The organism is Caballeronia sp. S22 (assembly GCF_964261745.1).
In the GTDB taxonomy this organism is placed as follows: Bacteria; Pseudomonadota; Gammaproteobacteria; order Burkholderiales; family Burkholderiaceae; genus Caballeronia; species Caballeronia jiangsuensis.
In genome coordinates this window covers 284,124-339,169 of the sequence record NZ_OZ180035.1, presented here as the reverse complement: position 1 = coordinate 339,169, position 55,046 = coordinate 284,124, and the positions used below count along the sequence as shown (strand labels likewise).

Here is a 55,046-nt window from a genome sequence, read left to right as displayed (position 1 = left end):
TGCCGTCTGCCCGCGCCGATCCGGGCACAACGCCGCCTTCGCCACACCGCGGAAATGGAATCAGCCTCCGGCGCGACGGGCCGCGACCTGACCGAGCACGGCGAAGTCCTTCTCGCCGTCGCCGTGCGCGAGTGCATCGACGAGGTTGTCGCGTACGACGCTCGCCACGGGCAGCGGCACGTTCACAGCATCGCCGGCGGCGATCGCGAGACGCACGTCCTTCAGCCCGAGCCGCGCCTTGAAGAGCGCGGGCTCGTAGCGGCGCTCCGCGATCATCTTCCCGTAGCCCTGATACACCGGACCCGGAAACAGCGAATTCGTGATGACATCGAGCAGCGTCTGCGCTTCGATGCCGTGGCCGGTCACGAGCGCCGCGGCCTCGCCGAAGCTTTCGATCGCCGATGCGAGCATGAAATTCGCCGCGAGCTTGAGCACGTTCGCGTGCTGCGGTTCGCTGCCGACGCGCCAGGTTTTCTGGCCGATCGCATCGAGCACGGGCTGCACGCGGTCGATCGCATCGCTCGCGCCCGCCGCGAGAATGTTGAGCTTGCCCGCCGCCGCGACGTCCGGCCGCCCGAGCACCGGCGCGGCGACATACGCAACGCCGTGCTGCGCGTGAAGTTCGGTCAGCTCGACGGCCAGCGCCGCCGAAATCGTCGCCATGTTGACGTGCACGAGGCCCTTCGGTGCGTGCTTGAGCAAGCCGCCATCGACGAGCACCGAGCGCAGCGCGTGGTCGTCGGCGAGCATGGAGAACGCGGCGTCGCCGGCGAACGCCTGCTCGGGCGTATCGACGACCGTCGCGCCCTGGTCCGCGAGCGCGCGTGTCTTGTCGCGCGAGCGGTTCCAGACGCGCACCGTGTGCCCCGCCTTGAGCGCGTTGCTCGCCATCGCGCCGCCCATTTCGCCAAGTCCAATGAATCCGATATCCATGCTCGCGTCCTCCTTTGCCTTGTTCGCCCGCCGCGCACGGGAAGGCGCGCGGCCCGAGCGCCAGTAGAGCATATCGACGCGAAGCGCGCAGAGGCGCGCAATGCGATACTGGCTGCATGGTCAAGGCGCGCTTTCACTTCCATGGCGAACTGAACGATTTCCTTGCTCGACCCTTGCGCGGGCACGCGTTCGCTTGCGCGTGCGCGAAGTCTTCGTCGACCAAGCACATGATCGAAGCGCTCGGCGTGCCGCACACGGAAGTCGATCTGATCGTAAGTAACGGCCGCCCGGTCGGGTTCGACGCGCAGATCGAGGCGGACGACGTCATCGAGGTCTATCCCGCGCATCACGCACCCGCGGACATGGCGAACGGCGCGCCGCTGCTCCGGCCACCGCTGCGTGCGGCAGACCTGCGCTTCATCGCCGATGCACACCTGGGCGGGCTCGCGCAACTGCTGCGGCTGGCGGGCTTCGACACCCGCTACGACAACAACTTCCCCGACGATGAAATCGAGCAGCTCGCGCACGACGAATCGCGCATCGTGCTCACGCGCGATCGTGAATTGCTCAAGCGCCGAACCGTGTTGCGCGGCTGCTATGTGCGCGCGCTGCAGGCCGACGAACAGTTCCGCGAAGTCTCGGAGCGCCTCGATCTCGTGCAGCACGTGCGGGCGTTCCGGCTCTGCCTGATGTGCAATGCGCCATTGCGTCCGGCCATGCCCGGCGAAATCGATGGCCGCGTGCCCGACGGCGTGCGCGAGCGGCATACACGCTTCGCCACCTGCGACGTATGTCGTCGCGTGTTCTGGGAAGGCTCGCACTGGCGGCGCATGCGCGCGCGAATCGACGCGCTGGCGGAAACGGGCCGCTAGCGCGGTCGTCGCGTTCCGTACAATACGGCCCCTGACCTCAATCCTCGCCCCTGGAGCATCGCGTAAACAAATTTCAACTGGAACAGACCAAGGCATTCAAACTGGCCAACGATCTGAAGCAAGGCGGCCGCGCACGCGCGGGCGGCGCGGACGCGCAAAAAACCGATCGCCGCGAACAGCGCAAGCTCGATCAGGCGAAGGGTCTCGTGCCGTTCGCATGCAAGCTCGATGAAAAGCTCGCGAAGCAACTGAAAGAGCGCGCCGAGGCGCATGAAGGCGGGATGACGGAAGTGCTGGCGGAGTTGCTGGTGAAGGCGGGTCTGGAACGCTAAGGCCTCACACGCTCCCTTCCTTCTCGATCACCAGAATGCGCGCTTCGCCGACGGGTTCGGCGAAATGCTCATCGCCGGCTTGCGCGTGAAAGATATCGCCCGCGCGCAGCGTCAGAACGCGCTCGCCTTCGCCGCCGCGCACGTGCATCCGCACTTCGCCCTGCGTCACGGCGAACACTTCCTCACCGTCGTTCACGTGCCATTTGTACGGCTTGTCCGTCCAGTGCAGACGGCATGACGTGCCGTTCATCACGCAGATATCGAGCGCGCCCCAAGCGCGGTCGGCCGTGAATTTGCCACTTTCGATGACTTTCATTTGATGTCGCCTAGCGGGTGAAATCGCGCGCTTCATCGACGTCCGCGTGGCGCGTCGCCGGAATGCACGCCACCGCGATCAACGAGAGCACGATCCCGCCCATCACGTAAAAGGTGGGCGCGAGTTGCGATCCCGTGACGCGAATGAGCCACGTCACGATGAACTGTCCGAAGCCGCCGAAGATCATGACCGCGATGTTGTACGCGAGTGAGAGCCCCGTCGAGCGCACGTGCGCTGGAAACAGCTCGGCGATGAGCGCGCCGAACGGCCCATAGTAGCCCGAGAGCGCGATCGACAGCACGGCCTGCACGATGACGAGCCGCATCACGCTCGGCTCCGCCGCGAGCCACGCGAAGAGCGGATAGATCACGACGAGCGTGATCGCGAGCGACCACAGCGAAAGCCCTTTGCGTCCGATGCGATCCGACCACGCGCCCGCAACCGGCGAAAGCACCGTCAAGAGCAGATTGCCGACGATCAACGCCGTGAACGACTGCCCGAACGGCAGCTTCAGTTGCTTGACGGCGAAGGTCGGCAGATAGGCGATCAGCACATACACGGTCACCGTCAGCGCGATCACCGAGCCGAGCCCGCACAGCACTTCGCGGCCATGCGTGCTGAACACTTCGCCGAGCGTCGCGCGGCGCGCGGTCTTCTTCGCGTGCAGGAACGCTTCGGTATCGGCCATGTTCCGGCGGATATACAAACCGATCGGCCCGATCACGAGACCGAAGATGAACGGCACGCGCCATCCCCAGGCATCGAGCGCTTCGGGCGAAAGACCGCGCGAGATCGCCGCACCGACGATCGCGCCGAGCAGCAACGAAGCGGCCTGGCTCGCCATCTGGAAACTGCCGTAGAAGCCGCGCTTCGAGAACGGCGCCGCTTCGATCAGCAACGCGGTCGAACTGCCGAACTCGCCGCCCGCGGAGAATCCCTGCAACAGCCTCGCGAACACGATGACGATCGGCGCGCCGATGCCGATCGCCGAATACGGCGGCGCTATCGCGAGCAGCAGGATGCCCAGCGTCATGAGTCCGATCACGAGCGTCAGCGCCGCTTTGCGCCCCGCGCGATCGGCATAGAGACCGAGAACGATGCCGCCCACCGGCCGCATCACGAACGCGACGCCGAAGGTCGCGGTGGTCAGAAGAATCGACGCGTATTCGCTGTCGCTCGGAAAGAACAAGCGGGCGATGACGACCGTCATGAAACCGAACACGGTGAAGTCGTACCACTCCAGCGCGTTGCCGATGACCGCCGCCGTCACGGCGCGCGCGTTCAGTCGTCTTCCTGGCATGCGATCCCCTGTGTGTGCATCGATCGGCGTTAGGTCTGTCCGCGCTCTGTTCGCGTCAATCTAAAGATGCGCACGCGCGGCTCTTTTTGCCTTGGCGAGTGTAAAGACGGTTTTTATCGCGATCAAGCGAATTGCGAACGAAGAAAAGCGCGCCGGACCTTTCGGCCGGGCGCGCTTTTCGTGCGATGTCCTTTGCGCTTATGCCTTCTTCACATACGCGCTGCACCAGCCCTTCGATGCGACCTGCTTGTTGCTGAACATCGGGCACGGCGCGAAGGCGTCCGTCGGCTTGCCCTGATAGAACTGACAGTTGCCGCAGTCCTGCCCGGCGGCGTACTTCGCGAACTTGGCCTTGTCGACCTTGCTCGCGTCTTCCTTGTAGCCGAGTGCCTGCGCGGTGGGATCGCTCTCGGCGACTTTCGGCGCGTCGGCGGCGAAGGCTGCCCGGGAGCCGAGCGCGAACGTCGAGGCGACGCCCGCGCTGGTGATGAGAAACGCGCGACGTGATGTCTTCATGGTGACTCGCTCCATGTTGTATTGGGGGAATAGCGCCGTTCTTGGGCGACGGCGAAATCCGAGCATAACAACCTGCGAGCGACGCGACGACGCCAAATGTTAGAGATAAGGGACGGCGGAAAGTCGCATGTAAGCTAGCGCGCCATATCCGCCACGCGCTCGGCGATCGCGAGCGATGCGGTCAATCCCGGCGATTCGATGCCGAACAGGTTCACGAGCCCCGGCACGCCGTGCGCCGACTTGCCCTGAATCACGAAATCCGCCGCGGCCTGACCCGGACCGGAGAGCTTCGGCCGGATGCCCGCGTAGGCAGGCTGCAATGCGTCGTCGGGCAGACCGGGCCAGTACGCGCGAATCGCGGCGTAGAAGGAATCGGCGCGGCGCGGATCGACATCGTAATTGAGCGCCTGCACCCATTCGACGTCCGGGCCGAATTTCGCCTGCCCGCCGAGATCGATCGTGAGATGCACGCCGAGGCCTGCTTCGTTGGGCATCGGATAAATCAGCCGCTCGAACGGCGCGCGTCCGCTCACGCTGAAGTAATTGCCCTTGGCGAAGTAGAGCGGCGGCACGTGGCGGTCGTCGAGACCGCGAATGCTGCGCGCGATCGCGTTCGCGTGCAGTCCCGCGCTGTTGATCAGATACGACGCGCGGAAACGCGCGGGCGACTCGCCGCCCGTCTCGACGATGAAGCAGCCCTCGCGCGCATCGATGGAAGCGACCGGCGTATGGAACACGATGTTCGCGCCGTGGTTCTCCGCCTGACCCTGTAGCGCCAGCATGTACTGATGACTGTCGACGATACCTGTCAGCGGCGACCACACCGCCTCGACGCATTGCAGTTGCGGCTCCATCTCCGCCGCCTGCGCCCCGCTGATGCGTTCGAGCCCCTTGACGCGATTCTCGATGCCCTTCTGCTGCAGCGCCGCCAGTTGCGGCACCTGATTGCGCGCCGTGGCGACGAGCAGCTTGCCGCATTGCCGGTGCGGCACGCCGTGCTCACGGCAGAACTCGTAGAGCATGTCGCGCCCGCGCAGGCACAACTCGGCCTTCTGCGATCCGCGCGGATAGTAGATGCCCGCGTGAATCACCTCGCTGTTGCGCGAACTCGTACCGATGCCGATGCCCCCGCCCGATTCCAGCACGATGACTTCGCGTCCGCGCATTGCCAGGGCGCGAGCGATCGCCAGTCCGACGACGCCCGCTCCGATTACTACGCACTCGATCCGATCCATGTCTTTTTTCCGCCGCAGATACACCCCAACTATTTTACGTTCGGGACTATTGCGGGATACACAACAAACGCACATCGATCCTACCGTTTTCCGGTGTAATTCAGAAAAAGGCAAGAATCTGGCCGCCAGATGTCAAAAATGACAGGTTTTGGCGGCCTTTTTGGCAAATTCGCGATCGAAGGTTTTTTAGAAACCGATCGCTTTCTTGCGCGAATTGCGGTCGAGCTGGATGTCGCGCGCCTCGATGTGATGCCTTTGGTCGATACGCGCGTTGCCGAACGCGTTGAGAATCGCGCGCCGGATGCCGCGCGGCGACGCCTGCGCGAGCGCGTCGAGCGGCGCATCGCCGAGCGTTTCCGGGAAGCGCGCGCCCCAAGCGTGGGCATTGCGGATTTCGGCGTAAATCGACTGCGCGATGCGTCGCGCGCCTTCGCGATCCGGCGGCGGAATCTCGTAGACGTTCATGCGGTTCATGAGCGGCTCGGGAATCGCGCGCGCGTCGTTGGCCGTCGCGATCCATACGACATTGCCCGCGTTGATCGGCACTTCGGCGAATTCATCGATGAAAGTCTGCGCCGTGTCGTGTTCGAGCAGCGCGTAGAGCGCGCCGAGCGGGTCGTATTGCGCGTCGCCGGTGGCCTTGTCGATTTCATCGACGGTGATCACCGGGTTCGCATAGCTGCCGTTGACGAGCGCGTCGAAGACCTTGCCGGGCTTGGCGTTGCGCCACTGCGACGACGCGCCCGACAGAATCCAGCCCGCCGTGAGCGAGCTCATCGCCACGTAATGACTGGACGTGCCGAGCAACCGCGCGAGCTGCTTCGCGAAATGCGTCTTGCCGATGCCCGGCTCGCCGAGCAGCAGCATCGGCATGAGTTCGAGGCGATCCTCGGTTTCGAGGCACAGCGCGATCTGCTTGCGGATATCGGCGAGCGGCTCTTCGAAATTCGGCAGATCGGCGGCGAGATCGTCGACAGACGGCATGCGGTTCGGCTTCACGCAAAAGCGCAGATTGCCCACCTTGAGCATCTTTTCGTAGGTAGCGCGCAAGGCGTCGCTCGCGCCTTCGGACAGATCGTTGAGCGCGGATTCCACATCGTCGAGACTGTAGACCTTGCTGAACGACGCCACCGCCAGTTCCTGTTTGACCACGGCTGTCGTCATGTCACACCCCGTCATTTTTTATGGTCGACGAGTCCAGTGTATCGACGCCAAAACCGCGTGCAAGCGAGCAGTCGCACACGTGTGCTGCTAATCCGGACGCCCGTTTTCCCCGATAAAGCCACGATCGGCGCGCGCTAGTATCATCGTCGGGATCGAGACAGTGAGCGGGTTCGAAATCTGCTCTGCCCTCAAACGTGTATTTCAGCGGGCGGCTGAACCCGGCCCGCACCGCCGTGTCACAAGGAAGTCGCCGAGGATCGCCGATCCGGCGGGCGCTTTTCGAAGCGCGCCGCCATCCGAACAGTCCGCGCGCAGGAGTCGCTTTCAATGCATAAAACGATACGCACCGCTCTTTTGAATACCGCGCTCGTGACGCTCGCGTGTTTCGCCACGCTCGGCGCGTATGCGCAAACCACGGCGTCGCAGCCGGTGACGTGGGAATTGCAGGTCGTGCGCGACGGCCAACAGATCGACTCGTTTTCCGGCACGACGAACGTCGGCCAGGCGCGCACGGATACGCATCACAACAAGGTGCAGAACCGCGTCGGCTGCGCGGATCAGCCCGCGGGCGATATCGACCTGCAACGCACGATCACCGTCTCGCCGACGCACGCCAGCGCCGACGACGTCACGCTCGCCATCGACGCGCAGGAAACCTTGCAGGAGGACAGCACGCGTGTGACGTCCTCCGGCTGCAAGCTGCCGCCGGTGCCGCGTCAAGTGAGCGGGTCGCATCCGGGCCTCGTGCTCAAGCCGGGCGAATGGGGGCAATGGCAGATCATCGACAGCAACCCGTCGCTCGCCTATCGGGTGCGCGCGAGCCTGGGTTCATCGACGGCGGCGCAATGACAACCGCGGTGACATAGCCTTCAAAGGCCGCCGCTCAAGACAAAGAACGCATGCGAAACCCAGAACATCTTCCGCCAGGTCCGTCCACTCGTTCGGCCACGCCGGATTTCACGGCGGTGAGCTGGAATCTGCACAAGGGACGATCGCCCCTCGGCCTGCGCGCGTGGACAGCGATGCAGCGGTGGGTTCAGACCACCAACGCGGACGTCTATTTCCTTCAGGAAGCGATGGCGCGGCGCATGCCGCAGCCGATGCTCGCAAGCGGCTTCGGCAAGCCGCTCAATGCGCCGCTCGACGATGTCTGGCATTGCCAGGCGACCGAGATCGCCACCGCGCTTGAATTGCAGATCGCGCTCGGGCCGAACGTGTTCAAGCCATCGTGGCGGCACGGCAACGCGATTCTTTCGCCGCATCCGCTCGATCTTTCCGGGCGCTGGGACATCTCGGCACACCGCTTCGAAAAGCGCGGGTTGCTGGTCGCGCGCGCGACGTTCGCCGGGCAGTCGATCACGCTACTGTGCGCGCATCTCGCGCTGACGCGTCAGGCGCGGCTGCGTCAGATGAACTGGATCGCGCACTGGATCGCGAAGGAAGCGCCGGAAGGTCCGCTCGTGCTCGCGGGCGATTTCAACGACTGGCGCAACGACTCCGTGCCGCTCTTCGGCGAGCTTGGCATGCACGAAGTCGCGACGATGCTCGGCGAATCGGGCCGCACGTTTCCGGCGTTTTCGCCCGCGCTCGCGCTCGACAAGATGTTCGTGCGCGGCCTGAAGCCAGTCGAATGGCTCATCCCGACGCAGGACACGGCGTGGCTCTCGGATCACCTGCCGTATATGGCGCGGCTGCGCGTGGAATAGAAAAGCGCTTACGCGCGCGGCCGGGCGAGCAGCGCTTCCAGATCGGTGACGTCGACAGGCTTCGTCAGATGATGATCGAAGCCCGCGTCGAGCGCGCTCTGACGGTCGGCTTCGCTGCCCCAGCCGGTCAACGCGAGCAGCAACACACTTCTGGTCGCCTCGCGCTTTCTCATTTCGCGCGCGACGTCGAAGCCGCTCATGCCCGGCAAGCCGATATCGAGCACGACCACATCGGGTTTGAAATCGTCGATCGATGCGAGCGCGCGCGGGCCGTCATGCTCGGTGCGCACTTCGTGGCCGAGCGCTTCGAGCAGCATCGACATGGCAAGCGCCGCGTCGTCGCTGTCGTCGACGAGCAGAATGCGGCGGCCTGGCGCCGCGCCGCCGCTTGCTTCGGCGGTGATGTTCATGTGATTCCCCGTGAGTCGTCGCCGCGCGAAATCCGGTGTTCCGGCCCTCGCCCGACTTTTTTGAGATGGTTTCGGGAAATGTAGCACAGCGTGTTTGCGCGCCGGAAAATGAGCTCGCAATCACGGCGCGCACGGCTCTGCTATCGTGAATGCTTCATCCGCTGCCGTCCCGCAACACAGCCATGTTCGATCTCTTCGACGACATTCCCAAGCCCGACATCGCGTGGCATCCGGACTGGATCGATGCCGACGAAGGCTCCGATCTGATGGGCGCGCTGATCGCGGAAGTCGGCTGGCAGCAGGACACGATGACGACGCCCGGCGGCCGCGTGCCGCTGCCGCGCCTGACGGCGTGGCAAGGCGAGCCGGACGCGGTCTATGTCTATTCGGGCATCCGCAACGTGCCGCAGCCGTGGACGCCCGCCGTCGCGCATCTGCGCGAGCGCGCCGAAACCGCGTGCGATGCGCGCTTCAACAGCGTGCTGCTGAACCGCTATCGCGGCGGGCTCGACAGCATGGGCTGGCATGCCGACAAGGAACGCGAACTCGGCCCGGAACCCGTGATCGCATCGGTGAGTCTGGGCGCGACGCGCACCTTCGAATTCCGTCACGCGCGCACGCACGCCACGCATACGCTCGCGCTCACGCACGGCAGCCTGCTCGTGATGCGCGGACGCACGCAGCAGGAATGGGTGCATCGCGTGCCGAAGGAGCCGGGCGCACGCGGCGACCGCATCAATCTCACCTTCCGCTGGGTGGATGCGTCGAAGCGCAAGTGAAGCCGCCTACGGACGTTTGGCGACGAAATCGATCTCGACGAGCGCATCGCGCGCAAGCCCCGTCACGCCGATGCACGTGCGCGCCGGCAGCGGCTTCGGCAGAAAGTACGAGCGATACACCGCGTTCATCGCGTCGTAATCGCGCTTGAATTCGGTCAGGAAGATGCGCACGCTGACCACGTTGTCGAGCGTCAGTCCCACGCCGTTCAGCACGAGAACCAGGTTGTCCATCACGCGACGCGTCTGCGCCGCGACGCCTTCAGGCAGCGGCGCGGCATCGTCGTTCGGATCGGTCGGCATCTGGCCGGTGAGGAACACCCAGCCGTCCGCTTCCGCCGCGTGCGAGAAAGGGCCGACGGGCGTCGGCGCGGCATCGACCATCGTGAATTTGGGCAGTTGGCTCACTTCGTCTCCTCGCTTTTTGCTTTCGTATCGTCCACGTTAGCGCGCCAAAATTGCGCGCGTGTTTCCGCCCGTGCGAAGATGATGCGGCTTACGGTTACCTTCTCGCACCGATGCTTCCCTACCCTCTTCTCGTCGACGCCGTGTTGCGCATGCTGAGCGCGATGCTGATCGGCTGCATCATCGGCATCGACCGCGATCTGCACGGCAAGCCGACCGGCATGAAGACGCTCGGGCTCGTGTCGCTCGGCGCGTGCATCGCGACGATGTGCGCGCAAGGCTTCTCGATGACGCCCACCGACGACACGGGTGTCTCCCGCGCCGTGCAGGGCATCGTGACCGGCGTCGGCTTTCTCGGCGCGGGCGTGATCCTGCAGAATCCGCGCGAGAACCGCGTGCGCGGGCTGACCACGGCGGCGTCGATCTGGGTGACGGCGGCCGTCGGCATCGTCTGCGGGCTGGGCGTGTGGAGCGTCGCGTTTATCGCGATGATCCTGATGATCGCGCTGATGACGATCGGGCGCGTCGTCGAGAAGCGTCTTCTGCGGCGCTGGATGAGCAAGCCGGAAGACGAGCGCCAGAAATACGGCGATATCGAAGAGGTTTAAGCGAGCGCGTCCGCGATGGGCGCCTTCACGCGATTGCGGCCCGCGACCTTCGCGGCATAGAGCAGGCCGTCGGCCCGCGCCATCAGCGACGCGAGCGGTTCGTGCCCGTCCCACGCCGCGATGCCCGCGCTGAAGGTGTAATGCAGCACGCCGCCGGGCACATCGCAGGGCGTCGCCTCCACCGTCTTGCGCAGACGCTCGACGAGCGCGGTGACATCCTCGATACGCTCCGCCGTGCAGAACAGACAAAACTCCTCGCCGCCGATGCGCCCGAACGCATCGTCGTCGCGAATGCGCGCTCGCACGATCGACGCGAAATGGCGCAGCACTTCGTCGCCCGCCGCGTGACCGTAGCGGTCGTTGACGCTCTTGAAATGATCGACATCGACGACGGCGACATACTCGCGGCCGCGTTTCTGTCCGGCGCGCGCGAGACGCTCGGCCGCCGTGGCCAGAAATGCTTTTCTCGACAGCGCGCCGGTGAGATCGTCGAAGCGCGCGAGCCGTTCGAGCCGCTGCGCGAGCCGGTCGTGCGCCATCATCACGAGGCCGATGCACAGCGACGGCAACACGAGAATGCCGAGCGCGAGAAACGTGATCTGCATCGGCCCGGGCTGCAGCAGCGCGGCCTGTGCGGGCGGATTCACGGCGTAGATCGCGCCGCGCACCGTGTGGCCGAACGCGCCGAGCGCGGCCGCGCCGACGACGAACAAATAGTTGTAGCGCGGCCGGTCTTTCGGGCGCGCCAGCAGCACGCGGCCGGCGATCGCGAGACAGCAGGCGGCATGAAACGCCGACACGATCACCACGCGCACGTGCACACCCGGCACGACATAGGTGAAATACGCGATGCCCGCCATCACGCCGAGCCACATGATCCAGCCGGTCCAGCGCTGGGCGTGACCCATGCGCACATCGAAGAAATCGTTGCAGCCTTCGTAGATGAGCAGGATCGTCGCGGCGAGCAACTGGTTCGCCACGACGATGCCGAGCCACGCGGGCGCGACGTTCTGCGCGGCGAAGAGCACGAGCGAACCGATTGCGAGCACATTCGCGAGAAGCCAGCGCCGCACGCCCGCGATCGCATGCGAGAGCAGCGAAATCAGCACCAGTATCGAGAGAATGCTCGATAACGCGGTGACGACGAGGATGCTGACGGGACTGAACATCGCTGAAAGTGGACGGGATATCGCTCGTGCTGAAGGAAGACGGCGTTTCGCGCAAAGGGATCGCGGCGAAAGCAGCACGAGTATCCGATATCGCCCACGTATTTACGGCACGAACGGGCGCAGCTTGAACGGTCCGGCGTGCGGCATGCGGTCGCGCATCGACGCAAAAACGCGGCGCAGCCTTTCGGCCCGCCGCGCTCGATTACGCGATTTCCCGCGTTTTACCACCCGTGACGGTCGCGCCAGCGCTCCTCGCGGCGCATCTCGTGATGCCAGCGGCGCTCGCGCCATTCGTGACGGCGCCATTCGCGCTCGCGCCAGTCATCGCGACGGTAGCCGTAGCCATCGCCATATCCGTAATAGCCGACCGGCACCGCGGGCTGCGCGTACACCGGCACGCCGACGCCCACCGCGACATCGACATGTGCATTCGCCGATGCCGACATTGCAAGTGCCACGATCCCCGCCAGCCCGATAACCGTTCCAAGAAGTTTCTTCTTCATGTCGCTTTCTCCTTGCACCGAGTGCTCTGTGAGTCAGTGCAGTCTAAAAAGCGATGCCGGATACAGGTGCAACGGGTTTGCCAGAAAGGTAACGTCAGGTAACGGTCAGCCAGAGCGAATGTGCTCTACCGCACGCGCTTGCCGGATGCATCGATGACGACTTCGCCGTCCTCTTTCGTGAACGGTCCTTTCTGCGCCTCGGGCAGGATGTCGAGCACGAGCTCCGACGGACGGCACAGCCGCACGCCCTTCGGCGTTTCGACGAACGGCCGGTTGATGAGGATCGGATGCGCGAGCATCGCGTCGATGAGCTGATCGTCGGTGAGGCTCGGATCGTCGAGGCCGAGTTCGGCATACGGCGTGCCCTTCTCGCGCAACGCGTCGCGCACGGAAAGCCCCGCGCGGGCGATCAGCGCGACGAGCGATTCGCGGCTCGGCGGATGCGTCAGGTACTCGATCACCGTCGGCTCGATTCCCGCGTTGCGGATCAGTTCGAGCGTGTTGCGCGAGGTTCCACACTTCGGATTGTGGTAGATGGTGACGGTCATTGTCGCGATGTCCCTGCGTTCGTGAGTGAGCGTGATGCACGCCTCGCATTCTAGAACCGAAGCCGCGATGACGCGACCGACAGCCTCATGTCACGCGCGCGACCGTGTCGGAGATGCAAGATCAATTGTGCTGTTCATTCGGACATCCACGGCCTATAACGAAGTGTGCAGCGCGGCATGCGTCTTCTGCGGACCTGCGGGTCCCCTTTCGCCGGCAAGCGCACCGGCGCTCCGTCTGCATCGCATCGGCGAGATGCCGTGCGTGAATCGCACATCAAAAAGTTCGGGAACCGGCCACGGCACACGCAGCCACGCCGTGAACCGGCGCCGATGACCGTTCGGCCGGCGCGCCACGCATGGCACATGCAGGACACGTGGCACGTTCCGTGCGGTCCAACGTTCCGAATCAGCGAAAAGCGTTACGCGTCAATCACGCGAGCGCGCCTTCCGATCAAGGAGTCGACATGAAATCTCGTATCGCCATGGCGGTGCTCGCCGCCTCGTTACTCGCCACTGCCGGCATCGCTTCGGCCCAGCAGACCTACTATCGCACCGCACAGGTCCCAGGACAGGCCACCGCCGATACCTGGACCGATCCCGGCGCGCCTCAGCAAAGCGCGATGCAACAGGACCAATCGACCGACATGTCCTACGGCGGCGCGCCGATGACGCGCGGCGCGGCGGGCGCGACGACGATGAACACGATGGACAGCGCAGCCTCTAAACCCTGTACGCGCGGGCCGCAGTGCAACATCTTCTTCGGCAACTGAGCGCGCAACGAAGCCAGTTCAACTGCGTTAGCATGAGTGCATGACCCGGCGCGTCCGTTCGAAACGAACGGGCGCGCATTCCCTTTTTCTACGGAACGGCCATCATGCACCGCGACGAATTTCTCGCACTTCTTGCCAGCGAAGGCTTTCGCGAAGTCGTCACCGTGACGCGCGAGCCGGACGGTTCGATGGATGCTCATGCGCATCCGTTCGAAGCCAAGGCGCTGATTCTCGAAGGCGATCTCACCATCCGCATCGGCGCCGACGCGAACACGTATCGCCCGGGCGACATCTTCCATCTCGCGACGAACATCGAGCACTCGGAGCAGTACGGTCCCGAGGGCGTCAGCTATCTCGTCGGCCGCAAATAAACGCATTCATGGCTACATCGAAGAGCAAGACAGCGCGTATCCGCGTGGGCATCGGCGGATGGACGTTCGAGCCGTGGCGCGGCACGTTTTATCCCGAAGGCCTCGCGCAAAAACGCGAACTCGAACACGCAAGCCGCGCGCTCACGAGCATCGAAGTGAACGGCACGTTCTATGGGTCGCAAAAGCCGGCGACATTCATCAAGTGGCGAGACGAAACACCCGACGATTTCGTGTTCTCTCTCAAGGCGCCGCGCTACGCGACGAATCGCCGTGTGCTCGCCGAAGCGGGCGACACGATCGAGCGTTTTTTCGGCAGCGGCGTGCTCGAACTGAAGGACAAGCTCGGCCCGATCAACTGGCAATTCGCGACGACCAAGAAGTTCGATCCCGACGATTTCGAACGCTTTCTGGAACTGCTGCCCGCGAAAGTCGAAGGGCGCGCGATTCGTCACGCGATCGAAGTCCGGCACGATAGTTTTTGTGATCCGGCGTTTATCGCGCTCGCGCGAAAGTATCGCGTCGCGGTGGTGATCGCGGGGGATTCGAAGTATCCGCAAATCGCGGATGTGACCGCGCCTTTCGTCTATGCACGCATCATGGGTACGACCGAAAAGCAGGCGAAGGGCTATGCGAAAGCGGCGCTCGATCGATGGACCGAGCGCGCGAAAACGTGGGCCGCAGGAGGCTCGCCGGACGACTTGCAGACCTTCGGCAAGCCCGCGCCGAAAGCGGCGTCGCGCGATGTGTTTCTCTACGTCATCAGCGGCTTCAAGGAGCGCAATCCCGCCGCGGCGATCGCGCTCATCGACCGGTTGAAGAAATAAGCGCGCCTCAGCGCACGAGGCAAGGCTTCTTGTTGTCGAACTTCCAGTTCGGGATCAGATACTGCATCGCGACGCCGTCATCGCGCGCGCCGAGGCCGTGCTGCTGATAGAGCGCGTGCGCCTTCTCCACTTCGTCCATATCCAGCTCGACGCCCAGACCCGGCACTTCCGGCACCTTCACCTTGCCGCCGACGATCTGCAGCGGATCGCGCGTCAGACGCTGGCCGTCCTGCCAGATCCAGTGCGTATCGATCGCCGTGATCTTGCCGGGCGCGGCAGCGGCGACGTGCGTGAACATCGCGAGCGACACGTCGAAGTGATTGTTCGAGTGCGAGCCCCACGTGAGGCCCCAGTCGTTGCACATCTGCGCGACGCGCACCGAGCCTTGCATCGTCCAGAAATGCGGATCGGCGAGCGGAATGTCGACCGATTGCAACTGGATCGCGTGGCCCATCTGACGCCAGTCAGTCGCGATCATGTTGGTCGCCGTCGGCAGGCCGGTCGCGCGGCGGAACTCGGCCATCACTTCGCGGCCCGAATAGCCGTTTTCCGCGCCGCACGGATCTTCCGCGTAGGCCAGCACGTCGTGTTTGTCGCGGCACAGGCGGATCGCTTCGGCGAGCGACCATGCGCCGTTCGGATCGAGCGTCACGCGCGCTTCGGGGAAACGCTCGGCGAGCGCGGTGGCCGCTTCCATTTCCGCGTCGCCGGCGAGCACGCCGCCTTTCAGCTTGAAGTCGTTGAAACCGTAGCGCGCCTTCGCCGCTTCCGCGAGACGCACGACCGCTTCCGGCGTCAGCGCGACTTCGGTGCGCAGGCGCTCCCAGTCGTCGCGGCCATCCGCGCCGGACGCGTATTGCAGATCCGTCTTGTTGCGATCGCCGATATAGAACAGATAGCCGAGCATTTCAACTTCATCGCGCTGCTGACCTTCGCCGAGCAGCGCCGCGACGGGCACGCCCAGATGCTGGCCGAGCAAATCGAGCAACGCGGCTTCGAGCGCCGTGACCGCGTGAATGGTCGTGCGCAGATCGAAGGTTTGCAGCCCGCGGCCGCCCGCGTCGCGATCGGCGAACGCCTTGCGCACCTGATTGAGCACGGCCTGCATGTTGCCGATCGACTGGCCGACCACGTAGGCGCGCGCATCGTCGATCGTCTTGCGGATATTTTCGCCGCCCGGCACTTCACCGACGCCCGTGTTACCCGCGCTGTCCTTCAGGATCACGATGTTGCGCGTGAAGAACGGGCCGTGCGCGCCGGAGAGATTCATGAGCATGCTGTCGCGGCCGGCAACCGGCACGACGCGCAGTTCGGTGACTTTCGGAGTGGAATTGGCTTTCGTGGACATGAGCGTGATCCTGTAAGTTGAGCGAGTGATGTCAGTGCGCGCCGCGATGGATCGCGTGCCCGTCCTGCAAGTGGTCCGAGCGGCGATTGCGCGTGAGGAAGGCTGCGGCAGCCGCGATCAGCGACGCGAATCCGAGCGCGTACAAGCCGCCCGACACCGAACCCGTATGTTGTTGAAGATAGCCGAAAGTCGCGGGAGCGAAGAAGCCGCCGAGATTGCCGACCGAGTTAATGAGCGCGATCACGCCGGCCGCGACGCGCGCATCGAGATAGCCCTGCGGAATCGGCCAGAACAGCGACGCCGCCGCCTTGAAGCCGATCGCCGAGAAGCAGATCGCGACGAACGAGAGCACCGCGTTGCCCGTCGTCGATGCGAACAGGCCACACGCCGCGATCACGAGCGCCACGGCGAGCCACGCCTGCTGGAAGCGCCAGCGCGCGGAGAGCAGCGCGAAGCAGTACATCGCGACCATCGCGATCATCCACGGCACCGCGTTGAACAGGCCGACCTGGAAGTCGGTGAGGCCACCCATCTTGCGGATGATCGTCGGCAGCCAGAAGGTCGCCGCGTAGATCGTGAGCTGGATCGCGAAGTACAGGAAGCAGAACAGCACGATCTGCGGATCTTTCAGCAGTCTGATCGCGGAGACGTGCGCGCTGCCGCTCGCGGCTTCGCGCTCGGCTTGTTCCGTCGTGATCGCCTGTTGCAGTGCGCGTTGTTCGCCGGCGCTCAGCCAGTGCGCATCGCTGATGCGCGATTTCAGCAGCATCCAGCTTGCGCCGCACAGCAAGACGGAAAAGCCGCCTTCGATCAGGAACATCCACTGCCAGCCGTGCAGGCCGAAACCGCTGATCGACAGCAGACTGCCGGTGATCGGACCCGACAGCACCGACGCGAACGCCGAGCCGCCGAGAAAAATGGCGACCGCCTTGCCGCGCTCCTTCTGCGGCAGCCATTGCGTGAAGTAGTAGACGACACCCGGAAAGAATCCCGCTTCCGCGATGCCCAGCAGAAAGCGCAGCACATAGAACGACGTGTCGTTCCAGACGAAGGCCATCGCCGCCGCGACGATGCCCCACGTCCCCATGATCCGCGTGAGCCATGCGCGCGCGCCGTACTTCTGCATCAGCACGTTCGACGGCACTTCGAAAAGCGCATACCCGACGAAGAACAAGCCGCTGCCGAGACCGTACGCCGCCGCGCCGATGCCGAGATCGGCCTGCACGTGCGAGTTCACGAAACCGACGTTCACACGATCGATGTAGTTCGCGATGAACATGATGAGGAACAAGGGCAACACGTGGCGCTTGACCTTGGAGCTGGCCGATTCGAGCAGGTCGGCGGTTGGTGCGGCAAGAGGTGGATTCAAAACGTCTCCCGGGCGAATCATGTGGTACGTCGTCTGATGACATTCTAGGACGACGTTGCAATCCTGCCAATTGCGCGTTTACCCTTTTCTCATTTGGCCTTTAATGACGGACTTAAACCGTCAAACACTCATCGTAGGGCCATCATGCGGAGATTTGAGCTAAGAGGTCTGATGACTAGCAGTATTCGGTCGTTCGTCCAGGATTCCGACTGCTATGGACGCAAGAAGGCGCACGCGGACATCGATCTCGCGTGGGCGTAAGGAGCGATACGGGGAAAGTTTGACGACTTCGCGATCGGGCATTTCGCGCCAATCGGGAAGCGTTGAGACGATGCCGCCGGCGCAAGACCGGCAGCACCGAAGTTGCGGAAGAGCTTACTTCGCTTTCTGGCCGATCTCGTGATTGGCCATGATTTCGAGCGCGCGCACCATGCCCGAGTGATCCCACGCCTTGCCGCCGTGCGCCGCGCACGCGTTGAAAAGCTGCATACAGTTCGACGTGTTCGGCAGCGCGACGCCAAGCGCCTGAGCGGTGGCGAGCGCCAGATTCAAATCCTTCTGATGCAGCTCGATGCGAAAGCCCGGATTGAAGGTGCGCTTCGTCATGCGCTCGCCGTGCACTTCGAGAATGCGCGACGACGCGAAGCCGCCCATCAGCGCGGTGCGGACCTTCTCGGCATCGACGCCCGCTTTCGACGCGAGCAGCAATGCCTCGCCGACCGCCTCGATGGTCGCCGCGACGATCACCTGATTCGCGACCTTGCAGACCTGCCCCGCGCCGACTTCGCCGATCAGCGAGATGTTCTTGCCCATCATGTCGAAGAGCGGCTTGACCTTGTCGAAGGTAGCCTGCGCGCCGCCGACCATGATCGTGAGCGACGCGGCCTTCGCGCCGACTTCGCCGCCGGACACGGGCGCATCGAGATAATCGGCGCCCTTCTCGCGCACTTTCGCGGCGAACTCGCGCGTGGCGATCGGCGAAATCGAGCTCATGTCGACGACGATCTGACCGCTCTTCAGCTTGCTCGCGACGCCGTTCTCGCCGAACAGCACGCGCTCGACGTCCGGCGTGTCCGGCACCATCACGAAGATCACATCCGCCTTCTCGGCGACGGCGGCGGGCGAATCGCATGCCGTGGCGCCCGCGCCGGTGAGATCGGCGCTCACGCCGCTACGCGTGAATGCCGCGAGCTGGACGCCGTTCTTGAGAAGATTGGCCGCCATGGGATTGCCCATGATGCCCAGTCCGATGAAGCCTGCCTTTTGCATGTATCGCTCCTTGATGTCGATTTTCGGTGTCGGTCCGGTCGAGGATAGCGCTTGTCGCGCTCACGCCGGGATGAAGTGTTTCCTGACGGCCTGTGCCGCGTTCCTGAGCATGCCGAGATCCGCGCACACGGCGACGAGCGTGCAGCCCATCGCGAGATAGCGCTCGGCGTCCTCCTGCAAGGGCGCGAGAATGCCGCTCGGCTTGCCCGCCGCGTGCGCGCGCTCGAACACGTGTGCGATGGCCGCCTGAACGTCCGGATGATTTGCGTTGCCGAGGTGACCGTACGCCGCCGCGAGATCCGACGGGCCGACGAACAGCGCATCGACGCCTTCGACCGCGATGATCTCGTCGATTGCTTCGACCGCCGCGCGGCTTTCGATCTGCACCGCGACACTGATGTTGTCGTTCGCCACCTGGAAGTAGTTCGAAACCGTGCCGTAGCGATTGCCGCGATGCCCGACCGACACGCCGCGGATGCCCTGAGGAGGATAACGCGTCGCGGCGACGGCGCGCCCGGCCTGCGCGGCGTTGTCGACGAACGGGATCAGGAAATTCACGAAGCCCGCGTCGAGCAGCTTCTTGATCGCGATCGGATCGTTCGCCTGCGGGCGCACGACGGGCGCGCTCGGGCTGTCCTTCAGCGCCATCAACTGCGGGATGAGCGTGAGCGCGTCATTCGGCGCGTGCTCCGCGTCGAGCAGCATCCAGTCGAAGCCGACCACGCCGACAAGCTCGGTGACGATCGGGCTCGCAAGCGACATCCAGCAGCCGATCAGCTTCTTGCGTTCGCGCAGCGACGTTCGGAATGAGTTGGGCAGCGGTTGATACGGTGACGAAGACGGCATGATGCCTCCCTGTGAAGACGGCGATCTGATTGGAAAGCGGCACGTCCGAGAGCGTTATGTCATCAGACGTCTTAACACAGGGTACCGCTATTTTCAGGTTACACGACAGCGGCGTTAACCCTTATTTCCTTGTATTTCAGGCACTTTGCCGATGGCTCCCATCCTTCTACTTATACGATGTCTTATTTCTAGGATGAATCATCATGTGCATATGGCCGAATTGACGGGAACGTCCGCTGGCGGGAAGATGTGTTGTCGGACATCCGTAAGCGCCGTCGCGCCGTGCCAGCCCGAGCTTTTATCCTAGGCGAAGCGAAGACGTCCGACAACGAAGCAGCATCGACCTTCACAGAATCACACTCAGACAGCAGTGAATACCCATGGCCAGTCTCACCGAAAAAGTCGTCGCAAGTTTGTTCGAGGATATCGAACGTGGCGTCCTCCGTCCCGGCGACAAGATCCCGACCGAAGTCGCGCTGATGAAACAATTATCGGTGAGCCGCTCGGTCGTGCGCGAAGCGGTATCGCGCCTGCAGGCGGCGAATGTGGTCGAAACGCGTCATGGCGTCGGCACGTTCATTCGGGCGCCCGAGGATCGTGAAGCGGTGCGTCTGCCGGACGCGGATCTGTCCAGCCTTCTCGACATCATGGCGATCATCGAATTTCGCATCGATCTGGAAGGCGCGGCCGCTGCGCTCGCCGCCGGACGTCGCACGGATGCGCATCTCAAGCTGATCGCCGCGGCGCTCAAACGCTTCGAGGCGCAACTGACGAGCGGGAGCACGGATGTGCTGGAGCACGACGTGGAGTTTCACTTGCAGATCGCGCGGGCGAGCGGCAACCGCTATTTTTATGACGTGCTGAGCCAGATGGGGCGTGGTGTCAGTCCGCGGACGAGACTCGGTAAAGCGGAGATTGCGGAGCTGGATCAGATCGAGCGCTTGCGCAACGTGCTCAGCGAGCACAAGGCGATCTATCAGGCGATCCTCCGTCAGGATCCGGACGATGCGCGTGCCGCCATGCGCATGCATTTGAGCAACAGCCGGGAGCGGTTGAGACAGGTGCATTCGGCGGCGGCTTGAGCGCTGCGGTTTTGAGCAACGCAGACACGTTGCTTAAGTAAACAAAAGAGTTCGTATGTATACGTGGTAGTAGTTAACAAGGGCATCGCGAATCGGTGGATAACTTCCGATGCGCGTTTTACATCAGATGTTTACCGGATCAATAAGTCCGGTATTGCGCATCCGGTTTCGGACTGAAATTTGAACAACTTTCGCGCCGCGTCGATGGACGGCGAGTTGTTCAGAAATCGCCAACAGTTAACGCGGTGAGGTGCCAACAAGGTTGTCCACAGGCGCGGTGCGAGACTGGACGACGCACTCACGCCATCCGCGCAGGTCTTTTGCGTCGATGGACTCATGCGCTGTCGATCAGGTGTGTCACGTCGATCGACGCCACCTGCAGCCGCAGTCGTCGTTTTCGTACCGGTCATTCGGTTGAGCGTGGCTAGGTTACCGTCTGCCTCGCGCGCAGCCTCTGAATCTTGACCTTACTTTACAAACCTCCGGGCACGTGCGGAGTAATCTAAAGACTCCTAACTTGATAGGAGGTCGCAATGGCGGATATGTTCATCAGGTTTGACGGGATCACCGGCGAGTCGCAAGACGCGACGCATACCGACGAGATTGAGGTTCTAAGCTGGGGTTGGAACATTACCCAGAAATCCAGCATGCACTCCGGCTCAGGCGGTGGCGCGGCAAAAGCCTCAGTGTCGGATTTGCACTTTATCCATGCGATTGATCGCGCAAGCCCAAATCTCGCGAGCTATTGCTTTCAAGGGAAACATATCCCAAAAGTCTTGCTAACCATGCGTAAAGCGGGAGGCTCACCGCTTGAGTATTTCAAAATTACGATGCTCGATGTCATTGTCGCACACGTGGAACCAGCAGCAGGCGCCGGGGCGGCGCTCGAAAACGTTGCGCTGTCTTTTGCGCGAATGAGACAAGAATATGTCGTGCAAAGCGTAACTGGCGGCAGTCAAGGAGTCGTGACCGCGCTAATTGACGTCAAGCAAAACACTGTCGCTGCGTGAAGCTTCGCTTCGAGGTCAAGCGAGGAATGCACACGAACGCTTCATAAAAGATGTCACGGATTCGAAAATCAACACCTACGACTACGAGGGACACAAAAGACTCACACCGCAAGGTCTGTTTTTCTGCGTAATGGTCGAAGAAACCGTGAAAGCTTTAGGCGTAGAAGACATCACGGCAGTAATCGCGATTCTTGCGGGTCAGCCAGTATTACCGACGCGCGGGAAATTTGGCGGCGCCACGAAGGGAACTTCTGTCGCATCTAGAGTTAGCCGTGCTCTCTTTGACTACGATTTCCAACAAAACATCCTGCCGACGCTTACGAATAAATCAATCCTGGCGTTTCGTTTTCGGATGGTGAATAACCTGGGTGTTCTCATTGGACGATGGACGCCGATGGCTGGTTGGACAATTACCGCCTACGACGTAGTGAAGATATCCGTCTTGACGATCCTTCACTATAACCAGCTTGTCAATCCAGAGGATCAAATAAACGATGCAACCGCAGGAAGTCTCGGCTGAACTTGAGGCGTTCATACGGGAGGAGATTGGTTTATCTCCGAAGCAACCGTTGAGGCCGTCAGATACGCTAGAAAACGACTTTGGTATAACGGGTGATGACGCTGATGACTTTATGGGCGCTTTTTCGAAACGGTTTAACGTGGAACCCGGAGACTTTGATTTTCATCGCTACTTCGAAATGGAGGGTTTCAGCGTATGGCCGTTCTCCGTCTTTACCAATTGGTTGCACAAGCGTTGGGGAATCAAGAAGTACAACGAGAGAGAACCGCTTACCGTGGCGATGCTTCAACGCGCCATCGATCTCGGCGTCTGGGAGACGGAGCGCCTGAGGGAGCCGAAAATGCCTCCTGAGGCGCGATAGCCCTACAGCACGACCACTCGTCAGCGACCAAAAAAATTCATCCAGCCTCGTCTCTACTTCACCTTGAACAAAAAGCGCCTCCGAAGAGGCGCTTTTCTCCAGGCAAGAGGAGGTGTGAGACTGGGCCGCAGCCTCACTCCACTGTCACGGATTTCGCCAAATTCCGCGGCTTATCAACATCCGTCCCACGCGCACAAGCCGTGTGATACGCCAGCAACTGCAGCGGCACCACATGCAGAATCGGCGACAGCGCCCCATAGTGCTCCGGCATGCGGATCACATGGATACCGTCCTCGCTGACGATGCGCGTATCCGCATCCGCGAACACGTAAAGCTCACCGCCGCGCGCACGCACTTCCTGCATGTTCGACTTCAGCTTTTCGAGCAGCGTGTCGTTCGGTGCGACCGTCACAACCGGGATCGCTTCGGTGACGAGCGCGAGCGGCCCGTGCTTCAGTTCACCCGCCGGATACGCTTCCGCGTGGATGTACGAGATTTCCTTCAGCTTCAATGCGCCTTCGAGCGCGATCGGATAGTGCAGCCCGCGACCGAGGAACAGCGCATTCTCCTTGCGCGCAAACTCCTCGGACCACGCGATGATCTGCGGCTCCAGCGCGAGCACGCTGTTCAGCGCCGCCGGCAAGTGCCGCAGTTGCGTGAAATACGCGGCTTCCTGCTTCGCGTTCACATGACCGCGCATCTTCGCGAGCGTCACCGCGAGCACGAACAATCCGACGAGCTGCGTCGTGAATGCCTTCGTCGATGCCACGCCGATCTCCGTGCCCGCATGCGTCAGGAACGCGAACTCGGTCTGGCGCACCATCGCACTCGTCGCGACGTTGCACACGGCGAGCGTGTGCTTGTGGCCGAGCGACTGCGCGTGCTTGAGCGCGGCGAGCGTGTCGGCGGTTTCGCCCGATTGCGAGATCGTGACGACCAGCGCCTTCGGATTCGGCACCGACTCGCGATAGCGATACTCGCTCGCGATCTCGACCTGCGTCGGAATCTTGGCGATCGATTCGAGCCAGTACTTCGCCGTCAGACCCGAGTAGTAGCTCGTGCCGCACGCGAGAATCAGCAGGCTGTCGACGCCCGCGAACGCATCGCGCGCGCCTTCGCCGAAGAGGCTCGGGCTGAACTCATCGGCTTGCGGGATCGTGTCGGTGATCGCGCGCGGCTGCTCGAAGATTTCCTTCTGCATGAAGTGGCGATACGGCCCGAGTTCCACCGCGCCGCCATACGCCGTCACCACGCGCACTTCGCGCTCGGCGGGCACGCCTTCACGATCGACGATCTTCACGCCATCGAGCCCGATCTCCACGACATCGCCTTCTTCCAGGAACGCGAAGCGATCCGTGCTGCCGGCGAGCGCGAGCGCATCCGACGCGAGGAAGTTCTCGCCCTCGCCCACACCGACGACGAGCGGCGAACCCTGGCGCGCGCCCACGACCGTGTGCGGCTGATTCCGGTGCATCACGGCGATCGCATACGCGCCGTGCAGCTGCTTCACTGCCTCGCGCACGGTCTGGAACAGGTCGCCGCGATACATGCTGTGAATCAGATGCGCGATGACTTCTGTATCCGTCTGCGATACGAACTCGTAGCCCTTGCCCCTGAGCATCTCGCGCAGCGACTCGTAGTTCTCGATGATGCCGTTGTGCACGAGCGCGACGGTATCGCGCGAGAAGATCGGGTGCGCGTTGTCGGTGACGGGTGCGCCGTGCGTCGCCCAGCGCGTGTGGGCGATGCCCGTCATGCCGCCGAGATTTGTATCGCGCACTTGCGCGTCGAGATCGGACACGCGCGCGACGCTGCGCGCGCGGCGCGGCTCGCCGTTGCTCAGTACGGCCACGCCGCACGAGTCGTAGCCGCGATACTCGAGGCGGCGTAGACCTTCGACCAGCACCGAGACGATGTTACGTTGCGCTACCGCGCCGACAATTCCGCACATGGACGTTCATCCTTTGAAACTTGCATTCGAAAGCGCGGTGCTTAAGGCGCCGCGCGCGTTGGGCTGAGTCTTCTCGACAGCCTTACGACTTCTTCTTCACCGGGCGCTTGTAGCCCGCCTTGCTCACCTGCGTCTTCTCGTTCAAGACCAGCTCGCCTTCACCGACATCCTTCCACACCGTCGTGCCCGCCGCGATCGTCACGCCGCGGCCCACGCGCACCGGCGCGACCAGTTGCGTATCCGAGCCGACGAACACGTCGTCGTCGATTACCGTGCGATGCTTGTTCGCGCCGTCGTAATTGCACGTGATGGTGCCCGCGCCGATGTTCACGCGCGCACCGATATCCGAATCGCCGATATAGCTGAGATGGTTCGCCTTCGAGCCGTGCCCGAGCACCGCGTTCTTCACCTCGACGAAGTTGCCGACGTGCGCTTCGTCAGCGAGCTTCGCGCCCGGACGCAGCCGCGCATACGGCCCGAGCACGACGTTCGCGCCGGTCGTGCCGCCTTCGATATGCGTGTACGCATCCACACGCGTGCCCGCGCCGATCACGGCATCGCGGAGCACGCAGTTCGGGCCGATCGTCACGTTGTCCGCGAGCGTCACGCGCCCTTCGAACACGCAGTTCACGTCGATCGACACATCCGCGCCGCATTCGAGCGTGCCGCGCACGTCGATACGCGCCGGGTCCATCAGCGTCACGCCCGCGTCGAGCAGCGCATTCGCGACGTTGCGCTGATGGATGCGCTCCAGTTCCGCGAGCTGAATCTTGCTGTTCACGCCGAGCGTTTCCCATTCGGCGTCCGGTTGCGCGGTGACGACTTCGACGCCAGCGTCGATCGCGCGCTCGACCACGTCCGTCAGATAGAACTCGCCCTGCGCGTTGTTGTTCTTCAGCGACGCGAGCCACGTTTCGAGCGTGCGCGTCGGCGTGATCACGATGCCCGTGTTGATTTCCGCGATGCGCCGCTCTTCCTCGCTCGCATCCTTCTGCTCGACGATCTTTTTCACCTTCCCGGCCGCGTCGCGCACGATGCGCCCGTAGCCGGCCGGATCGTTCACGCTCACCGTCAGGACGCCGTAGCGCTCTGCGCCCGCAGCGTCGATCAGGCGCTTGAGCGTGCTTGCGCGCGTGAGCGGCACGTCGCCGTACAGCACGAGCGTCGGCACCGACGGATCGAGCAGCGGCAGCGCCTGCTGCACGGCATGTCCCGTGCCGAGTTGCCGGTCCTGCAGCGCGAACTGGACGTCCGGCGCGCCGACGGCTTCGCGGACCTTATCGGCGCCGTGCCCGACGACGACGACGAGACGCGTCGGCGACAGCGTCCGGGCCGTGTCGATGACGTGCGCGAGCAAAGGCTTGCCCGCCAATGAATGGAGCACTTTCGGCAGGGCTGAGCGCATGCGCTTGCCCATGCCGGCAGCCAGAATCACGATGTTCATCGCAGGAAGCCTTACTCGGTATGACGAGCCGCCAATATATCAAGCAGCCCTCTGACGCAGTGCGGCGTAACCCACGCTGCGCCATATTGGAAAAAAGGTTACAGATCGTCGAATTGGACAATTGAAACCGCGCCGGGCGCTGCCGACGGTTCGCTTGCACACGGTTCCTCGTCGAACGCGATATCGCCCTGAGGATCCGCCTCGCCCGTCGCGCGCAGTCCCGCGAACGGGAAAAGTTTGCTGTCCATCAGATGCGACGGCACCACGTTCGACAGCGCGTTGAACATATTGTCCACGCGCCCCGGAAAACGCTTGTCCCATTCGCGCACGAGCGCCTTCATTTCCGCGCGCTTCAGGTTCGGCTGGCTGCCGCACAGATTGCACGGGATGATCGGAAATTCGCGCAGTTCTGCGTACTTCTCCAGATCCACTTCCTTCACATAGGCGAGCGGACGGATCACGACGTTCTTGCCGTCGTCGGATTGCAGCTTGGGCGGCATGCCTTTGAGCTTGCCGCCGTAGAACATGTTGAGCAGCAGCGTCTGCAGGATGTCGTCGCGATGATGGCCGAGCGCGATCTTGGTCGCGCCGAGCTCGCCCGCCACGCGATACAGAATGCCGCGGCGCAGGCGCGAGCAGAGCGAACATGTGGTCTTGCCTTCCGGCACGAGACGCTTGACGATGCTGTACGTGTCCTGATTCTCGATGTGGAACGGAATATCGAGCTTGCTCAGGTATTCCGGCAAAACGTGCTCCGGAAAGCCCGGCTGCTTCTGATCGAGATTGACGGCGACGATCTCGAAGTTGATCGGCGCGCGCTCGCGCAGACGCATCAGGATTTCGAGCATCGCGTAGCTGTCCTTGCCGCCCGACAGGCACACCATCACCTTGTCGCCTTCCTCGATCATGTTGAAGTCGCCGATTGCCTCGCCGACCTGCCGCACGATGCGCTTGTAGAGCTTGTTGTTCTCGTACGCTTCCTTCTGCTGGCGCTTCGTCAGCGCCTCGCGCGCGGGCTTCTGGGCCTCGGCGACTTCGATCGTGTCACGCGCGTTCATGCTCGTTCCTCTTTGATGCGGAAGACTTCGACGCCCACCGCGTCGCAGTCGGGATAGACGTCGGGCTTTTCCGTCGATACGGCAACCGCGCGCACGTCCGGATGCGCGAGCAAGGCGGCGGCGACGTCGTCGCAGAGCGTTTCCTGCAAGTGGATGTGACCCTGCTTCACGCGCGCGGCGATGGTCGAGCGCATGAAGTCGTAATCGACGACTTCGGACAATTTGTCCGCGACGGGCGTCGACAGCGCGAGCGGCACATACAGCTCGACGTTGATCACGACGCGTTGCTCGCCGCGCTTCTCGAAGTCATGCACACCGATGTTGATGCGCACTTCGTAGTTGCGCAGAAAAAGCCGCCGGCAATCGGTCAGCCGGGGATGCGAAAGTGCGGCAAGCATGTGAGTTCCAATATTCAATAAGCGCGTTTCAAGGCGTGCGTGAGCCGAACATGTACATCACGTCGCGCGGGCTCGGCACGAGGTGCTGGCCGCCATCGACGACGAGCGTCGTGCCGGTCACGCCGTGCGCGTTCGCGAGATAGCACGCGGCCTGCGCCACGTCTTCAACCGTCGATGCGCGATTCAGCGGCGTCACGCGATGCGCCGCCTCGAACGACGCGGGCGTCTGCCCGGTGGAAATGAGCGTGAGGCCCGGCGCGAGGCCGACGACACGCAGCTTCGGCCCGAGCGCCTGCGCGAGCGCGACGGTGGCGTTTTCGAGCGCCGCCTTCGTCAGCGTGTACGACAGGTAATCAGGATTCATGTTGTACAGCTTCTGGTCCAGCACGTTGATGACAACGCCGCGTTGCGCGTCGTCACCGGCCGCGGCATCGGGCGTGATCTCGTGCAGCATGCGCGCGAGCGTCAACGGCGCGGCGACATTGACGGCGGTCATTTCCAGCAGTTTTGCGTAGCCGAAGTCGATGGCCGTGTCTTCGTCGAAACGCGACGCGCAGTTCACGACGCAGTTCAGCCCGCCGAACGCCTCGACGCACGCGGGCACGAGCCGCGCGACTTCGGCCTCGACACCCAGATCCGCCTTCAGCGCGACCGCGCGCCGCCCGAGCGCCGCGATATCCGCGACGGTTTCCCGCGCTTCATGCTCCGATCCGCCGTAATGCACGGCCACATCCCAGCCCCGTCGCGCGAATTCCAGCGCGACGCCGCGCCCGATGCGCTTTGCCGCGCCGGTCACGAGCACGACGCGGGAACGCGCAACGGAACCGGAAGACGGTGAGTTGGCGGAAGAAAACGGCGTGGAAGCGCTCATTTACAATACTGGGATGAATCCGAATGCCAGACAAACCGATAGTTTACCTGCTCCGGGCGCCGACGCGCTCGCGCAATCCGAAGCGCTGACCGACCTGCTGCGCGGACGCATCGCCGCGGCGGGCGGCTGGCTGCCGTTCGACCGCTATATGGACCTCGCGCTGTACGCGCCCGGTCTGGGCTATTACAGCGGCGGCGCGATGAAATTCGGCCGCCGCGCGGAAGACGGCAGCGATTTCGTCACCGCGCCGGAACTGTCGCCGCTTTTTGCGACGACGCTCGCGCGACCGGTCGCGCAGGCGTTGCAGCAGAGCGGCACGCGGCAACTGATGGAATTCGGCGCGGGCACCGGCAAGCTCGCGGCGGGTTTGCTGACCGCGCTCGCCGATCTCGACGTGCCGTTCGACAGTTACGCGATCGTCGATCTGTCCGGCGAGTTGCGCGCGCGCCAGCGCGAGACCATCGAAAAGCAGGCGCCCGCGCTCGCCGCGAAGGTGACGTGGCTCGACGCGCTGCCCGACGCGTTCGAAGGCGTCGTGATCGGCAATGAAGTGCTCGATGCGATGCCCGTGCGCCTCGTGGTGCGCAAGCTTGGGGCGTGGCACGAGCGCGGCGTTGTCGTGCTGAACGATCGCCTGGCCTTCGACGACCGGCCGATCGCGCCGGATGCGCAAGTCGAACTGATCGATGCCGCCATCGACGAAGCCAACGACGAGCCGTTCGCCGAATACGTCACCGAGACGCACGAAGCCGCGCTCGCGTTCACGAAGACGGTCTGCACGATGCTCACGCGCGGCGCGGCGTTTTTCATCGACTATGGATTTCCGCGGCGCGAGTTCTACCACGCGCAGCGCGCGACGGGCACGCTGATGTGCCACTACCGGCATCGGGCGCACGCGGACCCGTTTCTGTATCCCGGTTTGCAGGACATCACGGCGCACGTGGAATTTACGGGCATCGCGGAGGCTGGCGTCGAGACGGGCGCCGATCTGCTCGGCTTCACGTCGCAGGCGCGTTTCCTGATGAACGCCGGTATCACCGATGTGCTTGCGGACCTCGATCCCGCCGACGTGAAGCGCTTTCTACCCGCGGCGAATGCGGTGCAGAAGCTGCTGTCGGAAGCGGAGATGGGCGAGTTGTTCAAGGTGATCGCGTTTTCTCGCGGCATTCCCGGTACGCTCGACGCGTTCGCGACGGGCGATCGTTCTCACACGCTATGAGTGCGCGATCATGATCCGCTGGCTGCTCACGACGTTTATCGCGCTTGCGATTCTTTCCGGCTCGCTGCCGTGGCTGAAGAAGATCGGCATCGGGCGGTTGCCGGGGGATTTCACGTTGCGGATCTTTGGGCGTGAGTATTCGTTTCCGTTTATGTCGACGCTACTGTTGTCGGTTTTGTTGTCGTTGATCGCGCGGGCGATTTGAGGTTTTTTTGGTTTTCGCCGGATCCCGGTTTCGCGGTGGTCTATTAGCACTGCCCCTCCCCGGGGCGGGGGTCACTTTCTTTGCTGCTGCAAAGAAAGTAACCAAAGAAACAGCTCTCCCCAGCCTAAGCACTTCACACCGGCCGCGGCACAGGCGATTGGCCTAATGGCCCGGCAATAGCGAGTGCCCCCACAAGCAGACAAGGGCTTGGATCGCGCACGGTCTGACTCATCGCACCACAGAACAAACTGGTTCAGCACCGAATAGCTCCGGCCCGCTTCGCGGCCGATGGGTCAATCGGGTGTGCGTACGCTTCGTCTTCGATGGTTTCCCTTGCATACCCGGCGGCAGCGCGCAGCGCTGTGCCGAAGCTCTTTGGTGCTGAACCAGCGCGCTAAAACGTCTAGCTCGTCAGACCGTGCGCGAGCCAAGCCCGGTTGGGCCTTTGGGGGCGACACTTAGGCGAGTGCCACCGCGGGCTGGCAAGCATGGCCAACGTGCGTGTGACCGCGGGCGGTGAGAAGCTGCTTTCTTTGGTTACTTTCTTTGCAGCAGCAAAGAAAGTGACTGCCGCCCCGCACAGGGGCAACGCTAATAAACCAACACGAAACCGGGATCCGGCGAAAAAAAACCAAACCTCATCCCCCGAACGCCCCCTTCACCGCCGCGACCCGCGCATCATGCACGGCATCCTTGATCCTGGAAGGCTGATCCGCGAAGTCCTGCGCAACCGCCCCCGCATCCACCGCCCGCGCTGCGACCAGCGCCTCCCTCAGCCGCTCCGCCTGCGGATAAGCCTGCTGCTCCAACCCGAGCCGCCCGCGCGCATCCGCAAGACACGCTTGCAGCGCTTCAGCAAACCGCGCCGGCTTGCGCAACGCATCCGAGCGCTCGAACAGCCTGACAAGCGCGGCCGCGCCCATCTCCATGACGCGATGAATATTGCCGTGCTCACGCGCGACGAGCATCGCCAGATCGCGGCATTCGTTCGGCACGCGCAACCGCTCGCAAAGCGGCCGCAACAGATCGACGCTTCGCCCCTCATGGCCGATATGACGCGGCAAGATGTCCTCCGGCGTCGTCGCCTTGCCAAGGTCGTGCGTGAGCGCGGCGAAGCGCACCGGCAACGCGAATCTCTGTGACGCAGCGTAGTCGAGCACCATCATCACATGCACGCCCGTATCCACTTCCGGGTGATAGTCCGCGCGCTGTGGCACGCCCCACAAGGCATCGACTTCCGGGAGAATCCGCGCGAGCGCGCCGCATTCGCGCAGCACCTCGAACATGCGCGACGGCTTCGTCTCCATCAGTCCGCGCGACACTTCCTGCCATACGCGCTCGGGCACGAGCGCATCGACTTCGCCCGCCGCGACCATCTTCTTCATCAGTTTGGCAGTTTCCGGCGCGACATCGAAATCCGCGAAACGCGCCGCGAAGCGCGCAAGCCGCAGAATGCGCACCGGATCTTCGATGAACGCATCGCCGACATGCCGGAACAGCTTGTCCCTGAGATCAGCCGCGCCGTTGAACGGATCGATGACCGGCCCGGTCAGCTCGCCCGCCGGCGTGACCTCGCGCGCCATCGCATTGATCGTGAGATCGCGCCGCGCCAGATCTTCCTCGAGCGTCACATCGGGCGAAAAGTAAAACTGGAAGCCGTGGTAGCCCGCCGCCGTCTTGCGCTCCGTGCGCGCGAGCGCGTATTCCTCGTGGGTCTCGGGATGCAGAAAAACCGGAAAGTCCTTGCCGACCGGCCGATATCCCTGCGCCACCATCTGCTCGGGCGTCGCTCCCACGACGACGTAATCGCGATCCACCACCGGCACGCCCAGCAACGCGTCGCGGATCGCGCCGCCTACTGCGTAGATGTTCATCGCGCTTCCTCGCGCGCGCCCTCGATCCACGCGGCGACCGCCGGCAACGCCGTGACGCGCTTCGCATAGTCGAGCGACGTCGCGCTCAGTTCAGGCGCGTAAGTGTTGAAGCGCATGACGACCGGTGCGAACATCGCATCCGCGATGCCGAAGTCGCCGAACAAGAACGGCCCGCCCGACGCGGCCAGGCATTCCGCCCAGATCGCCTCGATGCGCGCGATATTCGCGAGCGCGCCCGGTGTCGCGCCCGTGCCCGGCGCGTGCGTCGTGATTTCCATCGGCATGTTCTGGCGCAGGTCCGCGAAACCCGCGTGCATCTCCGCGCTGATGCTGCGGGCGCGCGCGCGAGCGGCGGCGTCGCGCGGCCACATCGCGTGCTCGGGGTGCTGCTCGGCAATCGTCTCGACGATCGCAAGCGATTCCCACACCGAATCGCCCGCATCGGTGATGAGGCACGGCACCTTGCCGGACGGCGAAACGTCGAGAATCTTCGATTTCGTGTCGGGCTGGCCGAGACGGATCAGCGTCTCATCGAACGGGATGCCGAAATGTTTGAGCAGCACCCACGGCCGCATCGACCAGGAAGAGTTGAACTTGTCACCGATAACGAGTTTCATGCGATCACAAAAAAAGAATTAACGATGCGCCGTGGCGCGAAATGCGTTGAAGCGCGAACGCGTCGAGTTGCCGGAAAGATAAAGCGGCGCGATGGTCTCGATGCTCGCCGGCTCGTCGATGCCCAGTTCCGGCGCAAGCGGCCCGCTCGCAACGTTCGGCGTTTTCATCGAATCGAGATTGTCGCGCGAGATGATGGGTTGGCCGGGCGCCATTTCCATGGTCATCGCCTGCAGGCGGCCGAGGCTCTCCGGCAGCTTGATGATGCGCGAATGCTTGCCGATGGTCGCGCCCGAGAAGCGCACGAGTTCCGCCAGCGTGTAGACGCCCGGACCCGCGAGTTCGTAGACATGGCCGTTGGCGGCGTCGAGATCGAGCACGTTGACCATCGCCTTCGCCACATCGCCGACGAACACCGGCTGGAACTGCGCATCGGCGCATGCGAGCGGAATCACCGGGAACATGCGCTCGAGAAACGCGAACTGATTGAGCAGATTGTCCTCGGGACCGAACACGACGGAACTGCGGAAAATGGTCCAGTCGAGTCCCGACTCGCGGACGATCTTCTCGCCATCGCCCTTCGAGCGCAGATACATGCTCGGACCTTCGCTGTCCGCGCCTATCGCGCTCATGTGCAGGAGACGCCGCACGCCCTTCGCCTCGCACGCGGCGGCGATCTTGCGCGGCAGCTCGACATGCGCCTTCGCGAACTCGGGCCCATACGGGTCGTCGCGATGCCCCTGAAGAATGCCGACGAGATTGATCACCGCATCGCTCTGATCGATGAACGCGGCGAGTTGCACGGGATCGTGCACGTCGGTTTCGATGACATCGATGGGCAAAAGCGTGAGGTGCGCGGCATTGATGCGCCGTCGGGTCGCGATCCGCACGGTCTTGCCGAGATCGACGAGCGCATTGACGAGATGACTGCCGATGAAACCCGAACCGCCGATCAGCGCTACATGTTGGTGTCGCATAGTTCGCCTCTTGGGTCGCGGCCTGACGAATGCGGCTTCAGTTCAGAACGGCGGGGCCGAAAATGAAAACGCCCGCGCGTCCTGCCATGCGACGCGCGGGCGTGATGTTTCGTGTCCGGACGGTCAGGGTGCGATATAGCCCAGACGCGCCTTCAACGACTGCGGACGGCCTTCGAACAGCGCTGCATAGTAGACGGTGTTCGACAGCACGTTCTTCACGTAATCGCGAGTCTCGGTAAACGGGATCGTTTCAGCAAATACCGCGCCTTCCACCGGTGCACGCAAGCCCTGACGCCACTGGCTCGGGCGGCCCGGCCCGGCGTTGTAGCCTGCGGTGGCGAGTACGGCCGAGTTATCGAATTGATTGTAGATCATCGACAGGTAATTCGTGCCGAGCAGGATATTGGTGTTGATGTCGTTCATCTGCGCGCGCGATACCGGACCGAGACCGATCTTCTTCGCGACGAGTTGCGCCGTGCCGGGCATCAACTGCATGAGCCCGCCCGCGCCGACTTCCGAGCGCGCGTTGATGATGAAGCGCGACTCCTGACGGATCAGGCCATACGCCCATTCGATGTCGAGACCGGTGTTCTGTGCATCGCGCTCGACGATATCGCGGAACGGCGACAGATAACGCAGCGTGAAATCATGCTCGGCCTTCGTCTTGTCCGCGGTGTTGACGGTGCGGTCGAACAGCTCGATGCGTTTCGCGTACTGCGCGGCCGCGATCAGTTGCCGGTCGGTCATGGTGCGCAGCGGCCAGTTCCATTCACGATTGCCTTCGAGACGCATGTTCAGCGCGTAGAAACGCTGCGACAGCGCGAAACCCGGCACCGATTGCATCTGCGCGATCTCGGCATCCGACACCGCGGTCCGCGGCGGCACGTTGATCTTCTGGCCGAGCTCTTCGAGCGCGAGCTGGCCGTAGAAGTTGTACTGATCCGCGATGCTCTGGAATTCCTGATTCGCCGTGGCCGTGTCGCCGGCCTGCTTCACGGCGCGTGCGTGCCAGTAGACCCATGAGGGCTGAGCGCGCAAGCTCGGCGGCATCTGCTCGATGGACCAGCGCACCATGTTCCAGTCGCCGACGAGCAATGCACTGCGCGTGCGCCATTCGTACGCCGGGTTCGACAATTGCGCGTTCGCCGACAGCCGATACCAGTCCGCCGCCGACGGCATGCGCTTGAGCGCCGCCTGATAGCCGATGGTGCCCCAGCCGACCGCGCGCTCGGCCGGCGTCAGGCTCGGCGCGACGGAGGTGAAGGTGGCGGCGGCCATCGCCGGATCGTTGCGAGCCATGCGCGTGATCGCGAGCAGCGTCAGCTGATGCGCCGGGGTGTTGGGCATCACGCCGCGCGCGATATAGAGCGGCGGTTTGTTGACGGCGTCGTCGAGGAGCGAATCCTTCGGTTTTTCCTGGCCGAGCGCCTCGACGATGTTCGAGCCGGTCGTCGTGTAGTTCTGCTCGTAGGCGAGACGGATCTGCTGCCAGATGTCGTCGCTCGTGAACTGGCCCGACTCCGCGAGCGCACCGATCAGGTCGATGCAGCCGTCGCCGTACCATTTCGGCTCGACGAGCAGCGCGCGCGCCGCATCCGCGACGTTTTCGCCGCGCGACATGCGCGCTTCGAGCGCGTAGCACTTGACCTGCGTGTCGTCATTGAGAACGAAACGGGAATATTGCTGCTCGAAGTTTTTCCAGTCGTGACGGCTGCCGAGCACGACGAGATAGTCGTTGCGCATGCGGTCGGCGATCGCCTGGCCGTCGTAGCGCTGCAGGAACGAGAGCACCGGCGCGTCGGGCGCGTCGATGCGCGCGTGGCCTTGCGAATCGAAAAGCTGCGGCTTGATCGTGAAGTATTCGATATAACTCGGCGCCGGATAGTCCGGAATCTGCGCGGCGAGCGCGGCAGCCTTGCCGGCATCGTTCGTGCGAGCGGCATCGCGCAATTGCAGGAAGATGCGGTCGTCGGACGTGGGCGAGAGATCGGCATCGGGACGGACGGCGGAAGCAGTACCGCAGGCGACGAGCGTCGCTGCTGCAAGGGCTGCGCCGACCACGAGATATACTCGGTTGAGGCGTTTTGACATCTTATTTCTGGAGCGCGAGGTGGTCCTGAGATCGGAGGAAAGCATAGCACGCAACGTTTGCGATCAACCCAAGAGCGAACCGAAAAGCGCATTGCGCGCAACGCTTCTCGCGACCCGCGAGGCGCAAAGCGAGCAAGCCGGCCACGCCGCGAAGAACGAAGCGATCGCGCGGCGCATCGAAGAGGTGCTCGCGCGGCACGACGCGCGGTGCGTCGGCTTCTACTGGCCGGTCGCGGGCGAGTTCGACGCACGCGACGCGCTCACGCGCTGGCTCGCAGCCGACAATGCGCGCGGCGCCGCGCTGCCGGTGGTCGTGAAACCACATGCGCCGATGGTGTTTCACGCGTGGAGCGCGCACGCGCCGATGAAGGAAGGCCGCTACCGGATTCCGGTGCCCGCTGAAGAGCGGGTCGTGGTGCCGGAACTGCTGCTGATTCCGTGTGTCGGTTTCGACGCGGATCGGTATCGGCTGGGGTATGGCGGCGGCTATTACGATCGCACGCTCGCCGCGTGGCCGAACGGCGAGCGGCCGGTGACGGTCGGCATCGCGTACGAATCGGGCAGGTGCCGCACGTTGCCGCGCGAGGCGCACGACATGCCGCTCGACGCGATCGTCACCGAATCCGCGATCTACTAAAGCGATGCCGCCGCGCGTGCGGCGGTATCGTAGAGGCCGGATGCATTGCGCATCAATTGCGCGGCCTCGCCGATCTGCTCGTTGGTGAGACCGCTTTCGCGCAACGTCTCGATGAGGCACGCCTCACGCACTTCGCGATACTTGCCGCACAATTCGCGTCCCGCCGGCGTCGCGGAGAAGAACACTTCCTTGCCGGATTTCTCGCTTTGCACGTAGCCGCGCGCGACGAGTTTCTTCAGTGCATACGTGGCAACGTGTGTGTCCTCGATGTTCAGCACGAAGCAGATGTCGGCGAGCTTCTTCTTGCGGTCGCGATGGCTCACGTGATGTAGCAGCGACACTTCCACCGCCGTCATGTCCTTCGCGCCCGCCGCGGACATGCAACGCACCATCCAGCGATTGAACGCGTTGCCCGCCATGATGAGGCCGTATTCGAATTCCGACAGTTCCGCGCTGGCTTCGGAGACGAGATGCTCGGACGAGACGATTTTGGTGGGATGACGCGGCATGGCGGTGACCGATTTGCAGTGCGTTGGAGTGTAGCGCAACGTCATTTTCGCGAGCGAAGCGCGCCTCGGCAAAAACGTGAATTGATAATTTCTTGATAATTTATTGACAATGTACCATTCTGCGACGGCGCGAAGAGCATCGAACAGACGAATTTCGCGCCCCTGCAAAGGCAAATTTGAGGCATGACAAGACCACGTATTCACTCGCTGGGCGACGCCGCGCTCGTATGCGAAGCCGCGCCGCCCGCCACGCTCGACTGCCAGCGCCGCATCTGGGCGCTGGCGGAACGCGCGCGCCTCATGCCGCACGTCGTCGAAGTGGTGCCGGGCATGAACAATCTGACGATCGTGTTCGATCCCCTCGTGGCGGACTATGAAACGCTCGCCGCCGAGCTGGAAAGCGGCTGGGACGCCGCCGAGCCGACCGACATGGACAGCGCCGAAATCGAGATTCCGGTGCGCTACGGTGGCGCCGACGGCCCCGACCTCGTCGCGCTCGCGAAGCACACAGGACTCTCCGTCGACGAAGTGGTGAAGCGTCATACGCAAGCCGAATACGTCGTGTTCTTTCTCGGCTTTCAGCCGGGCTTCGCCTATCTCGGCGGGCTCGATCCCGCGCTCGCGATGCCGCGCCGCGCCGAGCCGCGTCTCGAAGTGCCGGCGGGATCGGTGGGGATCGGCGGGGCGCAAACGGGCATTTATCCGGCGGCGTCGCCGGGCGGCTGGCAGTTGCTCGGACGCACGGAACTGAAGCTTTTCGATCCGGCCAGAAATCCGCCGACGCTGATGCAGCCCGGCGACCGCGTGCGCTTCACGGCGCTGGAGGTGCGCACATGATCGACGTGATTCGCGCGGGCGTGCTCACGTCCGTCCAGGACCTCGGACGACGCGGCTACCGGCATCTCGGCGTGAGTTCCGGTGGCGCGCTCGATGCGCTGTCGCTGGAAATCGGCAATCGCATCGTCGGGAACCGGGCGGATGCGGCGGGCATCGAGGTCACCTTCGGTCCGACTGTGCTGCGCTTCAAGCACGCGACGCGCGTCGCCATCACCGGGACCGATTTCGGCGCGACGCTCGACGACAAGCCCGTCTATTCGTGGTGGAGCCTGCCCGTGCGCGCGGGTCAGGAACTGACGCTGCGCGCGGCGAAGCGCGGCATGCGCTGCTACGTGTCGATCGCGGGCGGCATCGACGTCCTGCCGATGCTCGGCTCGCGCTCGACCGATCTCGCCGCGTGCTTCGGCGGCCTCGGCGGACGCGCGCTGCGTGACGGCGACCGCCTGCCGGTCGGCGTACCGCAGCCGCACAAGGGCATCGCGTTTTCGCCGGAAGAGCCTGCGTTCGGCGTGAAGGCGCCCGCATGGTGCAAGTTCGTGCTCGTCGACGAACCCGTGCGGCGCGGCCGACATTCGCCGGGACTCGCGTGGGCAGTGCCGATCCGCGTGCTGCGCGGCCCGGAATACGACAGCTTCAGCGACGCGGCGCAGGAGAGCGTCTGGAACGAGGAATGGACGATCACGCCGAACAGCAACCGCATGGGCTTTCGCCTCGCCGGCACGGCGCTCGAACGGCGCCAAAAGATCGAACTGCTGTCGCACGCGGTCTTGCCCGGCACGATCCAGGTGCCGCCGAACGGCCAGCCGATCATCCTGATGGGCGACGCGCAGACCACGGGCGGTTATCCGAAGATCGGCGCGGTGATCAGGGCGGATTTGTGGAAGCTCGCGCAAGTGAAGCTGAACGGCGGCGTGCGCTTTATCGAGACGTCGGTGGAAGAGGCGCGTCACGCGCTCGCCGACGAGCGGCAGTACGTGAGCCAGGTGGAAACGGCCATCGCGATGCACGAGGAGCGCATCGCGCGCGCGGGCTCCTGAATCGAAAGCCGCGCGACAGACGCGGCGCATCACTTCAACATTCAACGGAACGACTGCACAAAACATCATGGAAATCGATCTCAATGCCGATCTCGGCGAAGGCTGCGGCTCCGACGAAGCGCTGCTCGATCTCGTGAGTTCCGCGAACATCGCGTGCGGATGGCATGCGGGCGGCGCCACCGCGATGCGCGATTGCGTGCGCTGGGCCGTCGAGAAGGGCGTCGCCATCGGCGCGCATCCGAGCTTCAACGATCCCGAAAACTTCGGCCGCAAGGAAATGGATCTGCCGCCCGAGGAAATCTACGCGGGCGTGCTTTATCAACTCGGCGCGCTGTCGGCGATCGCGCAGGCGGAAGGCGGGCGCATCGCGCACGTGAAGCCGCACGGCGCGCTCTATAACCAGGCGGCGAAAAGCACCGCAATCGCCGATGCGATCGTCTCCGCCGTGCACGACTTCGATCCGTCGCTGCTCGTGTTCGGGCTCGCGAACAGCGGGCTCGTCGAAGCGGCGCGGCGCGCGGGACTGATCGCGATCGAGGAAGTGTTCGCGGATCGCGGTTATCGCGCGGACGGCTCGCTCGTGCCGCGCAAGGAGCCGGGCGCGCTGCTCGACGACGAGAATCTCGTGCTCGACCGGACACTCGCGATGGTGCGCGAGCAGCGCGTGCGGGCCGTGTCCGGCGAATGGGTGCCGCTCAACGCGCAGACGATCTGCCTGCACGGCGACGGCGCGCACGCGCTCGAATTCGCCCGACGCATTCGCGACGCGCTGGCCGATGCGGGCATCGAAGTACGCGCCGCGCACGCCGCCGCATAGAACGCTTTCAGTAGCAGATTGAACGCCCCGTCGAAGCGGGGCGTTTTAGCAAGCGAGCGCCCGGTTCGAGGCGCGTTTACTACCTGTCGGTGTGGAGATCTCAATGACAAATGCAGTCAACTTATGGCCGCTCATCGGTGTGGCCGTCATCATCGCGGGCTTCGTGCTGCGCTTCAATCCGATGCTGATCGTCGCGGCCGCCGCGATCATCACCGGCTTCGCGGCGCACTTTCCCGTCGAACGCATTCTGACCGCGATCGGCAGCGGCTTTCTGAAGACGCGCAACATTCCGCTCATCATTCTGTTGCCGCTCGCGGTGATCGGCCTGCTCGAACGGCACGGCCTGCGCGAGCGCGCGCAGATGTGGATTTCGAGCATCAAGGCGGCGACGGCGGGCCGTCTGCTGATCGTCTATCTGTTCGTCCGTGAAATCACCGCGGCGGTCGGCCTGACGGGACTCGGCGGTCATCCTCAGATGGTGCGCCCGCTGCTCGCGCCGATGGCCGAAGGCGCCACCGAAGCGCGCTACGGCAAGCTCTCCGACGCGACGCGCCACAAGTTGCGCGCCTATTCGGCCGCCACGGACAACGTCGGCCTGTTCTTCGGCGAGGACATCTTCGTCGCGTTCGGCGCGATCGTGCTGATGGTCACGTTCCTGAAGGAAGCGGGGATCGTCGTTGAGCCGATGCATGTCGCCGTCTGGGGCATCCCGACTGCGATCTGCGCGTTCCTGATCCACGGCTTCAGGCTCTGGCTGCTCGACCGCAGGCTCGCGCGCGAGCTCGAAGCGCTTACGCGCAATGGCGTGGGAGAGAAAGCATGACGCTCACGATCAACTATCTCTTCTATCTGGTCGGCATCATCCTGCTGGTCGTCGGCGGGATGATTCTCACTGACAAGGCGCATCCGAAGCGATTCAGCGCGGGCGTGTTCTGGCTCATTTACGCGCTGATCTTTCTCGTCGGCGACTGGATTCCGGTTCCGGTCGTGGGCGTGCTCGTCGTGGCGATGGCGCTGATTGCGGGTCTCGGCGGCGTCACGGGCGCGAAGCCCAAGATGCTCTCCGAGCAAACGCGCCGCCAGAGCGCCGTGCGGCTCGGCAACAAGCTCTTCGTGCCCGCGCTGACGATTCCGGTCGTCACCGTGATCCTCACGCTCGGCGCGAAGTATCTCGTGTTCGGCGGCGTGCCGCTGATCGAGCTGAAGAACGTGACGCTGATCGGCTTCGGCGTCGGTTGCGTGATCGCGCTTGCGATTGCGTGCGTGATGACGCGCGATACCGTCGGCCAGTCGATGCGCGAGACGCGCCGCCTCATCGATGCGCTTTCGTGGGCCGCCGTTCTGCCGCAGATGCTCGGCATGCTCGGCCTCGTGTTCTCGGATGCGGGCGTGGGCAAGGCGGTCGCGCATGTGACGACCGCGTACGTCAACATGGATTACCGGCTCGTCGCGGTGGCGGTGTATGTCGTCGGCATGGCGCTCTTCACGATGGTCATGGGCAACGGCTTCGCCGCATTCCCGGTGATGACGGGCGGCGTCGGCGTACCGATTCTCGTCGGCGTGTTCCACGGCAATCCCGCGACGATGGCCGCGATCGGCATGTTCTCCGGCTACTGCGGCACGCTCATGACGCCGATGGCCGCGAACTTCAACATCGTGCCGGCGGCGTTGCTGGAGCTTCCGGACAAGAACGCGGTGATCAAGGTGCAGGTGCCGACCGCGCTCACGCTCATGATCGTCAATATCTTTCTGCTGAACTGGCTGATGTTCATCTGAACGACAGCGCTTGACCTGTGCGGGCGGATCGCGGAATGACGCCGCGATCCGCCCGCTCGCAACACCCCCCTTCCCTCACCTTCCAGCCACTTTTTTGCTCTGTCGCAAGCATTTCTCCAATTTCGTGGACGAACGTCTGCACACTGCTGACGATGAGCGGCAATTAAGAATGTGCTTATATCTGCTCGCAGGCTGCTTGTCGCAGACTCTGGCGCCCTCACTGCTCTGAAAAGCATCGCGTGCTTCTGGAGTTGATTGAGGACATCGGTTCGCCCTTTGTGCCGCTTTATGCGGACATAGACGAGCCGGTTTTCCGTCACCGATCCCGTCATGCGTTTGCCGAGTTATTCCCATCTGCTCGCTTTATCCGCGAGGCCTGATCTGCTGCTTCGCCTGCTCGAGACGATCGTCGTCGCGGCCAGCGCGCTCACGGCCCAACGGATCTTCGGACATAGCGTAACCGCCGGTTATGACAGCGCGGTCGCCGCCTTCGCGATCATCTTCGCGTGGAGCGCGTTGTCCGGGTTCTACGTGAAGAGCCCGATGCGCCGCGTATCGCTGCCGCGCGCCGTGCTCCTTCCGGCGCTCGGCTGGGTGCTCTGCGAGGTCGGCGCGGTGTGCATCATCAAGTGGATGAATGGCGAATACCAGCCTTCGCGCGCGTGGCTCGCTGGCCTTTTCCTGCCGACGGCCATCGGCGTGATGCTGTGCCGCGTCGTCGACCGGATCGCCGGTGCGCGCCGTGTGCGTCGCGTGTCGGTGGCGGTGGTCGGGCGCGGCGCGCGTTGTGCGGCCTTCGTGCGACGCATCGCCGCCATGCCCGATTCGGCCTGCCGCGTCGAGGCCCTCTTCGACATGGACGCCGATGCCGACGCGACAGTCGGCGGCGTCGCGCTCTTTCATGACATCGACACTTTCGCCGCCCGCGTGCGCGCACAGCGCGTCGACGAAGTGTGGCTCGCGCTGCCGCTCACGGACGAAGCAACGCTGCTGCGCTTTCTCGATGTCTTCCGCGACGACCTGCTGAACATTCGCTTCGTTCCGGAGATCGACCAGCTCACCCGTTTCCGGGGCGAAGCCGCCGGCCTCGACTCTACTTTTGCGATCAATCTCGTCGCCGTGCCGCTGACGGCACGTGCGCTCGCCAGCAAGGCGATATTCGACCGGATCTTCTCCTTTTGCACGGTCGTCGGGATGTCGCCCGTGTTCGTTGCGATCGCGCTTGCCGTCAAGTTGTCGTCGCCCGGTCCCGTGCTGTTCACGCAGCGGCGCCAGGGCGCGAATGGCACGCCCTTCGACATCTACAAGTTCCGCACGATGCACGCGCACGCGACCGACGACGGCCTCGTCGTGCAGGCCACGCGCGACGATCCGCGCGTCACGCGCGTCGGTGCGTTTCTGCGCCGCACGAGCCTCGACGAACTGCCGCAATTCTTCAATGTGCTGCGCGGCGAGATGTCGGTCGTCGGTCCCCGTCCGCATGCGATCGAGCACGACGCGCTCTATCAGCATGTCGTCGACGGCTATATCCATCGCTACCGCATCAAGCCGGGCATCACCGGCTGGGCGCAGATCAACGGCTTGCGCGGCGAGACCGACTCCGTCCAGAAGATGCAGCGGCGCGTCGAACACGATCTCTACTACCTCAGCAACTGGTCGTTCGCACTCGATATGCGCATCGTGCTCGCGACCATCACGCGGGGCTTCGTTCATCGCAATGCGTATTGATTCGCAGGACTTATTCATGAAGGATTCCTTTCCACGCACCACCGCGGCCATCGCGCTGGCGGCGATGTTGAGCGCGTGTCAGTTCGCGCCTGGCTTTCGCATGCCGGTCAGCGCCGACGCGACCGCGAGCGACGGCGATGCCGGCCCGCATATCGAGGCCACCGCCGCGACGCCCGCGATCCCCGTCACGGAACTCGATCTCGCGCTCGCCAGGCGTTACGCCGACCAACGCAAGGCAAACCGGGACGGGCAGGCGAAGCGGCTGTTCGGCGCGCCGGCTGTCTACACGGTCGGCGCGGGCGACGTGCTGCAAATCGTCGTCTGGGATCACCCGGAGTTCGCGGCGGCGCTCGGCGCCGGCCAGAGTCAGGGGTCCGCGAAAACGAGCGATCCGGCGGCCGGTTTCGTCGTCGATCAGAAGGGCAATCTGCGCTTTCCTTACGGAGGCACGCTGGCGGTCGCCGGATTGCGCACCGATGAGATTCAGCAAAAGCTCGCCGCCGCGCTGTCGACGTATCTCGTCAAGCCGCAAGTCACCGTGCGGATGGCGTCGTATCGCGCGCGTCAGGTCTATGTCGACGGCCAGGTGCGCGATCCCGGCACGATTTCGCTGACGGACGTGCCGCTTAGTTTCTACGACGCGATCGCGCGCGCCGGCGGCTTCAACGACAACGCCGATCAGAGCGATGTCGTGCTGGTGCGCGGCGGCGATTCGTATCGGATCGATATGCCGCAACTGCTCGCGCAGGGGCTCAACCCGTCGAAGCTGTATCTGAAAGAAGGCGACCTGCTGCGCGTCACGTCACGCGACGACAACGGCGTCTACGTGATGGGCGAAGTGAGCAAGCCGGGATCGGCCGCGCCGCGCCGCGACGGCCGGCTCACGCTCGCAGATGCGCTCTCGCAGGTGGGCAGCATCAATTCGAACACGGCGGACACCGCGCAGATGTTCGTAATTCGGCCGGGCGGCGACGCTCCGCGCGTGTATCACCTCGATAGCCGTTCGCCCGTGTCGATGCTCGTGGCGAACGAGTTCGAGCTACAGCCGAAGGACGTCGTTTATGTCGACGGCAGCGGGCTCGTGCGCTTCAACCGCGTGATCAGTTTGTTGATGCCGCTGATCAGCACGGGGCTCACGGCGGGAGTGATCGCGAAGTGATCGGCTCCGTGTTGATGGTGTGCGAAGGCAACATCTGCCGCAGCCCGCTGGCGGCGGCGTTGCTCGCGCGCGAGTTGCCGCATCTCGACGTCGGATCGGCGGGCACGCACGCGCTGGTGGGCGCGCCCGCCGACGCGGCCGTCGCTGAACTGGCGCGTGAGCACGGCATCGCGCTCGATGCGCACGTCGCCACGCAACTCGTTGCGCCGCTCGCTCGCACCGCAGACCTGATTCTCACGATGACCAGGCCGCAGCGCGAATGGGTCGAGACGGCGTTTCCCTCGACGCGCGGCAAGGTGTTTCGTCTATGCGACGAACACGGCTCGGACGTCACCGATCCTTACCGGCGGCATCGCGCGGTGTTCGACCTGGCCTTCGCCCAGATTCGGGAAGGCGTCTCGCAATGGACCCGCATGTTGGCGGAACAACGATGAACGACATCAACCTCAAGCCTTCCTCGTCCGAACCCGCGGCCGGCGACGATGAAATCCGCCTCTCGGAGATCGTCTCCGTATTGCGCGAGCGTCGCGGGCTGATCGCGGTCGTCGCGGCGTGCACGCTCGCGGCCGGAGCGCTGTATGCGTTTCTCTGGACGCCGACCTATCGCGCCGACGCACTCATTCAGGTCGACGACGACAGCGGCGCAGGCACGCTCAACGACAAGCTCGGCGACCTCGCGGCTCTGTTTCAGAACAAGGCGAGCGCCGATGCGGAAATCGAGGTGATGCGCTCGCGCATGGTGATCGGCGATGCGGTTGCGCGCCTGCATCTCTATATCGATGCGCGTCCGCATTATCTGCCGCTCGTCGGCGCGCCTTACGTTCGTTACACCGCCGCCGATGGTCTCGCGAACGCGCCGCTCGGCCTCGCAAGTTACGCGTGGGGCGGCGAGCGCATTGGCGTCTCGACCTTCGACGTCGCGCCGCGCCGGTTCGACAAGACGTTCACGCTGATTGCCGGTGAAGGCGAGCGCTACGAACTGCAAGACTCCGACGGCACCACCGTTTTACGCGGCCGCGTCGGTGAAACGGCCACGGCGCAAGGCAGCGACGGACCCGTCAAGCTGCTGGTGACGTCGCTGCTCGCCCGCCCCGGCACACTCTTCGAACTGAAGCGCGCATCGACGCAGCAGATCATCGAGGATTTGCAGAAGGCGCTCACGATCAGCGAGAAGACGAAGCAGTCGGGCATCATCGGCATGTCGCTCGACGGCCCCGACGCGCAACGCGTCACGACGACCGTCAATACGATCGCAACGCTTTACGTGCAACGCAACGTCGATCGCAAGTCCGCGCAGGCGCAGCAGATGCTCGCGTTCCTCGGCGATCAACTGCCGCAACTGCGCGCCGACCTCGATCGCGCCGAAGCGCGCTACAACGCGTTTCGCGCGAAGCAGGGCGCGGTCGATCTGGAAGAGCAAAGCAAGTTGCTGCTTCAGACGGTTGTAGAGAACCGCTCGAAGATCATCGAATTGCAGCAGCAGCGCGCGGATCTCGTTCAGCGTTACACCGCGAAGCATCCTTCCGTGACTGCGGTCGATGCGCGCATTGGCGAAGTGCAGCACCAGTCCGACGAGACCGACAAGCAGATCAACGCGCTCCCCTCGGTGCAGCAGGACGCCGTGCGCCTCTTGCGCGACGTGAAGGTCAGCAACGATCTCTACACGAGCCTGCTCAACAGCACGCAGCAATTGCGCGTATTGAAGGCGGGGCAACTCGGCAACGTCCGCACCGTGGATTACGCGGTGACGGCGGAGAAGCCCGTCGCGCCGAAGAAGGCGCTGGCCCTCGCGCTTTCCGTCGCGCTCGGCCTCATGGCCGGCTGCGCGCTCGCGCTCGCGCGGCGCATGTTCAATCGCGGCCTCGAAACGCCGGCGGAAATCGAGCAGGCGCTCCACCTCCCGGTCTACGCGATCATCTCCCACTCCGAGCGGCAGGCGTCGCTGCGGTTGTCGCGCCGTCGCATGCCGACGAAACCGCACGTGCTCGCCGACGTCGCGCCGAACGATGTTGCCATCGAAGGCTTGCGCAGCCTGCGCACCGCGCTGCAGTTCGGCGTGATCAAGCCGCGCAACAACGTGATCATGGTGACGGGACCGCGTCCGGGCATCGGCAAGTCGTTCGTGTCGGCGAACTTCGCGACCGTGCTCGCCGCAGGTGGTCAGCGCGTGCTGCTGATCGATGGTGACATGCGCCGCGGCGACCTTAATCGCATGTTCGCGCAGCCCGGAACGCCAGGACTAGCTGAGCTGCTGAACGGCGCCGACCCGGACGCCGTGATTCGTCAGGGCGCGCTGCCGAACCTCGATCTGATCACCGGCGGTGCCGCTCCGGACCTGCCCGCCGAGCTGTTGATGCGCGAGCGCTTCGCACGCGTGCTCGACGAACTGCGCGCGCGTTATGACTTCGTGATCATCGATTCGCCGCCGGTGCTGGCGGTGACCGATTCCGGGTTGATAGGCAGACATGCGGGCGCGGCGCTGCTCGTCGCGCGTCATGGATTCCATACCGCGGCGGAGCTGCGTCAGACCGCGCGTCAACTCGTCAGCGCGGGTGTGCAGGTGGATGGGGTGCTGCTCACCGATACGCCGGCGCGCGGGATGGCTTATGGGGCGTTTTCTCAGTATGCGAGTCGTGCCGAATGAAACGCTCCCGCTCACGAATCTCTCGATAGGCTTTTAGCTCTGTGAAGAAACTGCTGTTTACATTCGGCACGCGTCCTGAGGCGATCAAGATGGCGCCGCTCGTCAAGCGTCTCGCACACGAGGACGGTATAGAGTGCCGCGTGTGCGTAACGGGCCAGCATCGCGAGATGCTCGACCAGGTTCTCGCGCTGTTCGATATTCGTCCCGACTTCGATCTGAACATCATGAAGCGCGGGCAGGATCTCTATGACGTCACCGCTGCGATTCTCGGCGGCATGCGCGACGTGCTTTCTACCTATCGGCCGGACATGGTTCTCGTGCACGGCGACACGACCACCACGATGGCGACGACGCTTGCTGCGTTTTATCAGCGCATAGCCGTCGGGCATGTCGAGGCGGGTTTGCGCACCGGAAATCTGACGTCGCCGTGGCCCGAAGAAGCAAATCGCAAGCTTACCGGTGCGCTCGCGTCGGTGCATTTCGCGCCGACAGGCCGTGCGCGCAACAACCTGCTCGCCGAAGGGGTACGCGATGAGTCCATCGTCGTGACCGGCAACACGGTCATCGATGCGCTGCTGCAAGTGCGCGAGCGCCTCGCGAAGGACGACGCACTGCGCACGCACGCCGATCGCGCGTTGCCGTCGTTCGCGCCCGGGCGACGTCTCGTGCTCGTCACCGGGCATCGGCGCGAAAGCTTCGGCGGCGGCTTCGAGCGGATCTGCGCCGCGCTCGCGCAGATCGCGCACGCATCTCCGGATGTCGACATCGTCTATCCGGTGCATCTGAACCCGAAAGTGCGCGAGCCGGTGAATCGCTTTCTGACGGGCATCGGCAATGTCCATCTGATCGAGCCGCTCGACTACCTGCCGTTTGTGCGGCTGATGGATCGCGCCGATCTCATCCTGACCGATTCGGGTGGGATTCAGGAAGAAGCGCCGTCGCTCGCGAAGCCGGTGCTCGTGATGCGCGATACCACCGAGCGCCAGGAAGCGGTCGATGCGGGCGTGGTGAAACTCGTCGGCACGAACACGCGCGCGATCGTCGAGAACGTCATGCATCTGTTGCGCGACGCCCGTGCGTACGCGGCGATGAGCCGTGGCGCGAATCCTTATGGCGACGGCCGCGCGTGCGACCGGATCGCGATCGCTCTGAAACAGCTTGAGCCTTCGTCCGCTCTGACCGCCTGAATACCCCTGAAAATATAGAAGAGCAGTCATGGAATTCGAAACCATCTCCGTCATCGGTCTTGGCTATATCGGCCTGCCGACAGCGGCCGCGTTTGCCGCGCGCCGCAAGAAAGTGATTGGCGTCGACGTTAACCAGCATGCCGTTGACACGATCAATCGCGGCGAAATTCATATTGTCGAGCCCGAGCTCGACATGCTGGTGCAAGCCGCGGTGACGCAAGGTCATCTCAAGGCGACGACCACGCCGCAAGCCGCCGACGCGTTCCTGATCGCGGTGCCGACACCTTTCTCCGACGGTTTCAAGCCCGATCTCTCGTACATCGAAGCCGCGAGCCGCGCCGTCGCGCCCGTGCTCAAGAAGGGCGATCTCGTCGTGCTGGAGTCGACGTCGCCTGTCGGCGCGACGGAGCAAGTGGCCGCCTGGATGGCCGAAGTGCGGCCGGATCTGAGCTTTCCGCAGCAACGCGGCGAAGCCTCCGATATTCGCGTCGCGCATTGTCCCGAGCGCGTGCTGCCGGGGCATGTGATTCGCGAGTTGGTGGAGAACGACCGCATCATCGGCGGGATGACGCCGCGGTGCAGCGATGCAGCGCGCACGCTCTATCAGACTTTCGTCACCGGCGAGTGCGTGATCACCGACGCGCGCACGGCCGAGATGTGCAAGCTGACGGAGAACGCGTCGCGCGACGTGGGCATTGCGTTCGCCAATGAACTGTCGCTGATCTGCGATCGGCTCGACATCAATGTTTGGGAGCTGATCAAGCTCGCCAACCGTCATCCGCGCGTGAATATTCTGCAGCCGGGACCGGGTGTCGGCGGCCATTGCATTGCGGTAGATCCGTGGTTCATCGTTGATTCCGCGCCGGATGAAGCGCGGTTGATTCGTACGGCGCGCACGGTGAACGATCATAAGCCGCACTGGGTGATTGAGCGGGTGAAGCGTGCGGCGACGCGTTTCAAGGAGCCGGTGATCGCGTGTCTGGGACTCGCGTTCAAGGCGAATATCGATGATTTGCGGGAGAGTCCGGCGGTGGAGATCGTCTCGGCGCTCGCTGACGCCTGCGTAGGCGAAGTCGTCGTAGTGGAACCAAATATTTCTGTGCTGCCGGAAGCTTTGCGCGGGACCGTTGAACTCACGGACCTGACCAACGCTATCGCCTCCGCGGATATTGTAGTGCTACTGGTTAACCATCGCGAATTCGCTGTTCTCGACAGTAGCCGTCTTTTGTCGAAGGTGCTGATCGACACCCGCGGGATGTTCTCTCGTGGCTAGAGCTGGCCTCGGACTCACTATTGGGTACGGCATTTCCGTCGCAGGCGGCGTGTTCTCCCTGATTGCGTATGCGCACACCCTGGGACCAAATACCTACGGCAAACTAGCGGTCTATCTCGCGCTCGTAGAAGCGTTTCAAGGCATCGTCTTCCAGTGGCACAGGCTCGCTTTCGTGCGTTACTGGACAGCGTCGAGCGCCGAGGACCGCGACAACTATCTGGCCACCAGTCACATCGTATGGCTCGTGCTTGCGATAGCTGCCCTGAGCGTCATGACATTCGCGCTTTTGTTCGCAAACGATTCACGTCAGGAATGGCTGGCAGTCGCGGTATTGGCCCTGACAAAAAGCGCTGCACTTTATACGCAGGAAATTGCGCGTGCAGCCAGCGCTGTGGGCCGGTACGCCTTGGCATCACTGTTGCTTAACGTCGGAGCGACCGCGGCAGGCCTGCTCACCTGGTCAGGCACGCGATCAATGACGCAGACCTTGTATGCGACGGCCGCAGTGTTCGCACTTCAAACCATCCTTTGCGGCATCGACAAGGTCTCAGTCGTTCGATCTGCACGTTTTAGCGCCGACCTCCTGTGTCGCATGGTGCAATACGGCCTTCCGCTCGTTCCTGTCTTCACAGCAACCACGGTAATGACACGCCTTGATCGACCCATCCTGGCGCTGTTCGAAAACCCCGCTGTCGTTGGCGTGTACGCCGCCTCCAGCGGACTCGTGTCCAACGCTGTTTCGGCAATATGCTTACTGGTGGTGACGCCTTGTTATCCCTGGCTGCTGCGCGAACAGGCATCGCGCACAGCAGTGGATCATCGGACGCTCCACGCCCGCCTCGGGTTGTTGATGATGACGGGCGTGTTCACGTTGTGCCTGGCACTCTTATTGATCCGTAAGTATGCGCTTCCGCTGACGCTCGGACGTTCTATCGGTGACGCCGCTCAACCGCTTGTGTTGCCGTTGCTCGCCGTCGCAACGATCGCGGCTTTTCGAACACATTTCTTCGATCAGGCGTATCACCTGCATGCAAGAACGAAAGCGCTAATGGGCATCAACCTCCTGATGCTTCTGGTGGGAACGCTCGCCACGTATTTGGGCGCGCGCGTTGGGGGATGCGAAGGAGTGGTGTACGGCCTTCTCGTTGCGAATGCGCTTTCCCTTTGCACGAGTGCTGCATTCTCACGAAGGTTTGTGGATTTAAACCGCATCACAATCGGTATTACCGTATTGAGCGCATTCGCGGCACTTTCGTTTCTGTTCGGATCCGTAGCGCGCCATCTTCTTGTTCACATTGTCAATGACGAGACATGGGCAACGTGTCTGACCGCTGTGATTGCGTGCGCGCTATTCATTGCGTTGTGCGCGATCGGCAACGTGGGCTCTGTCCGCGAAGTACTGAAGGGCAAACTATGAGTAGCCGTCGCGAGGTGATCTTCCACATTCCGAATCTGAAAGGCGGTGGCGCTGAACGTGTCGCCGTGGAGATCGCAAAGCATTTTGTTTCGAAGGGACTTACTCCTGTGTTCTTCGTTCACAACGATCACGCTGCTTACGAACTGCCGCGGGAGATCGAAGTGATCGTAGCGCGTAAGCCGGGGCATATCGGACGCACACTTGAATTGTTCGCGATATTGAGAAGAAGATCGCCTGTCGCGGTACTCTCCTTCTTGCCATACGCGAATATCATCTCCATCCTCGCTGGAATATTGAACCGAAACCGCGTGCGTGTCGTGGTCAGTGAGCACCTGGCCGTTTCACCTTCCGTTACTATTGGCTGGAAAGAAAAACTCAAGCTGGCTCTTGTCCGTAGTCTTTATCAAGCCAGTCATTCAATTATTGCCGTATCGACTGGTGTTTCCCACGATCTCCGCTCGTTACTCAAGGGCCGGGCACCTGAACGTATTGTCGTTATATATAACCCTTGCTACGTACCTGAAAGCGCGCGCACAACGCGATCAGAACGGAACGTTCGTCCGAAGGTGCTGGCGGCCGGACGCCTGACCGACCAGAAAGGATTCGACACCCTAATTCGGGCGTTTGCCGTTGTCCGCAGAAACGTCACGGATGCCACGTTAGTGATTTCGGGAGAAGGTCCACAGCGCGAAGTCTTGGAATCGCTCGTGCGGGAACTCCATTTATCCGACAGCGTAAGTCTTCCAGGTTTCGCCCGCGACATCAATACGCACTACGGAAGCGCTAACTTATTCGTTTGCTCCTCTAGATTAGAAGGATTCGGCAATGTCATCGTCGAAGCGCTCTCGTTTGGACTGCCCGTTGTATCGACCCGCTGCCCTCATGGACCAGAGGAGATTCTGCAAGACGGGCGCTTCGGACGACTCGTAGCCGTCGACGACGAAAGTGGCCTCGCTCAAGCGATCATCGAGTCCCTGTCTTCTCCTGTCGATGAACAGGCGCTGATCGCGAGAGCGAAGGACTTCTCGCTCGAGACGATCGGAGATCGCTATCTGGAACAGGTTGGACTCCTGAGCCGGTTCGACCGAATAGATCAAACACACGAGGCCGTCGCGTGAGAGTTTCCTGCTTGAATCTTGCTTCGCTTTTATTTCAATGGGCGGTCCTGCTAGCGTTGTTCGTCAGTGGCGCCGCTCTGAATTCACTCGGCTTAAACTATTCGGGTAGCGACAACGTTGGCGGGTTGAAGATGCACCCGTACGTGATGCTAACGCTTGTCGCCGCCCTTGCAATGCTCCCAGCCCGGTCGAACGGTCCCTCACGCTTGTCTGACAGAAGATTTCGCGTTCCCGCGATATGGTCCCTCGTCGCTACGACAGTCTTGGTTGGGAAAGCAGCGATTGCGGGCGCTCAGACGCTCGGGTTCCTTGTCGACACCGTGCTCGCCTCGTTCTGGGTCGCGTCGTTAGTGCCGTTCATGAGCGACCGCGTGGCGCGACGTCTATGGAGACTCGGCTTTGCGTTCGTCATCGTGGAAAGCGTTTTGGCGGTATTCGAAGTCGTCGCAAAGGTTCAATTCATCCCCATCGACACGTGGTACGGGAGCTATTTTCGGGCCACCGCATTGCACGGCCATCCGCTCAACAACGCGCTCGTCCTGACCACAGTTGCATTGGCCGTTCAGATAAGCGCTACGAGGAGAGTGTCGGTATTGATATTTTTCCTTACGACGGCCGCAATATCGGCCTTTGGCGCGCGCGGTGCGCTGCTCGTCTGTCTGCTTCTGAATGGCTTCATGCTTCTTCGGTTCGGTCTGAAGTCCGTGCAACGAATGGCGCTTGTGTGGACGGGCGCACCACTCTCTATTGCACTAGTTGCCTGGATGCTGGCTTCAGGGGCTTTCGGCGATCGGATATCTAGTGTCGGTGCATACGACAGCAGCTCCGGGGTTCGCTTCCAGTCGCTTGCGATAGTTCAATATCTTGACTGGCGACAAGTGCTTCTTGGCGCTGATCCTTCCGTCGTCGCTGAACTCATGAATAGAGTCAACGTGGGCATAATCGAAAACTTCTTTGTTGAGTACGTGCTCATGTTCGGTCTGCCTTGCACGCTTCTGCTCATCTTCTGCAGTTGCATGTGTTTCCGAGAAGTCGCGCGTCAATGGAACCCTACCGCACGCCGCGCACTGCGCGTCATAGTCGCCGCGTTTTTCATGACTGCGATGACCAACAACTCTCTGGCGACGAAAACCCCTGCTCTCTATCTCTGCGTCGTCTTAGGATGGGCCGCGGGACGGGAGATTGAGCGCCGAACTCGTTCGAAAGTACTTGATCGACCGCCTTTGGAATACTCAGCCGGGCGTCTTGAGCGCGCAGCGCGAACCGAAGCGGTACCAACGAACAGTGGCTCAAGACGTCACATGGCTTGAAGAGGATGTTTGAGATGAAAAAATCGCACGCCAGCGAAACGCAGAAGAACATAGTGGTACTACACCTCGGGCCCGACATGTCCGCGCAGGGCGGCATTGCCTCGGTCCTCAGCGGATACGAAGCGAACCGCGCTATCTTTGGCTCGCTCGGGCTTGACCTACGCTTCGCGGCCACTTGCGGTTTGAGCGGTGCTCTGAATCGCTTACGGCAGTTTTCGTCAGCGTGGTGGAAGGTGGTGAGTGGGTCTCTGCTCCGAAAACTCGATATCGTGCACATTCACACGGCGCCCCGTGGCTCCCTGTTCCGCAAATGGTTGCTAGCGATGACCTGCGTCGGTGTTCGGCAGAGGTACGTGATTCATATTCACAACAGCGCGGTCGAACGCTATGTAGAGCAGCTGCCTGCGCCTTGCTACAAGGCCGTCAGTCTGGTGTGGAAACATGCTGCTCAGATCATATGCTTATCATCGGACATGAAGACGTGGTTCGAGCGTCGTTGCAACTGTGACGCCGGCAAGCTTCGAATCGTCCACAACGGAATCGTACCGCCGACGCTCGTCTATCAGGCGAGTGCCCCAGATAATGAACCGCCCGTCATTCTGTTCCTTGGCAGACTAGTCGAAGTCAAAGGCGTTTCAGTGCTCCTACGCGCGGCAGAAATGCTTGAGCGGCGAGGTCTGGCTTTTCGTTTGCTCTTCGCGGGTAGTGGTGACCTTGCGACCTTTCAGACGGAAGTTGAACTTCGTCGGCTGTCGCATCGCGTCGAGTATCTCGGTTGGGTCGTGGGTGACGAGAAGGCGCGATTGCTCGCGAACGCTGATGTTTTTGTTCTTCCGTCGCGTTCCGAAGGTTTCCCCGTCGCAATTGTCGAGGCGATGGCGTTCGGGACATCGATCGTCGCTACTAATATTCCGGGCATCGTCGACGCTGTCCGGCATGAGCATGAGGCATTGCTTGTGCCGCCTGACGATGCGGAGGCATTGTGCGAGTCGCTGTCCGCGCTCATCATCTCTCCCGGCTTGCGCGCGCGACTAGCGTCTGCTGCGAGGCAGCGATTTCTCGATCACTTTACGATAAAGCAAACATCCGAACAGCTCGCGGATGCATACCGGAAAGCGATCGAATGATCGGCACAGTGCGCAATTGCGCTTTTCGCAGGCGCCAAGTCCGTCGTGATAGTTGATCTTTCGGAAAGTGCGGACGCGTCAGACAATCCGCTGCGAATCATTCTGCGTGGGAATCGCTAACGTAGCTTCATATACGGGAGCCGGACGTTGCAGGTAACGAACGGCTCCTTCCTCTTTATAAAACCGACATGTTCACAGCCTGCGGTGGTGCATATCCCTGCATATGCTCCGTCCGATAAGCATTCCATATGAAGCGGATCGAGTTCTTTTCCTGTCCGATGGACGTCGTCACAATGAGCGAAACGGTTGATTGGATTCGTAAGCTGAATCGAGAAACGCCACTTTACGCAGCATGTGGTCGTCAACGTCGCAAAGATCGTTCACATGCAAAGTGACGTGATACTCGCGGAAGCGATACGCGCATGCGACATCGTGAACATTGATGGCATGGGTGTTGTGTGGGGTGCCAAGATGCTCGGTGCTCCGGTCCGTGAGCGCATAGCCGGTGTAGACCTATTCGAGCGTCTGCTCGAAATGGCGGCAGAGCACGCAATGCCGGTTTTTTTGTTGGGTGCCACACCTGAGGTGGTCAAAAGGACAGCGAATGTTGTATCGACACGGCATCCTCTTCTCCGGATCGCCGGATACCACCATGGGTACTTCGGAGACGATGAAGAGGGCGTCGTGGACACGATTCGGCGATCGGGCGCGCGACTATTGTTCGTCGCGATTACGTCTCCGAAGAAGGAGGCGTTTATCAACCGATGGCGTGAACGCTTGGGTGTCGATTTTGTGATGGGCGTTGGCGGCGCTTTTGACGTTGTCGCAGGCAAGGTTCGTCGTGCCCCACATTGGATGCAGCGCTGCGGGCTCGAGTGGCTTTTCCGCGTCATTCAGGAACCACGTCGCATGTGGAAGCGCTACTTTGTCACGAATAGCAAGTTCGCGCTGATGCTAACGCGAGCATGGCTCGCCTCGATATTGCACATGACAAAGAGCAAGCATGAAGGTTAAGTACCCGCTGCTCAACTTCGTCGCCGCATTTCTCATTTGTGGATGCGCTGCGTCCCAGAATGACGCCGATTGCCGTCGATATGCGCTTGTTTATCGCAGTGCCTGGATAGATGGCATTGATTCGCGACTGAAGATTCAGGCACCGCGTCGCGAATCGATTCGAATCGTCCCGATGTCGATATTCGGAGGC

At 62.9% G+C, this 55,046-nt stretch carries 58 protein-coding genes (1 of these 58 only partly in view); 33 read left to right on the top strand and 25 right to left on the bottom strand.

All coding sequences use genetic code 11. The features are described 5' to 3' along the window. Positions 1-60: 60 nt before the first annotated feature. On the bottom strand, positions 61-933 hold the full coding sequence (locus ACEN42_RS01590) for an NAD(P)-dependent oxidoreductase (protein WP_187606594.1): 873 nt from the start codon (positions 931-933) through the stop codon (positions 61-63). 116 nt (positions 934-1,049) lie between these two features. On the opposite strand from ACEN42_RS01590, the gene ACEN42_RS01585 reads away from it, so the two are divergent. Together ACEN42_RS01585 and ACEN42_RS01580 are read left to right on the top strand one after the other, a co-directional pair. Continuing rightward, complete coding sequence (locus tag ACEN42_RS01585) at positions 1,050-1,805, top strand: Mut7-C RNAse domain-containing protein (RefSeq protein ID WP_371880490.1); 756 nt, start codon at positions 1,050-1,052, stop codon at positions 1,803-1,805. Between the two features lie 50 nt (positions 1,806-1,855). Beyond that, a complete protein-coding gene (locus ACEN42_RS01580; protein WP_284508889.1) occupies positions 1,856-2,137 on the top strand; it encodes a hypothetical protein in 282 nt (93 codons plus the stop codon). A 4-nt stretch (positions 2,138-2,141) separates the two neighbouring features. Here the strand turns inward: ACEN42_RS01580 and ACEN42_RS01575 are convergent, their stop codons facing one another. From ACEN42_RS01575 to ACEN42_RS01555, 5 genes are all read right to left on the bottom strand, one after another. After that, on the bottom strand, positions 2,142-2,453 hold the full coding sequence (locus ACEN42_RS01575; RefSeq protein ID WP_371880489.1) for a cupin domain-containing protein: 312 nt from the start codon (positions 2,451-2,453) through the stop codon (positions 2,142-2,144). Between the two features lie 10 nt (positions 2,454-2,463). Beyond that, a complete protein-coding gene (locus tag ACEN42_RS01570; protein ID WP_238217998.1) occupies positions 2,464-3,753 on the bottom strand; it encodes an MFS transporter in 1,290 nt (429 codons plus the stop codon). Positions 3,754-3,951: 198 nt separating this feature from the next. Continuing rightward, complete coding sequence (locus tag ACEN42_RS01565; protein ID WP_035509424.1) at positions 3,952-4,269, bottom strand: high-potential iron-sulfur protein; 318 nt, start codon at positions 4,267-4,269, stop codon at positions 3,952-3,954. A gap of 134 nt (positions 4,270-4,403) precedes the next feature. Continuing rightward, positions 4,404-5,504, bottom strand: coding sequence for an NAD(P)/FAD-dependent oxidoreductase (locus ACEN42_RS01560; RefSeq protein ID WP_371880488.1), 1,101 nt, complete (start codon positions 5,502-5,504; stop codon positions 4,404-4,406). Between the two features lie 186 nt (positions 5,505-5,690). After that, on the bottom strand, positions 5,691-6,668 hold the full coding sequence (locus ACEN42_RS01555) for an AAA family ATPase (protein ID WP_371880487.1): 978 nt from the start codon (positions 6,666-6,668) through the stop codon (positions 5,691-5,693). 327 nt (positions 6,669-6,995) lie between these two features. Between ACEN42_RS01555 and ACEN42_RS01550 the strand changes: the two genes are divergently transcribed. Beyond that, positions 6,996-7,517, top strand: a complete 522-nt coding sequence (locus tag ACEN42_RS01550) for a hypothetical protein (RefSeq protein WP_238295122.1) — start codon at positions 6,996-6,998, stop codon at positions 7,515-7,517. A gap of 50 nt (positions 7,518-7,567) precedes the next feature. Then, positions 7,568-8,374, top strand: a complete 807-nt coding sequence (locus tag ACEN42_RS01545) for an endonuclease/exonuclease/phosphatase family protein (RefSeq protein WP_238217997.1) — start codon at positions 7,568-7,570, stop codon at positions 8,372-8,374. 8 nt (positions 8,375-8,382) lie between these two features. On the opposite strand, the gene ACEN42_RS01540 is transcribed toward ACEN42_RS01545, so the two are convergent. Further along, positions 8,383-8,784 carry a response regulator gene (locus ACEN42_RS01540; RefSeq protein ID WP_309881634.1) on the bottom strand — a complete coding sequence of 134 codons (402 nt, stop codon included), beginning with the start codon at positions 8,782-8,784 and terminating at the stop codon, positions 8,383-8,385. 182 nt (positions 8,785-8,966) lie between these two features. Here ACEN42_RS01540 and ACEN42_RS01535 point away from each other — a divergent pair, with 182 nt between their 5' ends. Further along, entirely contained in the window at positions 8,967-9,563 is a 597-nt protein-coding gene (locus tag ACEN42_RS01535) for an alpha-ketoglutarate-dependent dioxygenase AlkB (RefSeq protein WP_371880486.1), read from the top strand. Between the two features lie 6 nt (positions 9,564-9,569). Here ACEN42_RS01535 and ACEN42_RS01530 read toward each other — a convergent pair whose 3' ends face one another. Beyond that, complete coding sequence (locus tag ACEN42_RS01530) at positions 9,570-9,968, bottom strand: RidA family protein (RefSeq protein ID WP_035509438.1); 399 nt, start codon at positions 9,966-9,968, stop codon at positions 9,570-9,572. 110 nt (positions 9,969-10,078) lie between these two features. On the opposite strand from ACEN42_RS01530, the gene ACEN42_RS01525 reads away from it, so the two are divergent. Next, complete coding sequence (locus tag ACEN42_RS01525; RefSeq protein WP_371880485.1) at positions 10,079-10,573, top strand: MgtC/SapB family protein; 495 nt, start codon at positions 10,079-10,081, stop codon at positions 10,571-10,573. On the opposite strand, the gene ACEN42_RS01520 is transcribed toward ACEN42_RS01525, so the two are convergent. The 3 genes from ACEN42_RS01520 to arsC form a co-directional block, all read right to left on the bottom strand. Next, entirely contained in the window at positions 10,570-11,742 is a 1,173-nt protein-coding gene (locus ACEN42_RS01520; RefSeq protein WP_371880484.1) for a GGDEF domain-containing protein, read from the bottom strand. The two genes, ACEN42_RS01525 and ACEN42_RS01520, sit on opposite strands and share 4 nt — an antisense overlap. 221 nt (positions 11,743-11,963) lie before the next feature. Then, the gene (locus ACEN42_RS01515; protein WP_035509499.1) at positions 11,964-12,245 is read right to left on the bottom strand and encodes a hypothetical protein; all 282 of its coding nucleotides are present in this window, start codon (positions 12,243-12,245) and stop codon (positions 11,964-11,966) included. A 125-nt stretch (positions 12,246-12,370) separates the two neighbouring features. Continuing rightward, on the bottom strand, positions 12,371-12,793 hold the full coding sequence (gene arsC, locus ACEN42_RS01510; RefSeq protein WP_371880483.1) for an arsenate reductase (glutaredoxin): 423 nt from the start codon (positions 12,791-12,793) through the stop codon (positions 12,371-12,373). Positions 12,794-13,257: 464 nt separating this feature from the next. Here arsC and ACEN42_RS01505 point away from each other — a divergent pair, with 464 nt between their 5' ends. From ACEN42_RS01505 to ACEN42_RS01495, 3 genes are all read left to right on the top strand, one after another. Continuing rightward, positions 13,258-13,563 carry a hypothetical protein gene (locus ACEN42_RS01505; protein ID WP_238217991.1) on the top strand — a complete coding sequence of 102 codons (306 nt, stop codon included), beginning with the start codon at positions 13,258-13,260 and terminating at the stop codon, positions 13,561-13,563. 104 nt (positions 13,564-13,667) lie between these two features. Then, the gene (locus ACEN42_RS01500) at positions 13,668-13,934 is read left to right on the top strand and encodes a cupin domain-containing protein (protein WP_371880482.1); all 267 of its coding nucleotides are present in this window, start codon (positions 13,668-13,670) and stop codon (positions 13,932-13,934) included. Positions 13,935-13,942: 8 nt separating this feature from the next. Continuing rightward, entirely contained in the window at positions 13,943-14,758 is an 816-nt protein-coding gene (locus ACEN42_RS01495) for a DUF72 domain-containing protein (protein ID WP_371880481.1), read from the top strand. Positions 14,759-14,765: 7 nt separating this feature from the next. Here ACEN42_RS01495 and gudD read toward each other — a convergent pair whose 3' ends face one another. The 4 genes from gudD to garL all read right to left on the bottom strand — a co-directional run bounded on the left by gudD (position 14,766) and on the right by garL (position 19,590). Further along, entirely contained in the window at positions 14,766-16,106 is a 1,341-nt protein-coding gene (gene gudD, locus ACEN42_RS01490) for a glucarate dehydratase (protein WP_035509459.1), read from the bottom strand. 31 nt (positions 16,107-16,137) lie between these two features. Continuing rightward, entirely contained in the window at positions 16,138-17,496 is a 1,359-nt protein-coding gene (locus tag ACEN42_RS01485; RefSeq protein ID WP_371880480.1) for an MFS transporter, read from the bottom strand. A gap of 354 nt (positions 17,497-17,850) precedes the next feature. Then, complete coding sequence (locus ACEN42_RS01480) at positions 17,851-18,744, bottom strand: 2-hydroxy-3-oxopropionate reductase (protein ID WP_035509464.1); 894 nt, start codon at positions 18,742-18,744, stop codon at positions 17,851-17,853. 60 nt (positions 18,745-18,804) lie between these two features. Further along, positions 18,805-19,590, bottom strand: coding sequence for a 2-dehydro-3-deoxyglucarate aldolase (gene garL, locus ACEN42_RS01475; protein WP_371880479.1), 786 nt, complete (start codon positions 19,588-19,590; stop codon positions 18,805-18,807). A gap of 380 nt (positions 19,591-19,970) precedes the next feature. Here garL and ACEN42_RS01470 point away from each other — a divergent pair, with 380 nt between their 5' ends. The 4 genes from ACEN42_RS01470 to ACEN42_RS01455 all read left to right on the top strand — a co-directional run bounded on the left by ACEN42_RS01470 (position 19,971) and on the right by ACEN42_RS01455 (position 22,563). Continuing rightward, positions 19,971-20,672 carry a FadR/GntR family transcriptional regulator gene (locus ACEN42_RS01470; protein ID WP_371880478.1) on the top strand — a complete coding sequence of 234 codons (702 nt, stop codon included), beginning with the start codon at positions 19,971-19,973 and terminating at the stop codon, positions 20,670-20,672. A 533-nt stretch (positions 20,673-21,205) separates the two neighbouring features. Beyond that, on the top strand, positions 21,206-21,682 hold the full coding sequence (locus ACEN42_RS01465) for an Hcp family type VI secretion system effector (protein ID WP_371880477.1): 477 nt from the start codon (positions 21,206-21,208) through the stop codon (positions 21,680-21,682). After that, a complete protein-coding gene (locus ACEN42_RS01460; protein ID WP_371880476.1) occupies positions 21,651-22,202 on the top strand; it encodes an STM2901 family protein in 552 nt (183 codons plus the stop codon). Before ACEN42_RS01465 ends, ACEN42_RS01460 begins: the two co-directional genes overlap by 32 nt. Continuing rightward, positions 22,177-22,563 (top strand): DUF1493 family protein, encoded by a 387-nt coding sequence (locus tag ACEN42_RS01455; RefSeq protein ID WP_238217985.1) that lies wholly within the window; start codon positions 22,177-22,179, stop codon positions 22,561-22,563. The genes ACEN42_RS01460 and ACEN42_RS01455 overlap by 26 nt, the downstream gene beginning before the upstream one ends. A 133-nt stretch (positions 22,564-22,696) precedes the next feature. Here ACEN42_RS01455 and glmS read toward each other — a convergent pair whose 3' ends face one another. The 5 genes from glmS to ACEN42_RS01430 all read right to left on the bottom strand — a co-directional run bounded on the left by glmS (position 22,697) and on the right by ACEN42_RS01430 (position 28,285). After that, positions 22,697-24,514 carry a glutamine--fructose-6-phosphate transaminase (isomerizing) gene (glmS, locus tag ACEN42_RS01450; protein WP_371880475.1) on the bottom strand — a complete coding sequence of 606 codons (1,818 nt, stop codon included), beginning with the start codon at positions 24,512-24,514 and terminating at the stop codon, positions 22,697-22,699. A gap of 82 nt (positions 24,515-24,596) precedes the next feature. Further along, complete coding sequence (gene glmU / locus ACEN42_RS01445) at positions 24,597-25,958, bottom strand: bifunctional UDP-N-acetylglucosamine diphosphorylase/glucosamine-1-phosphate N-acetyltransferase GlmU (RefSeq protein ID WP_250482725.1); 1,362 nt, start codon at positions 25,956-25,958, stop codon at positions 24,597-24,599. 98 nt (positions 25,959-26,056) lie between these two features. Next, the gene (gene ttcA, locus ACEN42_RS01440) at positions 26,057-27,016 is read right to left on the bottom strand and encodes a tRNA 2-thiocytidine(32) synthetase TtcA (RefSeq protein WP_238217983.1); all 960 of its coding nucleotides are present in this window, start codon (positions 27,014-27,016) and stop codon (positions 26,057-26,059) included. Continuing rightward, positions 27,013-27,414 carry a dihydroneopterin aldolase gene (locus tag ACEN42_RS01435; RefSeq protein ID WP_250482727.1) on the bottom strand — a complete coding sequence of 134 codons (402 nt, stop codon included), beginning with the start codon at positions 27,412-27,414 and terminating at the stop codon, positions 27,013-27,015. The genes ttcA and ACEN42_RS01435 overlap by 4 nt, the downstream gene beginning before the upstream one ends. Positions 27,415-27,442: 28 nt before the next feature. Continuing rightward, positions 27,443-28,285 carry an SDR family oxidoreductase gene (locus ACEN42_RS01430; protein WP_371880474.1) on the bottom strand — a complete coding sequence of 281 codons (843 nt, stop codon included), beginning with the start codon at positions 28,283-28,285 and terminating at the stop codon, positions 27,443-27,445. A gap of 13 nt (positions 28,286-28,298) precedes the next feature. Here ACEN42_RS01430 and ACEN42_RS01425 point away from each other — a divergent pair, with 13 nt between their 5' ends. Further along, entirely contained in the window at positions 28,299-29,504 is a 1,206-nt protein-coding gene (locus tag ACEN42_RS01425) for a class I SAM-dependent methyltransferase (RefSeq protein WP_187606569.1), read from the top strand. A gap of 10 nt (positions 29,505-29,514) precedes the next feature. Next, the gene (locus ACEN42_RS01420) at positions 29,515-29,709 is read left to right on the top strand and encodes a DUF2905 domain-containing protein (RefSeq protein WP_035511085.1); all 195 of its coding nucleotides are present in this window, start codon (positions 29,515-29,517) and stop codon (positions 29,707-29,709) included. A gap of 638 nt (positions 29,710-30,347) precedes the next feature. On the opposite strand, the gene ACEN42_RS01415 is transcribed toward ACEN42_RS01420, so the two are convergent. The 4 genes from ACEN42_RS01415 to ACEN42_RS01400 form a co-directional block, all read right to left on the bottom strand. Beyond that, positions 30,348-31,583: a multifunctional CCA addition/repair protein gene (locus ACEN42_RS01415; protein ID WP_371880473.1), complete on the bottom strand. Its 1,236-nt coding sequence runs from the start codon at positions 31,581-31,583 to the stop codon at positions 30,348-30,350. Next, positions 31,580-32,200 (bottom strand): glutathione S-transferase family protein, encoded by a 621-nt coding sequence (locus ACEN42_RS01410; protein WP_371880472.1) that lies wholly within the window; start codon positions 32,198-32,200, stop codon positions 31,580-31,582. Before ACEN42_RS01410 ends, ACEN42_RS01415 begins: the two co-directional genes overlap by 4 nt. An 18-nt stretch (positions 32,201-32,218) precedes the next feature. Next, the gene (locus tag ACEN42_RS01405; protein WP_238295136.1) at positions 32,219-33,175 is read right to left on the bottom strand and encodes a complex I NDUFA9 subunit family protein; all 957 of its coding nucleotides are present in this window, start codon (positions 33,173-33,175) and stop codon (positions 32,219-32,221) included. Between the two features lie 123 nt (positions 33,176-33,298). Beyond that, entirely contained in the window at positions 33,299-35,266 is a 1,968-nt protein-coding gene (locus ACEN42_RS01400) for a transglycosylase SLT domain-containing protein (protein ID WP_371880471.1), read from the bottom strand. 7 nt (positions 35,267-35,273) lie between these two features. On the opposite strand from ACEN42_RS01400, the gene ACEN42_RS01395 reads away from it, so the two are divergent. After that, positions 35,274-35,903 (top strand): 5-formyltetrahydrofolate cyclo-ligase, encoded by a 630-nt coding sequence (locus ACEN42_RS01395; protein ID WP_371881046.1) that lies wholly within the window; start codon positions 35,274-35,276, stop codon positions 35,901-35,903. Here ACEN42_RS01395 and ACEN42_RS01390 read toward each other — a convergent pair. Further along, positions 35,900-36,412 (bottom strand): winged helix DNA-binding protein, encoded by a 513-nt coding sequence (locus ACEN42_RS01390; protein WP_008352632.1) that lies wholly within the window; start codon positions 36,410-36,412, stop codon positions 35,900-35,902. The two genes, ACEN42_RS01395 and ACEN42_RS01390, sit on opposite strands and share 4 nt — an antisense overlap. Before the next feature lie 183 nt (positions 36,413-36,595). Between ACEN42_RS01390 and pxpB the strand changes: the two genes are divergently transcribed. From pxpB to ACEN42_RS01305, 17 genes are all read left to right on the top strand, one after another. Next, complete coding sequence (gene pxpB, locus ACEN42_RS01385) at positions 36,596-37,249, top strand: 5-oxoprolinase subunit PxpB (RefSeq protein ID WP_238218139.1); 654 nt, start codon at positions 36,596-36,598, stop codon at positions 37,247-37,249. After that, complete coding sequence (locus ACEN42_RS01380; protein WP_371880470.1) at positions 37,246-38,286, top strand: biotin-dependent carboxyltransferase family protein; 1,041 nt, start codon at positions 37,246-37,248, stop codon at positions 38,284-38,286. Before pxpB ends, ACEN42_RS01380 begins: the two co-directional genes overlap by 4 nt. 67 nt (positions 38,287-38,353) lie before the next feature. Further along, the gene (gene pxpA / locus ACEN42_RS01375; RefSeq protein WP_035499235.1) at positions 38,354-39,103 is read left to right on the top strand and encodes a 5-oxoprolinase subunit PxpA; all 750 of its coding nucleotides are present in this window, start codon (positions 38,354-38,356) and stop codon (positions 39,101-39,103) included. A gap of 103 nt (positions 39,104-39,206) precedes the next feature. Then, positions 39,207-39,926: a DUF969 domain-containing protein gene (locus ACEN42_RS01370; protein ID WP_187606563.1), complete on the top strand. Its 720-nt coding sequence runs from the start codon at positions 39,207-39,209 to the stop codon at positions 39,924-39,926. Beyond that, positions 39,923-40,879, top strand: a complete 957-nt coding sequence (locus tag ACEN42_RS01365; protein ID WP_238295139.1) for a DUF979 domain-containing protein — start codon at positions 39,923-39,925, stop codon at positions 40,877-40,879. The genes ACEN42_RS01370 and ACEN42_RS01365 overlap by 4 nt, the downstream gene beginning before the upstream one ends. Positions 40,880-41,209: 330 nt before the next feature. Continuing rightward, entirely contained in the window at positions 41,210-42,607 is a 1,398-nt protein-coding gene (locus ACEN42_RS01360) for an undecaprenyl-phosphate glucose phosphotransferase (RefSeq protein ID WP_371880469.1), read from the top strand. 16 nt (positions 42,608-42,623) lie between these two features. After that, positions 42,624-43,766 carry a polysaccharide biosynthesis/export family protein gene (locus tag ACEN42_RS01355; RefSeq protein ID WP_371880468.1) on the top strand — a complete coding sequence of 381 codons (1,143 nt, stop codon included), beginning with the start codon at positions 42,624-42,626 and terminating at the stop codon, positions 43,764-43,766. After that, the gene (locus ACEN42_RS01350; RefSeq protein WP_187606559.1) at positions 43,763-44,200 is read left to right on the top strand and encodes a low molecular weight protein-tyrosine-phosphatase; all 438 of its coding nucleotides are present in this window, start codon (positions 43,763-43,765) and stop codon (positions 44,198-44,200) included. The genes ACEN42_RS01355 and ACEN42_RS01350 overlap by 4 nt, the downstream gene beginning before the upstream one ends. Then, positions 44,197-46,410, top strand: a complete 2,214-nt coding sequence (locus ACEN42_RS01345; RefSeq protein WP_371880467.1) for a polysaccharide biosynthesis tyrosine autokinase — start codon at positions 44,197-44,199, stop codon at positions 46,408-46,410. Before ACEN42_RS01350 ends, ACEN42_RS01345 begins: the two co-directional genes overlap by 4 nt. 41 nt (positions 46,411-46,451) lie before the next feature. Then, positions 46,452-47,597 (top strand): non-hydrolyzing UDP-N-acetylglucosamine 2-epimerase, encoded by a 1,146-nt coding sequence (wecB, locus tag ACEN42_RS01340; protein ID WP_371880466.1) that lies wholly within the window; start codon positions 46,452-46,454, stop codon positions 47,595-47,597. A 28-nt stretch (positions 47,598-47,625) separates the two neighbouring features. Then, a complete protein-coding gene (wecC, locus tag ACEN42_RS01335; protein ID WP_371880465.1) occupies positions 47,626-48,870 on the top strand; it encodes a UDP-N-acetyl-D-mannosamine dehydrogenase in 1,245 nt (414 codons plus the stop codon). Positions 48,871-48,919: 49 nt separating this feature from the next. Continuing rightward, positions 48,920-50,287: a lipopolysaccharide biosynthesis protein gene (locus ACEN42_RS01330; protein WP_371880464.1), complete on the top strand. Its 1,368-nt coding sequence runs from the start codon at positions 48,920-48,922 to the stop codon at positions 50,285-50,287. Next, entirely contained in the window at positions 50,284-51,405 is a 1,122-nt protein-coding gene (locus ACEN42_RS01325; RefSeq protein ID WP_371880463.1) for a glycosyltransferase, read from the top strand. Before ACEN42_RS01330 ends, ACEN42_RS01325 begins: the two co-directional genes overlap by 4 nt. After that, on the top strand, positions 51,402-52,715 hold the full coding sequence (locus tag ACEN42_RS01320; protein WP_371880462.1) for a VpsF family polysaccharide biosynthesis protein: 1,314 nt from the start codon (positions 51,402-51,404) through the stop codon (positions 52,713-52,715). Before ACEN42_RS01325 ends, ACEN42_RS01320 begins: the two co-directional genes overlap by 4 nt. Positions 52,716-52,729: 14 nt before the next feature. After that, positions 52,730-53,842 carry a glycosyltransferase family 4 protein gene (locus ACEN42_RS01315; RefSeq protein WP_371880461.1) on the top strand — a complete coding sequence of 371 codons (1,113 nt, stop codon included), beginning with the start codon at positions 52,730-52,732 and terminating at the stop codon, positions 53,840-53,842. Positions 53,843-54,226: 384 nt separating this feature from the next. Further along, the gene (locus ACEN42_RS01310) at positions 54,227-54,856 is read left to right on the top strand and encodes a WecB/TagA/CpsF family glycosyltransferase (protein ID WP_371880460.1); all 630 of its coding nucleotides are present in this window, start codon (positions 54,227-54,229) and stop codon (positions 54,854-54,856) included. Next, positions 54,846-55,046 carry the 5' end (the start) of a heparin lyase I family protein gene (locus ACEN42_RS01305; protein WP_371880459.1) on the top strand. It continues 576 nt past the right edge of the window, so only the first 201 of its 777 coding nucleotides appear in the window; its start codon is at positions 54,846-54,848; its stop codon lies off the right edge, out of view. The genes ACEN42_RS01310 and ACEN42_RS01305 overlap by 11 nt, the downstream gene beginning before the upstream one ends.

Coding starts and splice junctions, on each gene's coding strand:
- ACEN42_RS01535 (WP_371880486.1), top strand. CDS start 8,967: ATGTTCGATCTCTTCGACGACATTCCCAAGCCCGACATCGCGTGGCAT.
- ACEN42_RS01505 (WP_238217991.1), top strand. CDS start 13,258: ATGAAATCTCGTATCGCCATGGCGGTGCTCGCCGCCTCGTTACTCGCC.
- ACEN42_RS01455 (WP_238217985.1), top strand. CDS start 22,177: ATGCAACCGCAGGAAGTCTCGGCTGAACTTGAGGCGTTCATACGGGAG.
- ACEN42_RS01365 (WP_238295139.1), top strand. CDS start 39,923: ATGACGCTCACGATCAACTATCTCTTCTATCTGGTCGGCATCATCCTG.
- ACEN42_RS01515 (WP_035509499.1), bottom strand. CDS start 12,245: ATGAAGAAGAAACTTCTTGGAACGGTTATCGGGCTGGCGGGGATCGTG.
- ttcA (WP_238217983.1), bottom strand. CDS start 27,016: ATGAACGCGCGTGACACGATCGAAGTCGCCGAGGCCCAGAAGCCCGCG.
- ACEN42_RS01500 (WP_371880482.1), top strand. CDS start 13,668: ATGCACCGCGACGAATTTCTCGCACTTCTTGCCAGCGAAGGCTTTCGC.
- ACEN42_RS01400 (WP_371880471.1), bottom strand. CDS start 35,266: ATGTCAAAACGCCTCAACCGAGTATATCTCGTGGTCGGCGCAGCCCTT.
- ACEN42_RS01495 (WP_371880481.1), top strand. CDS start 13,943: ATGGCTACATCGAAGAGCAAGACAGCGCGTATCCGCGTGGGCATCGGC.
- ACEN42_RS01585 (WP_371880490.1), top strand. CDS start 1,050: ATGGTCAAGGCGCGCTTTCACTTCCATGGCGAACTGAACGATTTCCTT.
- ACEN42_RS01575 (WP_371880489.1), bottom strand. CDS start 2,453: ATGAAAGTCATCGAAAGTGGCAAATTCACGGCCGACCGCGCTTGGGGC.
- gudD (WP_035509459.1), bottom strand. CDS start 16,106: ATGTCCACGAAAGCCAATTCCACTCCGAAAGTCACCGAACTGCGCGTC.
- ACEN42_RS01410 (WP_371880472.1), bottom strand. CDS start 32,200: ATGAAACTCGTTATCGGTGACAAGTTCAACTCTTCCTGGTCGATGCGG.
- ACEN42_RS01550 (WP_238295122.1), top strand. CDS start 6,996: ATGCATAAAACGATACGCACCGCTCTTTTGAATACCGCGCTCGTGACG.
- ACEN42_RS01590 (WP_187606594.1), bottom strand. CDS start 933: ATGGATATCGGATTCATTGGACTTGGCGAAATGGGCGGCGCGATGGCG.
- ACEN42_RS01315 (WP_371880461.1), top strand. CDS start 52,730: ATGAAAAAATCGCACGCCAGCGAAACGCAGAAGAACATAGTGGTACTA.
- ACEN42_RS01565 (WP_035509424.1), bottom strand. CDS start 4,269: ATGAAGACATCACGTCGCGCGTTTCTCATCACCAGCGCGGGCGTCGCC.
- ACEN42_RS01370 (WP_187606563.1), top strand. CDS start 39,207: ATGACAAATGCAGTCAACTTATGGCCGCTCATCGGTGTGGCCGTCATC.
- ACEN42_RS01355 (WP_371880468.1), top strand. CDS start 42,624: ATGAAGGATTCCTTTCCACGCACCACCGCGGCCATCGCGCTGGCGGCG.
- ACEN42_RS01345 (WP_371880467.1), top strand. CDS start 44,197: ATGAACGACATCAACCTCAAGCCTTCCTCGTCCGAACCCGCGGCCGGC.
- ACEN42_RS01555 (WP_371880487.1), bottom strand. CDS start 6,668: ATGACGACAGCCGTGGTCAAACAGGAACTGGCGGTGGCGTCGTTCAGC.
- ACEN42_RS01420 (WP_035511085.1), top strand. CDS start 29,515: ATGATCCGCTGGCTGCTCACGACGTTTATCGCGCTTGCGATTCTTTCC.
- ACEN42_RS01560 (WP_371880488.1), bottom strand. CDS start 5,504: ATGGATCGGATCGAGTGCGTAGTAATCGGAGCGGGCGTCGTCGGACTG.
- ACEN42_RS01405 (WP_238295136.1), bottom strand. CDS start 33,175: ATGCGACACCAACATGTAGCGCTGATCGGCGGTTCGGGTTTCATCGGC.
- glmU (WP_250482725.1), bottom strand. CDS start 25,958: ATGAACATCGTGATTCTGGCTGCCGGCATGGGCAAGCGCATGCGCTCA.
- ACEN42_RS01325 (WP_371880463.1), top strand. CDS start 50,284: ATGAGTAGCCGTCGCGAGGTGATCTTCCACATTCCGAATCTGAAAGGC.
- ACEN42_RS01470 (WP_371880478.1), top strand. CDS start 19,971: ATGGCCAGTCTCACCGAAAAAGTCGTCGCAAGTTTGTTCGAGGATATC.
- pxpB (WP_238218139.1), top strand. CDS start 36,596: ATGACAAGACCACGTATTCACTCGCTGGGCGACGCCGCGCTCGTATGC.
- ACEN42_RS01390 (WP_008352632.1), bottom strand. CDS start 36,412: ATGCCGCGTCATCCCACCAAAATCGTCTCGTCCGAGCATCTCGTCTCC.
- ACEN42_RS01480 (WP_035509464.1), bottom strand. CDS start 18,744: ATGCAAAAGGCAGGCTTCATCGGACTGGGCATCATGGGCAATCCCATG.
- arsC (WP_371880483.1), bottom strand. CDS start 12,793: ATGACCGTCACCATCTACCACAATCCGAAGTGTGGAACCTCGCGCAAC.
- ACEN42_RS01485 (WP_371880480.1), bottom strand. CDS start 17,496: ATGATTCGCCCGGGAGACGTTTTGAATCCACCTCTTGCCGCACCAACC.
- garL (WP_371880479.1), bottom strand. CDS start 19,590: ATGCCGTCTTCGTCACCGTATCAACCGCTGCCCAACTCATTCCGAACG.
- ACEN42_RS01435 (WP_250482727.1), bottom strand. CDS start 27,414: ATGCTTGCCGCACTTTCGCATCCCCGGCTGACCGATTGCCGGCGGCTT.
- ACEN42_RS01545 (WP_238217997.1), top strand. CDS start 7,568: ATGCGAAACCCAGAACATCTTCCGCCAGGTCCGTCCACTCGTTCGGCC.
- ACEN42_RS01415 (WP_371880473.1), bottom strand. CDS start 31,583: ATGAACATCTACGCAGTAGGCGGCGCGATCCGCGACGCGTTGCTGGGC.
- ACEN42_RS01430 (WP_371880474.1), bottom strand. CDS start 28,285: ATGAGCGCTTCCACGCCGTTTTCTTCCGCCAACTCACCGTCTTCCGGT.
- ACEN42_RS01380 (WP_371880470.1), top strand. CDS start 37,246: ATGATCGACGTGATTCGCGCGGGCGTGCTCACGTCCGTCCAGGACCTC.
- ACEN42_RS01360 (WP_371880469.1), top strand. CDS start 41,210: ATGCGTTTGCCGAGTTATTCCCATCTGCTCGCTTTATCCGCGAGGCCT.
- ACEN42_RS01520 (WP_371880484.1), bottom strand. CDS start 11,742: ATGTTCAGTCCCGTCAGCATCCTCGTCGTCACCGCGTTATCGAGCATT.
- wecC (WP_371880465.1), top strand. CDS start 47,626: ATGGAATTCGAAACCATCTCCGTCATCGGTCTTGGCTATATCGGCCTG.
- ACEN42_RS01465 (WP_371880477.1), top strand. CDS start 21,206: ATGGCGGATATGTTCATCAGGTTTGACGGGATCACCGGCGAGTCGCAA.
- ACEN42_RS01310 (WP_371880460.1), top strand. CDS start 54,227: ATGCAAAGTGACGTGATACTCGCGGAAGCGATACGCGCATGCGACATC.
- ACEN42_RS01570 (WP_238217998.1), bottom strand. CDS start 3,753: ATGCCAGGAAGACGACTGAACGCGCGCGCCGTGACGGCGGCGGTCATC.
- ACEN42_RS01525 (WP_371880485.1), top strand. CDS start 10,079: ATGCTTCCCTACCCTCTTCTCGTCGACGCCGTGTTGCGCATGCTGAGC.
- glmS (WP_371880475.1), bottom strand. CDS start 24,514: ATGTGCGGAATTGTCGGCGCGGTAGCGCAACGTAACATCGTCTCGGTG.
- ACEN42_RS01425 (WP_187606569.1), top strand. CDS start 28,299: ATGAATCCGAATGCCAGACAAACCGATAGTTTACCTGCTCCGGGCGCC.
- ACEN42_RS01540 (WP_309881634.1), bottom strand. CDS start 8,784: ATGAACATCACCGCCGAAGCAAGCGGCGGCGCGGCGCCAGGCCGCCGC.
- pxpA (WP_035499235.1), top strand. CDS start 38,354: ATGGAAATCGATCTCAATGCCGATCTCGGCGAAGGCTGCGGCTCCGAC.